This window comes from Cupriavidus sp. YAF13 (genome assembly GCF_052113425.1).
Taxonomy (GTDB): domain Bacteria; phylum Pseudomonadota; class Gammaproteobacteria; order Burkholderiales; family Burkholderiaceae; genus Cupriavidus.
This window is the reverse complement of the sequence record NZ_JBFRDD010000002.1, coordinates 56036-113341: the sequence shown is the minus strand read 5'-3', so window position 1 is coordinate 113341 and position 57306 is coordinate 56036. Positions and strand designations below refer to the sequence as shown.

At 65.1% G+C, this 57306-nt stretch carries 49 protein-coding genes and 5 tRNA genes (2 of these 54 only partly in view); 21 read left to right on the top strand and 33 right to left on the bottom strand.

Annotation, left to right across the window (positions count from 1 at the left end):
* On the bottom strand, positions 1-212 hold the beginning of the coding sequence (locus AB4061_RS02535; protein WP_441630614.1) for a histone deacetylase family protein. 763 nt of this gene lie to the left of the window's left edge; only the first 212 of its 975 coding nucleotides appear in the window; the start codon lies at positions 210-212; its stop codon lies beyond the left edge, outside the window.
* A 469-nt stretch (positions 213-681) separates the two neighbouring features.
* Between AB4061_RS02535 and phaP1 the strand changes: the two genes are divergently transcribed.
* The gene (gene phaP1 / locus AB4061_RS02530; protein ID WP_006155991.1) at positions 682-1260 is read left to right on the top strand and encodes a TIGR01841 family phasin PhaP1; all 579 of its coding nucleotides are present in this window, start codon (positions 682-684) and stop codon (positions 1258-1260) included.
* A gap of 408 nt (positions 1261-1668) precedes the next feature.
* Here the strand turns inward: phaP1 and lpdA are convergent, their stop codons facing one another.
* The 4 genes from lpdA to aceE form a co-directional block, all read right to left on the bottom strand.
* Positions 1669-3462 (bottom strand): dihydrolipoyl dehydrogenase, encoded by a 1794-nt coding sequence (gene lpdA, locus AB4061_RS02525; protein ID WP_441630612.1) that lies wholly within the window; start codon positions 3460-3462, stop codon positions 1669-1671.
* A gap of 14 nt (positions 3463-3476) precedes the next feature.
* The gene (locus AB4061_RS02520) at positions 3477-4094 is read right to left on the bottom strand and encodes an MFS transporter (protein WP_441630610.1); all 618 of its coding nucleotides are present in this window, start codon (positions 4092-4094) and stop codon (positions 3477-3479) included.
* Between the two features lie 81 nt (positions 4095-4175).
* Positions 4176-5498: a dihydrolipoyllysine-residue acetyltransferase gene (aceF, locus tag AB4061_RS02515; protein WP_441630608.1), complete on the bottom strand. Its 1323-nt coding sequence runs from the start codon at positions 5496-5498 to the stop codon at positions 4176-4178.
* Positions 5499-5663: 165 nt separating this feature from the next.
* Complete coding sequence (aceE, locus tag AB4061_RS02510) at positions 5664-8351, bottom strand: pyruvate dehydrogenase (acetyl-transferring), homodimeric type (protein WP_441630606.1); 2688 nt, start codon at positions 8349-8351, stop codon at positions 5664-5666.
* Positions 8352-8781: 430 nt separating this feature from the next.
* Here aceE and AB4061_RS02505 point away from each other — a divergent pair, with 430 nt between their 5' ends.
* Entirely contained in the window at positions 8782-11370 is a 2589-nt protein-coding gene (locus tag AB4061_RS02505) for a PAS domain S-box protein (RefSeq protein ID WP_441630604.1), read from the top strand.
* Between the two features lie 145 nt (positions 11371-11515).
* A complete protein-coding gene (locus AB4061_RS02500; protein WP_150993058.1) occupies positions 11516-12148 on the top strand; it encodes a response regulator transcription factor in 633 nt (210 codons plus the stop codon).
* 68 nt (positions 12149-12216) lie between these two features.
* On the opposite strand, the gene AB4061_RS02495 is transcribed toward AB4061_RS02500, so the two are convergent.
* The gene (locus AB4061_RS02495) at positions 12217-12909 is read right to left on the bottom strand and encodes a hypothetical protein (RefSeq protein WP_441630602.1); all 693 of its coding nucleotides are present in this window, start codon (positions 12907-12909) and stop codon (positions 12217-12219) included.
* Positions 12910-13007: 98 nt separating this feature from the next.
* On the opposite strand from AB4061_RS02495, the gene folD reads away from it, so the two are divergent.
* Together folD and AB4061_RS02485 are read left to right on the top strand one after the other, a co-directional pair.
* On the top strand, positions 13008-13859 hold the full coding sequence (gene folD / locus AB4061_RS02490; RefSeq protein WP_174422725.1) for a bifunctional methylenetetrahydrofolate dehydrogenase/methenyltetrahydrofolate cyclohydrolase FolD: 852 nt from the start codon (positions 13008-13010) through the stop codon (positions 13857-13859).
* 129 nt (positions 13860-13988) lie between these two features.
* Complete coding sequence (locus tag AB4061_RS02485) at positions 13989-16103, top strand: M3 family metallopeptidase (protein WP_441630599.1); 2115 nt, start codon at positions 13989-13991, stop codon at positions 16101-16103.
* 34 nt (positions 16104-16137) lie between these two features.
* Here the strand turns inward: AB4061_RS02485 and AB4061_RS02480 are convergent, their stop codons facing one another.
* A complete protein-coding gene (locus AB4061_RS02480; protein ID WP_441630597.1) occupies positions 16138-17358 on the bottom strand; it encodes an MFS transporter in 1221 nt (406 codons plus the stop codon).
* Between the two features lie 285 nt (positions 17359-17643).
* On the opposite strand from AB4061_RS02480, the gene hutC reads away from it, so the two are divergent.
* Complete coding sequence (gene hutC, locus AB4061_RS02475) at positions 17644-18357, top strand: histidine utilization repressor (RefSeq protein ID WP_441630595.1); 714 nt, start codon at positions 17644-17646, stop codon at positions 18355-18357.
* Here the strand turns inward: hutC and AB4061_RS02470 are convergent.
* Positions 18354-19244, bottom strand: coding sequence for a LysR family transcriptional regulator (locus AB4061_RS02470; RefSeq protein WP_441630593.1), 891 nt, complete (start codon positions 19242-19244; stop codon positions 18354-18356). The two genes, hutC and AB4061_RS02470, sit on opposite strands and share 4 nt — an antisense overlap.
* Before the next feature lie 137 nt (positions 19245-19381).
* On the opposite strand from AB4061_RS02470, the gene AB4061_RS02465 reads away from it, so the two are divergent.
* The 5 genes from AB4061_RS02465 (at position 19382) to AB4061_RS02445 (ending at position 24518) form a co-directional block, all read left to right on the top strand.
* Complete coding sequence (locus AB4061_RS02465; RefSeq protein ID WP_441630591.1) at positions 19382-20794, top strand: MFS transporter; 1413 nt, start codon at positions 19382-19384, stop codon at positions 20792-20794.
* 45 nt (positions 20795-20839) lie between these two features.
* A complete protein-coding gene (locus tag AB4061_RS02460; protein ID WP_441630589.1) occupies positions 20840-21235 on the top strand; it encodes a hypothetical protein in 396 nt (131 codons plus the stop codon).
* 127 nt (positions 21236-21362) lie between these two features.
* Positions 21363-22160 (top strand): exodeoxyribonuclease III, encoded by a 798-nt coding sequence (gene xth, locus AB4061_RS02455; protein ID WP_441630587.1) that lies wholly within the window; start codon positions 21363-21365, stop codon positions 22158-22160.
* A 97-nt stretch (positions 22161-22257) separates the two neighbouring features.
* Positions 22258-22707, top strand: coding sequence for a homoprotocatechuate degradation operon regulator HpaR (gene hpaR, locus AB4061_RS02450; protein WP_150993045.1), 450 nt, complete (start codon positions 22258-22260; stop codon positions 22705-22707).
* Positions 22704-24518 carry a SulP family inorganic anion transporter gene (locus AB4061_RS02445; RefSeq protein ID WP_441630585.1) on the top strand — a complete coding sequence of 605 codons (1815 nt, stop codon included), beginning with the start codon at positions 22704-22706 and terminating at the stop codon, positions 24516-24518. The genes hpaR and AB4061_RS02445 overlap by 4 nt, the downstream gene beginning before the upstream one ends.
* Before the next feature lie 163 nt (positions 24519-24681).
* Here AB4061_RS02445 and AB4061_RS02440 read toward each other — a convergent pair whose 3' ends face one another.
* Positions 24682-24945, bottom strand: coding sequence for a DUF1488 domain-containing protein (locus tag AB4061_RS02440; protein WP_006159541.1), 264 nt, complete (start codon positions 24943-24945; stop codon positions 24682-24684).
* A gap of 287 nt (positions 24946-25232) precedes the next feature.
* Between AB4061_RS02440 and AB4061_RS02435 the strand changes: the two genes are divergently transcribed.
* Positions 25233-25308: transfer RNA gene (locus AB4061_RS02435), tRNA-Lys, on the top strand.
* A gap of 255 nt (positions 25309-25563) precedes the next feature.
* Here the strand turns inward: AB4061_RS02435 and AB4061_RS02430 are convergent.
* Together AB4061_RS02430 and AB4061_RS02425 are read right to left on the bottom strand one after the other, a co-directional pair.
* Positions 25564-26949, bottom strand: a complete 1386-nt coding sequence (locus AB4061_RS02430; RefSeq protein ID WP_441630583.1) for an 8-oxoguanine deaminase — start codon at positions 26947-26949, stop codon at positions 25564-25566.
* Positions 26950-27094: 145 nt separating this feature from the next.
* Complete coding sequence (locus tag AB4061_RS02425) at positions 27095-28003, bottom strand: LysR substrate-binding domain-containing protein (protein WP_441630581.1); 909 nt, start codon at positions 28001-28003, stop codon at positions 27095-27097.
* Between the two features lie 230 nt (positions 28004-28233).
* Here AB4061_RS02425 and AB4061_RS02420 point away from each other — a divergent pair, with 230 nt between their 5' ends.
* The 4 genes from AB4061_RS02420 to AB4061_RS02405 all read left to right on the top strand — a co-directional run bounded on the left by AB4061_RS02420 (position 28234) and on the right by AB4061_RS02405 (position 31625).
* Positions 28234-29508: a DUF2252 family protein gene (locus AB4061_RS02420; RefSeq protein ID WP_441630579.1), complete on the top strand. Its 1275-nt coding sequence runs from the start codon at positions 28234-28236 to the stop codon at positions 29506-29508.
* 63 nt (positions 29509-29571) lie between these two features.
* Positions 29572-29647, top strand: a tRNA-Lys gene (locus AB4061_RS02415).
* 338 nt (positions 29648-29985) lie between these two features.
* Positions 29986-30960, top strand: coding sequence for a Bug family tripartite tricarboxylate transporter substrate binding protein (locus AB4061_RS02410; protein ID WP_441630577.1), 975 nt, complete (start codon positions 29986-29988; stop codon positions 30958-30960).
* A 317-nt stretch (positions 30961-31277) separates the two neighbouring features.
* The gene (locus tag AB4061_RS02405) at positions 31278-31625 is read left to right on the top strand and encodes a hypothetical protein (RefSeq protein ID WP_174422737.1); all 348 of its coding nucleotides are present in this window, start codon (positions 31278-31280) and stop codon (positions 31623-31625) included.
* Between the two features lie 404 nt (positions 31626-32029).
* On the opposite strand, the gene AB4061_RS02400 is transcribed toward AB4061_RS02405, so the two are convergent.
* Complete coding sequence (locus tag AB4061_RS02400) at positions 32030-33544, bottom strand: acetyl-CoA hydrolase/transferase family protein (protein WP_441630575.1); 1515 nt, start codon at positions 33542-33544, stop codon at positions 32030-32032.
* A 374-nt stretch (positions 33545-33918) separates the two neighbouring features.
* On the opposite strand from AB4061_RS02400, the gene AB4061_RS02395 reads away from it, so the two are divergent.
* Both AB4061_RS02395 and AB4061_RS02390 read left to right on the top strand, forming a co-directional pair.
* Positions 33919-38799 carry an NAD-glutamate dehydrogenase gene (locus tag AB4061_RS02395; protein WP_441630573.1) on the top strand — a complete coding sequence of 1627 codons (4881 nt, stop codon included), beginning with the start codon at positions 33919-33921 and terminating at the stop codon, positions 38797-38799.
* Between the two features lie 63 nt (positions 38800-38862).
* Positions 38863-39453 (top strand): DUF2939 domain-containing protein, encoded by a 591-nt coding sequence (locus AB4061_RS02390; protein WP_441630571.1) that lies wholly within the window; start codon positions 38863-38865, stop codon positions 39451-39453.
* A gap of 50 nt (positions 39454-39503) precedes the next feature.
* Here the strand turns inward: AB4061_RS02390 and AB4061_RS02385 are convergent, their stop codons facing one another.
* The 5 genes from AB4061_RS02385 to AB4061_RS02365 all read right to left on the bottom strand — a co-directional run bounded on the left by AB4061_RS02385 (position 39504) and on the right by AB4061_RS02365 (position 41373).
* Entirely contained in the window at positions 39504-39758 is a 255-nt protein-coding gene (locus tag AB4061_RS02385) for a hypothetical protein (protein ID WP_441630569.1), read from the bottom strand.
* A 258-nt stretch (positions 39759-40016) separates the two neighbouring features.
* Complete coding sequence (locus tag AB4061_RS02380; RefSeq protein ID WP_441630567.1) at positions 40017-40385, bottom strand: hypothetical protein; 369 nt, start codon at positions 40383-40385, stop codon at positions 40017-40019.
* A gap of 107 nt (positions 40386-40492) precedes the next feature.
* Positions 40493-40744, bottom strand: coding sequence for a hypothetical protein (locus tag AB4061_RS02375; protein ID WP_441630565.1), 252 nt, complete (start codon positions 40742-40744; stop codon positions 40493-40495).
* Positions 40745-40819: 75 nt separating this feature from the next.
* Positions 40820-41062 carry a hypothetical protein gene (locus AB4061_RS02370; protein ID WP_441630564.1) on the bottom strand — a complete coding sequence of 81 codons (243 nt, stop codon included), beginning with the start codon at positions 41060-41062 and terminating at the stop codon, positions 40820-40822.
* A 20-nt stretch (positions 41063-41082) separates the two neighbouring features.
* Entirely contained in the window at positions 41083-41373 is a 291-nt protein-coding gene (locus AB4061_RS02365; protein ID WP_441630562.1) for a hypothetical protein, read from the bottom strand.
* Between the two features lie 344 nt (positions 41374-41717).
* On the opposite strand from AB4061_RS02365, the gene AB4061_RS02360 reads away from it, so the two are divergent.
* A complete protein-coding gene (locus AB4061_RS02360; RefSeq protein ID WP_441630560.1) occupies positions 41718-42146 on the top strand; it encodes a hypothetical protein in 429 nt (142 codons plus the stop codon).
* 162 nt (positions 42147-42308) lie between these two features.
* Here the strand turns inward: AB4061_RS02360 and AB4061_RS02355 are convergent.
* The 14 genes from AB4061_RS02355 to AB4061_RS02290 all read right to left on the bottom strand — a co-directional run bounded on the left by AB4061_RS02355 (position 42309) and on the right by AB4061_RS02290 (position 54758).
* A tRNA-Pro gene (locus tag AB4061_RS02355) sits at positions 42309-42385 on the bottom strand.
* 56 nt (positions 42386-42441) lie between these two features.
* Positions 42442-42873 (bottom strand): MerR family transcriptional regulator, encoded by a 432-nt coding sequence (locus AB4061_RS02350; protein ID WP_441630558.1) that lies wholly within the window; start codon positions 42871-42873, stop codon positions 42442-42444.
* A 124-nt stretch (positions 42874-42997) separates the two neighbouring features.
* Positions 42998-43414 carry an integration host factor subunit alpha gene (locus AB4061_RS02345; RefSeq protein ID WP_043345037.1) on the bottom strand — a complete coding sequence of 139 codons (417 nt, stop codon included), beginning with the start codon at positions 43412-43414 and terminating at the stop codon, positions 42998-43000.
* A 69-nt stretch (positions 43415-43483) separates the two neighbouring features.
* Positions 43484-45931, bottom strand: a complete 2448-nt coding sequence (gene pheT / locus AB4061_RS02340) for a phenylalanine--tRNA ligase subunit beta (protein WP_441630556.1) — start codon at positions 45929-45931, stop codon at positions 43484-43486.
* A gap of 71 nt (positions 45932-46002) precedes the next feature.
* Positions 46003-47034 (bottom strand): phenylalanine--tRNA ligase subunit alpha, encoded by a 1032-nt coding sequence (gene pheS, locus AB4061_RS02335; RefSeq protein ID WP_043345035.1) that lies wholly within the window; start codon positions 47032-47034, stop codon positions 46003-46005.
* 336 nt (positions 47035-47370) lie between these two features.
* A complete protein-coding gene (rplT, locus tag AB4061_RS02330) occupies positions 47371-47727 on the bottom strand; it encodes a 50S ribosomal protein L20 (protein ID WP_006163216.1) in 357 nt (118 codons plus the stop codon).
* 27 nt (positions 47728-47754) lie between these two features.
* Entirely contained in the window at positions 47755-47952 is a 198-nt protein-coding gene (rpmI, locus tag AB4061_RS02325) for a 50S ribosomal protein L35 (RefSeq protein WP_006163215.1), read from the bottom strand.
* Positions 47953-48122: 170 nt separating this feature from the next.
* A complete protein-coding gene (gene infC / locus AB4061_RS02320; RefSeq protein ID WP_081488948.1) occupies positions 48123-48644 on the bottom strand; it encodes a translation initiation factor IF-3 in 522 nt (173 codons plus the stop codon).
* A 45-nt stretch (positions 48645-48689) separates the two neighbouring features.
* Positions 48690-50597 (bottom strand): threonine--tRNA ligase, encoded by a 1908-nt coding sequence (thrS, locus tag AB4061_RS02315; protein ID WP_441630553.1) that lies wholly within the window; start codon positions 50595-50597, stop codon positions 48690-48692.
* A gap of 367 nt (positions 50598-50964) precedes the next feature.
* Positions 50965-51041, bottom strand: a tRNA-Val gene (locus AB4061_RS02310).
* A 68-nt stretch (positions 51042-51109) separates the two neighbouring features.
* Positions 51110-51186 (bottom strand) — tRNA-Val (locus tag AB4061_RS02305).
* A gap of 21 nt (positions 51187-51207) precedes the next feature.
* Positions 51208-53430 (bottom strand): RelA/SpoT family protein, encoded by a 2223-nt coding sequence (locus AB4061_RS02300; RefSeq protein WP_441630551.1) that lies wholly within the window; start codon positions 53428-53430, stop codon positions 51208-51210.
* Between the two features lie 15 nt (positions 53431-53445).
* Positions 53446-53808 (bottom strand): RidA family protein, encoded by a 363-nt coding sequence (locus tag AB4061_RS02295; RefSeq protein ID WP_253930062.1) that lies wholly within the window; start codon positions 53806-53808, stop codon positions 53446-53448.
* Positions 53809-53870: 62 nt separating this feature from the next.
* On the bottom strand, positions 53871-54758 hold the full coding sequence (locus AB4061_RS02290; protein WP_441630549.1) for an alpha/beta fold hydrolase: 888 nt from the start codon (positions 54756-54758) through the stop codon (positions 53871-53873).
* Positions 54759-54960: 202 nt separating this feature from the next.
* On the opposite strand from AB4061_RS02290, the gene AB4061_RS02285 reads away from it, so the two are divergent.
* Together AB4061_RS02285 and AB4061_RS02280 are read left to right on the top strand one after the other, a co-directional pair.
* The gene (locus tag AB4061_RS02285; RefSeq protein WP_441630547.1) at positions 54961-55737 is read left to right on the top strand and encodes a 3-hydroxybutyrate dehydrogenase; all 777 of its coding nucleotides are present in this window, start codon (positions 54961-54963) and stop codon (positions 55735-55737) included.
* A gap of 26 nt (positions 55738-55763) precedes the next feature.
* The gene (locus AB4061_RS02280; RefSeq protein WP_441630897.1) at positions 55764-56237 is read left to right on the top strand and encodes a DUF411 domain-containing protein; all 474 of its coding nucleotides are present in this window, start codon (positions 55764-55766) and stop codon (positions 56235-56237) included.
* 105 nt (positions 56238-56342) lie between these two features.
* On the opposite strand, the gene AB4061_RS02275 is transcribed toward AB4061_RS02280, so the two are convergent.
* Positions 56343-56981, bottom strand: coding sequence for a CoA transferase subunit B (locus AB4061_RS02275; RefSeq protein ID WP_150983922.1), 639 nt, complete (start codon positions 56979-56981; stop codon positions 56343-56345).
* A gap of 11 nt (positions 56982-56992) precedes the next feature.
* A protein-coding gene (locus AB4061_RS02270; protein ID WP_043345022.1) for a CoA transferase subunit A crosses the window boundary here: on the bottom strand, positions 56993-57306 show its end. 388 nt of this gene lie beyond the right edge of the window; the window shows 314 of its 702 coding nt (coding positions 389-702); its start codon lies off the right edge, out of view — the gene reads right to left on this strand; its stop codon occupies positions 56993-56995.

Sequence of the window (57306 nt, the reverse complement as noted above, 5' to 3'; positions counted from 1 at the left end):
GCGGGGTCCAGTTCGCCCCGGGAGACGCTCGCGACATATTCAGGCGTGTGCGCCAACAGCAAGGCATCGTCCCCGGCCCGCGGCGCCTCGACCAGCACCAGCCCCGGCACGTCGCGCTCGACCGCCTCCCTCAACATGCTGTACTTGCGCATCGGGAAGCGGTGGCCCTCAGGTAGGGGCAGGACAAAATGATCGGCGTAAAAAGCAAGCATGTGGGCAAACATAGGCGGGCGGCCGGTCGCGGCGACTTGGCCGTGGCGCATCGGCCGGCGGGTTGCGCCCTTGGGGGGTTGTGCCCTTGGGAGACGGCGATTCCGGCAGACCGCGATGGTAGCACCGAGCTGGCGCCAGGGTGCGCCACCCCTCCCCTCCCTCCCCCCACAAGGTGCCGGGCGTGGCACGCCTGCCAATGCCACGCCGCCAAAATGTGACATTGCGCCGACTTCAACAAGACTTATTTGTGCAATGCACAAGAAGCCCTTGACACCGTTTTTCTTTTCCCTACAATTGGAATTGTTGCGGCGCACCATCGATTTTGCAGAGCAAGCGGAGCGCGCCGATAACCCCCTTACGCCTGGGGCTGGCTGACGAGAAAGCAGGTCTAACCTTCACTTCGTCATGGCTTTGACATCTGGGCGGCCTAATTTTGCATGACCTTGAACTTCATTATTGGAGACCAGCATGAGCTTCACCCCGGAACAAGTCGCCGCAGCGCAAAAAGCCAACCTCGAAACCCTGTTTGGCCTGACCACCAAAGCTTTCGAAGGCATCGAAAAGCTGGTCGAGCTGAACCTGCAAGTCGTCAAGGCCACGTTCGCTGAAAACGTGGACAACGCCAAGAAGGCCCTCTCGGCCAAGGATGCCCAGGAATTCCTGGCCCTCCAGACCTCGCTGGTCCAGCCGGTTGCCGAAAAGGCCCTGGCCTACAGCCGCCATGTGTACGAAATCGCCTCGGAAACCCAGGCTGAATTCACCAAGGTCGCTGAAGCCCAACTGGCCGAGAACTCGAAGAAGGTGCAAACCCTGGTCGAGAACCTCGCCAAGAACGCCCCGGCCGGCTCCGAGTCGACCGTTGCCATCGTGAAGTCCGCGATCAGCGCCGCCAACAACGCTTACGAGTCGGTCCAGAAGGCCACCAAGCAAGCCGTTGAAATCGCTGAGACCAACTTCCAGGCAGCCGCCAGCGCCGCCACCAAGGCCGCACAGCAAGCCAGCGCCACGGCTCGCACCGCGACCAAGAAGACCACCACCGCCGCCTAATCCGCGATGGCAGGAAACGGACCGGCTTCGGCCGGTTCGTTGGCAAAGCGCGCCTGGCATGGCCAGCGCATTTTGCCAACGAAGGCAGCACGGAAGGCTACCTAAGCCGCCCTGCCCTCCTACGGTGTCTCCTCGGTATCTGGTTTCCATGTATTCCAATATCGATTCATTCCCGGCCATGCGCCGGGATTTTTTTGCCCGCGACACATTGGCAAGCAGACACTCGGACATTCGGACACACGCCCTCCCCTCTGCAAGCAAGCTTTGATCGGCGCAGCCGCAAGCGTATGCGGCAAAAAATCTGGCGGTTAATTGCGAATCAAGGCGTAAAAAGGCCCGCCATGCGGCGGGCCTCTCTAGCGTCGGCTAGCGTCTAGCGTCTAGCGTCTAGCGTCTAGCGTCTAGCGCTTAACGCTTGCGCGGCGGCGGCACATCCGTACAGACGCCTTCGTAGATCTCGGCTGCCATGCCGATGGATTCGCCCAGCGTCGGGTGCGGGTGGATGGTCTTGCCGATATCCACCGCATCGGCACCCATCTCGACTGCCAGGCAGACTTCGCTGATCAGGTCGCCGGCATGCATGCCCACGATGCCGCCGCCGATGATCCGGTGGGTTTCCTCGTCGAAGATCAGCTTGGTAAAGCCTTCGTCGCGGCCATTGGCGATAGCACGGCCGGAAGCCGCCCACGGGAACACGCTCTTGCTGTACTTGATCCCCTGCGCCTTGCACTGGTCTTCGGTCACGCCGGCCCAGGCCACTTCCGGATCGGTGTAGGCCACCGACGGGATCTGCTTGACATCAAAGTAGGCCTTCTCGCCGTGCGCGGCCTCCGCTGCCACGTGCGCTTCGTGCACCGCCTTGTGGGCCAGCATGGGCTGGCCGACGATGTCGCCGATAGCGAAGATGTGCGGCACATTGGTGCGCATCTGCTTGTCGACGTCGATAAAGCCGCGATCCGTGACCGCCACGCCCGCCTTCTCCGCGCCAATGCGCTTGCCGTTGGGCACGCGGCCCACCGACACCAGCACCAGGTCGTAGCGTTGCGGCTCGGCCGGCGCCTGCTCGCCTTCGAACTTGACGTAGATGCCGTCCGGCTTCGCTTCCACGCCGACCGTCTTGGTCTTGAGCATGACCTTGTCGAAGCGCTTCTTGTTCATCTTGTCCCAGACCTTGACCAGGTCGCGGTCGGCGCCTTGCATCAGGCCATCGAGCATTTCCACCACGTCGATGTTGGCGCCCAGCGTGCTGTACACCGTGGCCATTTCCAGCCCGATGATGCCGCCGCCGATGACCAGCATCTTGTTGGGCACTTCCGGCAGTTCCAGCGCGCCGGTGGAATCGACGATGCGCGGGTCCTCGGGGATGAACGGCAGCTTGACCGCCTGGCTGCCGGCGGCGATGACGGCTTTTTCGAAGCGGATCACCGTCTTCTTGCCCGTCGTCGCCTTGGCGCCGCCTTCGGTTTCCTGCACCTCGAGGTGATGCGGGTCGAGGAAGGTGCCAATACCACGCACGACCTGTACCTTGCGGGCCTTGGCCATGCCGGCCAGGCCGCCGGTCAGCTTGCCGACCACGGTTTCCTTGTAGTGGCGCAGCCCGTCGAGGTCGATCTTGGCCTCGCCGAACAGGATGCCGTGGGCCGCCAGGGCCTTGGCTTCGTCGATCACAGCGGCGTTGTGCAGCAGCGCCTTGGAGGGGATGCAGCCCACGTTCAGGCAGACGCCGCCGAGCGTGCTGTAGCGTTCGACCAGCACGGTGTTCATGCCGAGATCGGCGCTGCGGAAGGCGGCCGAGTAGCCACCAGGGCCAGCGCCGAGCACCAGCATGTCGCAGGTAATGTCCGCGCTGCCCGCATGCGTGGCGGCCGCGGGAGCCGCAGCCGGAGCCGGCGCGGATACCTGCGCAGGTGCGGGCGCAGGGACCGGCGCGGCCGCCGGCTTGGCCGCGGCTTCGCTCTCCAGCGTGCAGATGACGGCGCCCTTGGCGACCTTGTCACCCACCTTGACACGCACCTCCACCACCTTGCCGGCGGCGGACGACGGCACATCCATGCTGGCCTTGTCGGACTCGAGCACGATCAGCGACTGCTCCTGCTCGACCGTATCGCCGGCCTTGACCAGTACCTCGATGACTTCCACCGCGTCGAAATCGCCGATATCCGGCACCTGGACTTCGATCACACTCATGTTTTTGCTCCTCAAGAACGCACTCCGCTTCAGTTGCGGGGCGCGCCATCGTTATTGGTTGCTCCGTCGCCGGCCATGTCAGCCAGTTGCACCACCTGCACCTCGACCGGGCCTGCCGAACTCTTGTCGAACTCCACCCCTGCATCCACCCCGATCCGCGCAATCTCGCGGGCGGTCAGGCCCGGCTGGTCGTAGACCGCATGCATGGCGCCCAACGCGTAGTTGCGCCCCGAGCCAATGCCCCAGAAGCGATCGAACGAGAAGACTTCGCGGTACGAATACACGCCGAAGATCCCGGCCGGATTGGCAATCAGGCAGACGATCTGCGAGGACTCGTAAGGATCGTCCTCGTCCTCCTTGGTGTTGATGAAATACTCGTTCTTGAGTTTTTCATGCACCTTGAGGAAGGTCCGGAAGACGTCATCGCGCGAACCCAGCCGGCATTCCTCTCCCAGCCCGGCCAACAGGCTGCGCATGACCGGGAAATGCGCGGTGGTACCGGCGAGCGCCACGAAGCTGTCACCCACCGGGAACACCTTCTGGTTGCGCTCGTAGGCACGCGTGAGCCGGGTGTCGCCAAACGTCACCAGCGCGTCGGCGGCAATCGCCACTTCGCCGGCCTTCTTGACGACAACGCAGGTAGTCATGGGCTCGCTTCCTGTTTGCAGGTTGCAGACGTTGCAGGCAAAGGCGCGCATGGCCGCGAGGCCGGGCGCGCCCTACCCGTCTTACAGCAGGATGCGGCGGAAATCGGCCAGCAACTGGCCGAAATAGGTGTTGAAGCGAGCCGCTTCCGCACCGTCGATGACGCGGTGATCCCACGACAGCGACAGCGGCAGCGTCAGGCGTGGCACGAACTGCTTACCATCCCACACCGGCTTCTGGTACGACTTGCACACGCCCATGATGGCCACTTCCGGCGCGTTGATGATCGGCGTGAAATACGTGCCACCGATGCCGCCCAGCGAGGAGATCGAGAAGCAGCCACCTTGCATCTGGTCCGGCTTGAGCTTGCCGTCGCGCGCCAGCTTGGCCAGTTCGTTCATTTCCTGGCCGATCTCGATCACGCCCTTCTTGTCGGCGTTCTTGATCACCGGCACAACCAGCCCGTTCGGCGTGTCAGCGGCGAAACCGATGTTGAAATACTGCTTCAGCACCAGGTTCTCGCCATCGAGCGAAGCGTTGAAATTCGGGAACTTCTTCAGCGCGGCGACGGCGGCCTTGATCATGAAGGCCAGCATGGTGACCTTGACGCCTTGCTTCTCGTATTCCTTGTTGAGCTGCACGCGGAAGGCTTCCAGCTCGGTGATGTCGGCCTCGTCGTGATTGGTGACGTGGGGAATCATCACCCAGTTGCGATGCAGGTTCGCGCCCGAGAGCTTCTTGATGCGCGACAGCGGCTTGCTTTCGACCTCGCCGAAACGGGTGAAATCCACCTTCGGCCACGGCAGCAGGTTCAGCTCGCCGCCACCAGCGGGGGCAGCGGCCGCCTTTGCCGGGGCTGCGGCATGACCGCTCATCACGCCCTTGACGTAGGCCTGCACGTCGTCCTGGGTGATCCGTCCCTTGGGGCCGGTGCCCGGCACGCGCGACACATCCACGCCCAGCTCGCGCGCGAACTTGCGCACGGAGGGGCTGGCATGGGCTGCGGTGCCGGTCACGCCGGCTACCGGAGCAGCCGCGGCAGGCGCGGCAGGCGCGGCAGAGGGGACCGGGACCGGGGCCGGTGCGCTGGCTGCGGGAGCGGGAGCCGCAGCAGCAGCAACAGCAGCCGGGGCAGCAGCGGCAGGCGCGCTGGCCGGAGCACCGGCGGCGCCTTCGAGAATCAGGATCAGCGTGCCTTCGGCGACGTTGTCACCGACCTTGATCCGGACTTCCTTGACCACGCCGGCGGCCGGCGACGGCACGTCCATGGTGGCCTTGTCCGATTCCAGCGTCACCAGCGCGTCTTCGGCGTTGATGGTGTCGCCCGGTTTCACGTGCACTTCGATGACGGGAACGGCGTCGTAATCGCCGATATCCGGCACCTTGATTTCAATCGCTTGACTCATTCAGTGTCTCCTGGGCAGGCCGGCGCGCACGACAAACACGAGCGTGTGAGGTTACCCTCACCGCCGTGATCTGTCACGCCGCCGCGCCGCAAGGCGCCGGGCATCAGCCCGGCGCCCGCGCACGCGGCATTGCCGCTCCTGCGGGGGTTCGTGCAGCCGGCCTGCTTAGACCGACATCGGGTTCGGCTTGTTGGGGTCGAGGTTGTACTTCTTGATGGCTTCGGCCACCTTGTCGCGACCGATGGCACCTTCGTCAGCCAGCGCCTTCAGTGCAGCCAGCGTCACCCAGTGACGGTCCACCTCGAAGAAATGACGCAGCTTCTCGCGGGTGTCCGAGCGGCCGAAACCGTCGGTGCCCAGCACCACGAAACGGCGCGGCACGAAGGGACGGATCTGGTCGGCGAAGGCGCGCACGTAGTCGGTCGAGGCGATCACCGGGCCGCGCACCGACTTGAGGCTCTTGGTCACGTGCGACTCGCGTTGCGGCTCGCTCGGGTGCAGCAGGTTCCAGCGCTCCACGTCGTGGCCTTCGCGGGCCAGCTCGGTAAAGCTCGGGCAGCCCCACAGGTCGGATTCGACGCCCCAGTCCTTCTTGAGCAGGTCGGCGGCGGCGATCACTTCGCGGAAGATCGTGCCCGAACCCAGCAGCTGCACGCGCGGCGCGTTGCTGTTTTCCACGCCCTTCTTGAACTGGTACATGCCCTTGACGATGTCGCCCTCCACGCCAGCCGGCATTTCCGGATGTTCGTAGTTCTCGTTCATCACCGTCAGGTAGTAGTACACGTCTTCCTGCTCGGCGTACATGCGGCGCAGGCCGTCCTGCATGACCACCGCCAGCTCGTACTGGAAGGTCGGGTCATACGAGATGCAGTTCGGGATCGCGGCGTGGAACACGTGCGAGTGGCCGTCTTCGTGCTGCAGGCCTTCGCCGTTGAGCGTGGTGCGGCCCGAGGTACCGCCCAGCAGGAAGCCGCGCGAGCGCATGTCGGCGGCCGCCCAGCACAGGTCGCCGATACGCTGGATGCCAAACATCGAGTAGTAGATGTAGAACGGGATCATCTGGATGCCGTGCGTCGAGTACGACGTGGCGGCAGCGATCCAGTCGCACATGGCGCCGGCTTCGTTAATGCCTTCCTGCAGCACCTGGCCAGTCTGCGATTCCTTGTAGAACATCAGCTGGTCGTGGTCTTCCGGCACGTACTTCTGGCCTTGCTGGTTCCAGATGCCGATCTGGCGGAACAAGCCTTCCATGCCGAAGGTGCGCGACTCGTCAGGCACGATGGGCACCACGTGCTTGCCGATCTGCTTGTCCTTGAGCAGCGTGTTCAGGATCCGTACGAAGGCCATGGTGGTGGACACTTCACGGCCTTCGCTGGTGGCCTTGAGCAGCGCGTCGAAGGCGGACAGCTCAGGCACCTTCAGGGCTTCTGCCTTCTGGCGGCGGGCAGGCAGGTAGCCGCCCAGGTCCATGCGGCGGGCGCGCATGTATTCCAGTTCCTTCGAGCCTTCCTCGAAGGTGATGTACGGCACTTCCTCGATCTTGTCATCGGCGACCGGGATGTTGAACTGGTCGCGGAAGCGGCGGATCGCGTCCACCGGCATCTTCTTTTGCTGGTGGCTGATGTTCATGGCCTGGCCGGCATCGCCCATGCCATAGCCCTTGATGGTCTTGGCCAGGATCAGCGTGGGCTGGCCCTTGTGTTCGTTGGCGGCGCTGTAGGCGGCGTAGATCTTGTGCGGGTCGTGGCCGCCACGGTTCAGGCGCCAGATGTCCTCGTCGGACCAGTCGGCCACCATCGCCTTGAGCTCAGGGGTATTGAAGAAGAACTCGCGCACGTAGGCGCCGTCCTTGGCCTTGAAGGTCTGGTACTCGCCGTCCACGCAATCCATCATGCGCTTCATCAGCAGGCCCTTGTGGTCGCGTGCCAGCAGCTGGTCCCAGCGGCTGCCCCACACCACCTTGATCACGTTCCAGCCGGCGCCGCGGAACTCGGATTCGAGTTCCTGGATGATCTTGCCATTGCCGCGCACCGGACCATCCAGGCGCTGCAGGTTGCAGTTGATCACGAACACCAGGTTGTCCAGCTTCTCGCGCCCGGCCATGCCGATCGCGCCCAGCGATTCCGGCTCGTCGGTCTCGCCGTCGCCCAGGAACGCCCAGACCTTGCGGCCTTCGGTCTGCACCAGGCCGCGGCTGTGCAGGTACTTCATGAAGCGGGCCTGGTAGATGGCCATGATCGGGCCCAGGCCCATCGACACCGTCGGGAATTGCCAGAAGTCCGGCATCAGCCACGGGTGCGGGTAGGACGAGATGCCCTTGCCGTCGACTTCCTGGCGGAAGCTGTCGAGCTGTTCCGTGCTCAGGCGGCCGAGCAGGAAGGCGCGCGAATACACGCCCGGTGCCGAGTGGCCCTGCACGAACACCAGGTCGCCGCCGTGTTTTTCGGACGGGGCGTGCCAGAAGTGGTTGTAGCCGACGTCATACAGCGTGGCCGCCGAGGCAAACGAGGAAATATGGCCGCCAACGTTGGTGTGCTTGTTGGCGCGCAGCACCATCGCCATGGCGTTCCAGCGGGTGTACGAGCGGATGCGGTGCTCGATGTCCTGGTCGCCGGGAATGCGGGCCTGCTGCTCCACCGGGATGGTGTTGATGTACTGCGTTTCAGCGTGGAACGGCTGGGTGACGCCGTTCACGCGTGCGTATTCGATCTGCTTTTCGATCAGGAAGGCGGCCCTGTCGGTGCCTTCGGCGGCGATCACGCCCTGCAGGGCATCAAGCCACTCGTGGGTTTCCTGGGGATCGGCGTCGTTGGCGCTGCTTGCGCCGAGGATCTGCTCTGGTACAGCTGACATGACTGTCTCCTGGTGAATTCCTGCCTCGGTGCCCCCTGATTCTTGTGGTGGGAGCCCCGGCCTGACGGTGTGACTACGGTACGGCGCGCGGGCCGCGAGTGTCTTCGCGCGGTCCTTCGCTAGTGCTTCGCCCGGGCTTGCCAGCGAGGCTGGCAGGACCGGACGCAGCACCGCCGTCCGCACTTTTCGGTCGGACCGATTCTATGGAAGCACATTGGGCAAGACAAGCCCAATTTTCAAATTGCGATATGGTTTCTTACAATATGAAATATTGCGGCAGCGCACCACAAAACTGCGCCAGCCCTTGCCACCAAACGCCGCCGACCCGCCGCGCCTTCGGCAGGAATGCCGCAGTGCCGCATTGGCGCTTACCCCAAGCGACGGGACGCCGCAATCCCGCTACACTGGTCGGTCAGTCGTCAATCCCACCATGCCGTCCCTCAAAGATTTCTTTTCCCACCTCCGCGCCGCAGTCGTCCCTCCCTCCGCTTCCGGCTCCGCCAAGGCGAGCGGCAGCGACCCTACGCTGGTCGCCCCGCCCAACCCGCTGACGCCCCTCGATACGCTTGGCCACGTGGACGAGCCCGCCGCCGTCAACGGGCCGCCGCGCGGATTGTGGTGGCTGCGCTGGCGCAACCTGGTGGCGACCAGCTGGTTCATGTTCATCCCGCTGATAGCGATCGTGCTGTTCACGGTGGCGATGGGCGTGATCCTGTGGTCGCTCCATGAAACCGAGCGCCAGCAGCAACGCGACGCGCTTTATCGCGACGCGGCCTGGGCCCAGCAGCGCGTGCGCCTGTCCCTGCTGAGCAACCAGGACCAGCTAGCCTCGCTGGCGCGCGACATCGCCGCCGCCCAGCTGGACCAGGGCGCCTACCGCACCGCCGCGCAGGAAATCCTGCGCGAGAACCCGGAAATCGTCTTCGTCAACTGGCTGGACGCGACCCGGCGCGGGCGCTGGTCGCTGCCGTCCACCTCCGAATTCGCCAGCCGGCTGCGCGAAACCCAGGACCAGCCGCTGGAGCCCGAGGTGCTCGATACCTTCGACGCCGCACGCGAAACCCAGCGCGTGGTGTACTCGCGCCCGCTGGTCAACGACCGCGGCGACAGCTTCATGCTGATGGAAGTGCCGATCGTGCGGGACAACGAGTTCCTCGGCACCCTCGGCGCGCTTTACTCCGTCAACGGCATCCTGACCCACCTGCTGCCGCCGGAGCTGACCGAGCGCTACCGCTTCTCGCTGATCGACAAGAACAACCAGATCCGCGCCAGCACTTCGCTGCGGCCGGTGCCGGGCAACGCGCTGTCCTACGAGGTGCTGCTGGACCCGCCGGGGCACTCGCTGTCGCTGCGCGCCGACGCCTACCCGCCCGCTTCCAACCTGCCCAACAACATGTTGCTGTGGCTGGTGGTGGGGCTGTCGTGCTTCCTGTTGTGGAGCCTGTGGAGCATGTGGCGCCACACCAGCCGGCGCTCCGAGGCGCAGCGCGCCCTGCTGGCCGAGACGTCGTTTCGGCGCGCGATGGAAAACTCGATGCTGATCGGGTTGCGCGCACTCGACCTGAACGGCCGCATCACCTACGTCAACCCCGCCTTCTGCCGCATGACCGGCTGGCAGGACAGCGACCTGGTCGGCCGCGTGCCGCCCTTCCCCTATTGGCCGCCCAACGACCATCAGGAGATGCAAAAGCAGATCGACCTGACGCTGCAGGGCAAGTCCCCGGCCAGCGGCTATGAGATGCGCGCCATGCGGCGCGACGGCAGCAGCTTCTACGCCCGCATGTATGTCTCGCCGCTGGTGGACAGCCGCGGCAGGCACACCGGCTGGATGGCCTCGATGACCGATATCACCGAGCCCAAGCGCGCCCGCGAGGAGCTCGCCGCCGCCCACGACCGCTTCACCACGGTGCTGGAAAGCCTGGACGCCGCGGTGTCCGTGCTGGCCACCGACAAGCCCGAGCTGCTGTTCGCCAACCGCTATTACCGTCAGCTGTTCGGCTGGGAAGCCGAGGGCCACCTGAAGCTGGCCGGCGGCGAGGTCGACAAGGAGCAGGTCTCCAGCGACGCCACCGACTTCGTCGACGCCTACGCCGGCCTGCCGGCTTCGGAGCTGATGCCCTACTCTTCGGACGCGCGGGAGGTCTTCGTGCCCGACATGCAGAAATGGTTCGAAGTGCGCCGCCGCTACATTCAGTGGGTCGACGGCCATCTGGCGCAGATGCAGATCGCCACCGATATCACGGTGCGCAAGGCTGCCGAGGAAATGGCGCGCCAGCATGAGGAACGGCTGCAGTTCACCAGCCGCCTGACCACCATGGGCGAGATGGCATCGTCGCTCGCCCACGAGCTGAACCAGCCGCTGGCGGCGATCAACAACTACTGCATGGGCGCGGTGGCCCGGCTGCGCTCCGGGCGCAGCACCGCCGAGGACCTGATCCCGATCCTGGAAAAGACCTCGGCGCAGGCCGTGCGCGCCGGCACCATCATCAGCCGCATCCGGGGCTTCGTGAAGCGCAGCCAGCCCCAGCGCCGCGAAGCCGCCCTACACGACATCGTGGCCGACGCGGTCGGGCTGGCCGACCTGGAGGCCACCCGCCGCCGCGTCACCATCCTGACCCGGCTGCCGGCGCCGCCGGTGGTGCTGTTCGTCGATCCGGTGCTGATCGAGCAAGTGCTGGTCAACCTGCTCAAGAACGCCGTCGAGGCCATGGCCGGGCTGCCTGCGCTGCGCGCCACCGGCGTGGTGCGCCTGCACGCGCGCATCGAGCCGGGCGAGATCGGCCCGAACATGCGCATCGACGTGATCGACCAGGGCCCTGGCGTCGACGAGGCCACGAAGGAACGCCTGTTCGAGCCGTTCTTCAGCACCAAGTCCGACGGCATGGGCATGGGCCTGAATATCTGCCGCTCCATCATCGAGTCCCACCAGGGGCGGCTGTGGGTGGAGAACAACGCCGACGGCATCGGCTGCACGTTCAAGATCATGCTGCCGCTGCAGCCGGCGCTGATCGACCAATAAGCCGCCAATAATCCGCCAATAAGGCGCCGGGCGGGCCGCCCGGCATTGCCAAGACAGGATCAGGCGCGCCAGGGCCGCCCCTGTTGCTTGCCGCCCGGCCCGGTTACACTTGGCGGCAAATGACTTTGATGTCCCAGGAGACTTCATGACCGTAACGCCAAACCCCACCTCCCACCGCGGCGAGACTGTCTTCATCGTCGACGACGATGAAGCCATGCGCGACTCGCTGACCTGGCTGCTGGAGGGCAATGGCTACCAGGTTCGCAGCTTTACCAGCGCCGAACAGTTCCTTTCCGCCTACGACTCGGGCCAGGTCTCCTGCCTGATCCTGGATGTGCGGATGCCGGGCATGAGCGGGCCCGAGCTGCAGGAACGCATGATCGCGGAAAACATCAATATCCCGATCGTCTTCATCACCGGCCACGGCGACGTGCCGATGGCAGTCTCCACCATGAAGAAGGGCGCAATCGACTTTATCGAGAAGCCGTTCGATGAGTCCGAGCTGCGATCGCTGGTGGAGCGCATGCTGCAAAAGGCCCGCACCGACCATTCCGCCGCCCGCGAGCAGCGCGCCGCCAAGGACCTGCTGGGCAAGCTCACCACGCGCGAGCAGCAGGTGCTCGAGCGCATCGTGGCCGGCCGGCTGAACAAGCAGATTGCCGACGACCTGGGCATTTCCATCAAGACCGTGGAGGCGCACCGCGCCAACATCATGGAAAAGCTCAACGTCAATACCGTGGCCGACCTGCTTCGCCTGGCCCTGTCCAAAAGCAGCTGAAACAACAGCTGAAACAGCGGAGCCAGCGCCTGAGCCCCGCCCCCGCCGAACTCGCGGGGGCTGCCACTTCAACGCCCGAGGTACTCCTCGTCGCGAAAGGTCACGACCCATTGCGGCTTGTAGACCACGAACACTGCCACCAGCATGCCCGTGAGAAAGGCCTCGCCAAACGCCAGGATCAGCACGGCGGTCAGCGTATCGGGCAGCGACAACACGCCGTCGCCCACGCTGTAGCTACGCCAGACCGCGCGCACCGCCCCCGCGCCCAGGGCGGCCAGTCCGGCGGTAAAGTAGCCATGGCCGAGGATGAACACAAAGGGATGGCGCGGCAGCAGCCGGCGCATGCCCCCCTGCAGCGCGGCCGACAACAAGGCCGGCAACAACCCCATCCAGACATAGCGCGGCCACAGCGCCGCCCAGTCCAGCCGGGCCCAGGTGTCACCAGCCAGGTAGCCCAGCCCCAGGAACGACACCAGATCCGCCACGAACAGCGACAGCAGGGCCAGCGGCAGCCCGAACAGGGTCACCATCAGGGTGGCGCCGAACAGCTGGATCGCCAGCCCGCCCGGCAGCGTCGCGCGAGCCGTCCATAGCAGCGCCAGCAGCATCAGCGCGCCCAGCCAGCCGTGCTGCAAATCGTCGCGCCGCAGCAGCTGCCAAGGCCGGCGGCTCAGCGCCCAGCCCATGGCGGCCAGGCTGAGCACGACGAGGACGGCTGGTTCGGCCGCGGCGGCCATGGCGAAAGGGTTAAGGGCATCCATGCAGCCATGCTACCAGCGCCCTACTCTCCTGCGCCCCGGGTTGCGTCAACCTTTATAATTCCGCTTTGACCACCTCCAGCTCTCCAGCGCCCATCCCCATGCCAGCCCAACTCATCGACGGCAACGCCCTTGCCAAGCAACTCCGCACCGAAGCCGCCCAGCGCGCCGCCCGCCTGACCGAACGCGGCCACCGGCCCGGCCTGGCCGTGGTCCTGGTGGGCGAAGACCCGGCTAGCCAGGTCTATGTGCGCAACAAGGTCAAGGCCTGCGACGACAATGGCTTTCATTCCTCGCTCGACCGCTACCCCGCCGACCTGTCCGAGGCCGACCTGCTGGCCCGCATCGACGCCCTGAACCGCGACCCGCATATCCACGGCATCCTGGTACAGTTGCCGCTGCCCAAGCATATCGACAGCCACAAAGTGCTCGAAGCGATCGCCCCGGAAAAAGACGTGGACGGCTTCCACGTGGCCAATGCCGGTGCCCTGATGACTGGCGCCCCGCTGTTCCGCCCGTGCACGCCTTATGGCTGCATGAAGATGCTGGAATCGGTCGATTTCCCGCTGCGCGGCGCGCGCGCGGTGGTGGTCGGCGCCTCCAATATCGTCGGCAAGCCGATGGCGATGCTGCTGTTGCAGGCCGGCGCCACCGTCACCATCTGCAACAGCAAGACGCGTGACCTGGGCGCCCATACGCGCGACGCGGACGTGATCGTGGCCGCCGTGGGCCGGCGCAACATCATCACCGCTGACATGGTCAAGCCCGGCGCGGCCGTGATCGACGTGGGCATGAACCGCGACGACAATGGCAAGCTGTGCGGCGATGTCGACTTCAACGGCGTCAAGGAAGTGGCCGGCTACATCACCCCTGTGCCGGGCGGCGTTGGCCCGATGACCATTACGATGCTGCTGATCAATACGCTGGAAGCCGCCGAGCGCGCAGCCGGCTAAACGTCGTATCGGCCTGCCGCGGACGGCGCCGGCGCCTTGCGCGCCGGGTGCTGCCTGGCACTGGAAATCCCGCTGCCCCGCCCCAATGTGCGGGGCATTGCCCTTACAGGCCCTGCCAAGAGAGACGTCATGGACCAAGCCGCCAACCAAGCCAACGCTGCAAATCACGCAAACGGCGACAATCCGCTGCTGGATTTCACCGACCTGCCGCGTTTCTCCGAGATCCGCCCCGAGCACATCGGCCCGGCGCTGGACGTGCTGCTGGCGACCGCGCAAGCCGCCGTCGACCGTGCCGAAGACCCGGCCACCGAAGCCACCTGGGCCAATGCCGTGGAAGCGCTGGAAGCCGCAACCGAGCCGCTGGGACGCGCCTGGGGCGTGGTGGGTCACCTGAGCGCGGTGGCGGATACGCCGCCCTTGCGCCAGGCGCATAGCGACAACCTGCCGCGCATGACCGAGTTCTGGTCGTCGCTGGGCCAGAGCCTGGCGCTCTATGACAAGTACAAGGCAATCGCCGCGAGCCCCGAATTCGCCACCATGAGCACGGCTCGCCGCCAACTGATGGAAAACGAGTTGCGCGGTTTCCGCCTGGGCGGCGCTGAACTGCCCGAAGACAAGAAGCCCCGCTTTGCCGCGATCCAGGAGCAGCAGGCCCAGTTGTCCAAGGCCTTCTCCGACCACGTGCTCGATGCCACCAATGCCTACGCGCTGCTGATCGAGGACGAAAGCCGCCTGAGCGGCATCCCGGAAGATGCGCTGGAAGCCGCGCGCCATGCCGCTGAAAAGGACGGCAAGCCGGGCTGGAAATTCACGCTGCACTTCCCCTCCTACTTCCCGGTGCTGCAATACGCGGACGACCGCGCGCTGCGCCAGACCATGTACGAGGCCAGCGTCACCCGCGCCTCGGAACTGGCCGAACAGTACGGCCAGGGCAAGGCCGAGTGGGACAACACGGCCAATATGCGCGAGCAGCTCGCGCTGCGCCGCGAAGAAGCGCAACTGCTCGGCTACGCCTCCTTCGGCGAGGTCTCGCTGGTGCCCAAGATGGCGGAATCCCCGGCCGAAGTGCTGCGCTTCCTGGACGAACTGGCCACCAAGGCGCGTCCGTACGCCGAGAAGGACTGGGCCGAGCTTAAGGCATTCGCCGCAAGCGAGCTGGGCCTGAGCGACCTCTCGCCCTGGGACGTCGCCTACGCCTCGGAAAAGCTGCGCGAGCAGCGCTACGCCTTCTCCGAGCAGGAGGTAAAGCAATACTTCCCGGAGCCGCAGGTGCTCAAGGGCTTGTTCAGCGTGGTGGAGAAGCTGTTCTCGGTGCGCATCGAAGCCGACCAGGCCCAGACGTGGCACGAAGACGCGCGCTTCTTCCGCGTGGTATCGCCCGAGGGCGAGTTGCTGGCGCAGTTCTACATCGACCTTTACGCGCGCGAAGGCAAGCGCGGCGGCGCGTGGATGGATGACGCCCGCGGCCGCAAGCTGCTGGACAGCGGCCGCGTGCAAACCCCGGTGGCCTACCTGACCTGCAACTTCACCGCGCCGGTGGGCGGCAAGCCCGCGGTCTTCACCCACGACGAAGTGATCACGCTGTTCCACGAGTTCGGCCACGGCCTGCACCATATGCTCACCCAGGTGGGCGAGCTGGGCGTGTCCGGCATCAATGGCGTGGAATGGGATGCCGTTGAGCTGCCTTCGCAATTCATGGAGAACTTCTGCTGGGAGTACGAGGTGCTGGCCGACATGACCGCGCACGTCGACACCGGCGAGCCGCTGCCGCGCGAGCTGTTCGAACGCATGCTGGCCGCGAAGAACTTCCAGAACGGCATGATGACGCTGCGCCAGATCGTGTTCTCGTCGTTCGACATGCACCTGCACACCAGCTTCGACCCCGCTGGCGAGAAGTCCGTGCTGGCGCTGTCCAGGGAGATCAACGATCGCGCCCATGTGGTGCCGCAGCACCCGCTGTCGCGCTGGCCGAACACCTTCAGCCATATCTTTGCCGGCGGCTATGCGGCGGGCTACTACAGCTACAAGTGGGCCGAAGTGCTGTCCGCCGACGTCTACGCGGCCTTCGAGGAAGCCGCGAAGCTCTCCGGCACCGTGCTCGACGCCGAGACCGGCGCGCGCTACCGCAGGGAAATCCTGTCGGTGGGCGGCAGCCGCCCGGCCATGGAATCGTTCACCGCTTTCCGCGGCCGCGCGCCGCAGATCGACGCACTGCTGCGGCACGGCGGCATGGCGGTGGCGTAAGGCAGCACACCGTCAATAGACCAGGTAAAGCGGCTCAGTCTGAGCCGCTTTTTTCATGGCGGCTCGCAAGTGCAATGCAGGCGGTCGACAGCAACGCGCAGCCGCTGCTCACCGCAATCGCCACCGAGTAGCTGCCGTAGGCATCGAAGAGCCAGCCGGCGAGGCTGCCGCCCGCCATCGCGGCAATGCCCACCGCGATATACAGCCCCCCAAGGATCGCCCCGAGGTTTGCTGTGCCGAACCAGGTCGCAGCGAGCGCCGGGTACAGGGAAATGCAACCGCCGTTGGCCGCGCCGAACAGGACAGCAAACAGCGCCAGCGCCGGAAAGCTCGTGGCCCCAAGCCACACGCCGTTGAGCAGCGCGAGCATCAGCGTCAGGCACATGAGCAGCCGCCCCGGCCCCAGCCTGTCACCTAGCCCGCCCAGCAGCAGGCGGCCCAGGATATTGCCGGCACCCACCAGCCCGATCAGCAGATTCCCAGCCGTAGGAGACAAGCCATGCTGCCGCGCGTACGGATGGATATGGACCAGCGCGGCGAACAGGCCGACCGAGCCCAGCAGGATGGCGCCGAAGTACCACCAGAATCGCCCGCCGCGCACGGCCTGCGCCAGGCTGAGCCCGGATGGCGGGGGCGAATGGGCTGCGCCAGGCGCCGCAGGCGCGCCATCGGGATACAGGCCGGCCTCTTCCGGGCGCCCCTTTAGCAGCATTGCCATTGCCAGCCCGACCACGGCGATGGCCAGCGCGAAGCAACGCATTGTCGCCTGCCAGCTCATATGCTCCATCAGCTGGCCCGCCACCACCGGTCCGATGAACGTGCCAAGCCCGGTGCCCGCCAGCGCAAGGCCCGACGCCCGGCTGCGATGCCTGACGAACCAGCGCTGCACCGCCGTCACCGCCGGCACGTAGACCAGGCCCACACCCAGGCCCACCAGCGAACAGAAGGCAACCAGGAACCCCGCCAGCGAATCCGTGACGACGCTGGCGATGGCAAATCCCAGCGCCAGCGAGACAATGCCCATCGCAATGACCCGGCGGGTGGAAATACGGTCAGCCAGGGAACCGGAGAATACGCCCACCACGTAGTAAATCAGCGCGGTGAACGAGAACACGGAAGCCGCCGACGAACTCCCCACCCCGAAGCCTTCCTGGATACTCGCGAAAAATGCGCCAAACGAGTACGCGGCGCCAAATATCAGCGCCAGCAGCACGTGCGTCGCGCCAACCACATACCAGCCCGGGAATAGTGTCATCCCCGCATTCCCCCTTGCACTCACCTTTGCCATGTTGTCTCCGATCACCCTCTCGCCTGCGCGCCCGCGCTTCCAGCATCCTGGAATCATCGATTGCGACACATATCCTTGTATATACAAGATAAGACAACAAATCAACGAGCCGGGATTACCCTGAGCGGAGCCAAGCCCAAAGCCAAAACCCGCCCCCCCCTCCCTTTCGTCCTGGTGGATACCAACCTTGAAGCGGAAAATCGCTGCCAATGGAAATTGGCTAGACAAGCGCGGTCAAGTAAACTGCGTGCCATGACCTACCTGCCACCCGCCGCCGCCTACGCGCACATCAAGAATTACCTGAAGGACGGACTCAGCGCCGGACGCTGGCCGCCCGGCACGCTGATGCCGTCGGAATCCGAGCTGGTCACCCAGTTCCGCGTCAGCCGCATGACCGCCAACCGGGCGGTGCGGGAACTGCAGGCCGAAGGCCTGGTGGAGCGTGTGCAGGGCGTCGGCACGTTCGCCACCCAGCCCTATCGCGCATCGTCCACGCTGACCATCCGCGACCTGCACGACGAGATCACGGAGCGGGGCCACCGCCACCGCTCCGACGTGCACATGGCGCGCGCCGAAGTCGTCACCGAGGCATTGGCGCCGCGCATCGGGCTGCCCGTCGGCAGCGAGGTCTTCCACACCTTGATCGTGCATAGCGAGAACGGCGTGCCGCTGCTGTGCGAGGACCGCTACGTCAACCCCGCCCGCGCGCCTGACTATCTCGAGGTGGACTTCACCAAGACCACGCCCACCAATTACCTGCTGACCGTGGCACCGCTATGGGAAGCGCAATACTCCATCGAGGCGCAGTTGCCCACCGAGCAGGAGGCCGAGCTGCTGGGCGTCAAGCCAAGCGAGCCCTGCCTGATCGTGATCCGCCGCACCGAAAGCCAGGGCTCGCCGATCACGCTGGCAAGGCTGGTGCATCCGGGATCGCGCTATACCATCGAGGGCTCGTTCAAGCCCTAGGCACGCCCGGGCCGGAATCCGCGCAGATGGTCGATGAAGCCGCGCACCTTGGCGCTGACGTGGCGTGTATCCGGATAGACCGCGAAGACTTCGGCCCTTGGCAAGACATGGTCCGGCATCAGGATCTGAAGCCGTCCGCCCGTGAGATGGTCGTCAAGCAGCCACTCGGGCAACGCTGCAACGCCACAGCCGGCCAGCACAAACGCTAGCAGGGCCGAGGCCGTATCCGCGTGGGCCACGTTGCGGACCCGGATCGTGTGCGGCTTGCCGTGCGGGTCAGCCAGGGTCCATTGCCCGCCCTGCCCCGCACGATTGGCAAGCCATGGCAGCGCCGCCATCGCCTGCAGCGAATCGGGCGCGCCGGTTGCACTCAGCAGCGCCGGGCTTGCCACGATCACCAGGTTGAAATGCCCGATCGGCTTAGCGCGGTGCCGCGAGTCCTCCAGCGGCCCCACCCGGATGGCTACGTCCAGCCGCTCTGCGATCAGGTCGGCATGGGTCGAGCTGGCCTGGTAGCTCACCCGCAGATCGGGATGCAGGTGGGCAAACCCGGCCAGCGCGGGAGCCACGACGAGGTTGCCATAATCCACCGATGCCGTGACGCGCAAGCTGCCCGAGAAGGACGCATGACCGGACCGGACCTGCTCCACGGCCGATTCAGCTTGCCGCAGCAAGACCGAGCAGTCGCGATAGAACCGCTCGCCCGCCTCGGTCAGTGCCAGGCGCCGCGTGCTGCGCGTCAGCAATGCCACCGACAGATCTTGCTCCAGCTGCTTCACGTTGAAGCTGACCACGGCCTTGGTGGTGCCCAGCGTGCCGGCTGCCGCAGTGAACGAACCACACTCCACCACGGCCACGAACATGGCCAGACGGTTCAGATTGATCACGTTCTCGGTGCTCCATTGTCAAAAATCAGAGAACAGTATATCGGCCACTGGACTGTTTTCTTATTCCTCCATGGTTTCTAGAATGCCGTCTTCCAGACCGCACCTGCATGGCGCTTGCCGCCATCGCTCGACTTTCCATGCCCTACAAATCACGCGTTGCGTCGGTCTACCTGCTCGGCTTCTTTATCGATCTGGTCAATATGTTCATGGCATCGGTCGCGTTCCCCGATATCGGCCATTCACTGCAGGCGTCCGTGGGGGCCGTTGCATGGGTGGCCAATGCCTACACGCTGGGGCTGACGCTGGTGATTCCGGCAAGCACCTGGCTGGCCGGCCGCTACGGCGATAAAGCGATCTTCGTGGCGTCGCTGGGGATCTTTTCCGCCGCAGCGGCCGGCGCCGGATTCGCCGGCAGCATTGAGGCGCTGATCGCCTGGCGCCTGCTGCAAGGCCTGGGGGGTGGGCTGTTGATTCCCGTCGGGCAAGCCATGACCTATCGTCTCTACTCGCAGGCCGAGCGCGCGCAACTGTCAGTGATCGTGATGGCCTGCGCGCTGCTCGCGCCGGCGCTGTCGCCGCTGATGGGCGGCTACGTCGTGGACAGCCTGGGATGGCGCTGGGTCTTCTGGCTCAATATCCCGCTGGCCTTGGTTGCGCTCGTGCTTGCCGTACTTTGGCTGCGCCCCGGCGAAGCCACCCAGGGACACAGGCCGGACGTTGCCGGCATCGGGCTGTCCAGCCTGGCGCTTGCGCTGCTGCTGATCGGCTTGTCCCGATTCGAGCACACCGGGCAGACTCGCGTTGGCACCGCCCTTGTCACGGGCGGCATCGCCGCAGGCTTGCTGCTGTTGCGGCATGTACGCCGGCGGGAACATCCGGTCCTGGATTTCCGCGTTCTGCGGGATCCGATGCTACGGGCAGCCATGGTCGTCTACCTGTTTGTACCCGGCGTGTTTACCGGCGTCAGCCTGCTCAATATGTTCTTCCTGCGCAGCGTGCTGGGCCTGAAGGCCGTGAGTGCGGGCGCGCTGATGATTCCGTACGCCCTGGCCGCCGCCGCGGGCATGACGCTGGCCGGGCGCCTCTTCAACCGGCTGGGGCCCCGCGCCCTGCTGCTGCCGGCCATCACGGTGCACGCGACCGGCATCGCCATGCTGGCGACCGTGAGCGAACCTGGCGCATGGCCGGGCATGGTGGCCGCCTTCTTGCTGATGGGAGCCGGCGGCGGCATCGGCTCGAGCGTTGCGCAAACCCTGGCGCTGCTGAACGTGTCCCCGGCGGGAATGGGCCCGGTCAGCGCAATATGGAATCTGAACCGTCAATTGTCGTTTTGCGCCGGCGTCGCCATGGCCAGTCTTTTACTGGGCCAGTGGCTGGCCCGGCAAGGTTTGGCCGAGCTTGCCTTCGCGGGCGACGCCACGATCGTGACGCAGGTGTTCCATGGGTGTTTTCTCGTCGCCAGCTTATGCACCCTTGTGCCGCTGCTTGTCGTCTGGCGTCTGGACGATCGGCATCATCGCCAGCCGGCAGCATCGACAACGCTTCCCTAACCCCGGGGCAACCCGCCCTGCCTACTCCTGAAGGAAACCCCATCCATGCCTGACATCGCCGCGCTTTGCCTGCGTGAAATCGCCGACACCCATGTGCTGATCGAGCAATGGCTATCGAACCCCGCGTGCCCCGAAACCGTACTGGAAACGCTGCTGCAACGGTTTGGTCCGGACTTCAGCATGATCTCGCCAGCCGGTGCGCGCATGGAGGCAGGCGGCTTTCCCGCGCTGTTCGCACGACTGCGCGGCGCCCGGCCCGGACTGCAAATCAGGATCGACGCGTTGACGCTCGTGCATGAGGACGCGCGCTCGGCCACGGTCAGCTACCGGGAAACGCAGGCCTGGAACGCGGGCGCTTCCGAGCGGCGTGCCACGGCGCTGTTCGTGGCGGGCAACGATGCGCGCGTCACGTGGCGACACTTGCATGAGACCTGGGCCTGAGGGCGCCTGCCTCTGAACGTGCCTGTGGCCGCGGAGGTCGTTCATAATGTGCAGGCAAACTAGGGGCGGCTCCGGGCCGAATACCCGTGGCGCCCCTGGCAACCGTCAATCCATAAGCCATTTGAACATGAGAATCGCAACCTGGAACGTCAACTCGCTCAAGGTCCGGCTACCGCAGGTGCTGGACTGGCTGATCGAGCAGGAAAAGGCCGATACGCCGATCGATGCCCTGTGCCTGCAGGAACTGAAGATGCCGGACGACAAGTACCCGCTGGCCGAACTGGAGAGCGCCGGCTTCCACAGCGTGTTCACCGGCCAGAAGACATACAACGGCGTGGCGATCCTGGCGCGCAATGCCACCATGGCGACGCCCGCCGACGTGGTGCGCAATATCCCTGGCTTCGACGACCCCCAGCAGCGCGTGGTGGCGGCGACCTATGGCGACGTGCGCCTGGTGTGCGCGTACTTCCCCAACGGGCAGGCGCCGGACTCCGACAAGTTCACCTACAAGCTGGGCTGGCTGCAAGCGATCACCGCGTGGCTGCAGGAGGAAATGGTGAAGTACCCGAAGCTCGCGCTGCTGGGCGACTTCAATATCGCGCCCGAAGACCGAGATGTGCACGATCCCAAGAAGTGGGAGGGGCAGAACCTGGTGTCGCCGCCGGAGCGCGATGCGTTCCGGGCGCTGGAGGCACTTGGGCTGACCGACGCATTCCGCATGTTCGAGCAGCCGGAGAAGAGCTTCTCCTGGTGGGACTACCGCATGTTTGCGTTCCGCCGTAACGCCGGCCTGCGCATCGACCACATCCTGCTGTCGCCGGCTCTGCGCGAGGCATGCAGCGCCTGCGTGATCGATCGCGTGCCGCGCACCTGGGAGCAGCCCTCGGACCACACGCCGGTGGTAGCCACGCTCGACCTCGGCTGAGGCATTGCGTCAAGGCGCCGGCCACCAAGCCGGCGCTCGGCATATCCGGGTAGCCACCGGCTCGCGTCCGGGCGTCTGCACGGCTACACTTGCGGGCATGAAACCGGCTACCTTCCGCCACCGCAACCTCCCCCACCTGCTGCTGCAAGCCCGCGAAACGCTGATGGCGGGCTTCCGGCCCATCCTGCGCCAGCACGGCATGACCGAGCAGCAATGGCGCGTGGTGCGCACCCTCAACGAGCAAGGCGAGATGGAGCCCAACCAGCTCGCCGATGCCTGCCTGATCCTGAGCCCGAGCCTTACCCGCATGCTGTCGAGCATGGAGGAAGCGGGCCTGATCCTGCGCTCGCGCTCCACCACGGACCAGCGCCGCCAGTTGATCTCGCTGACCGACAAATGCCGCGCCCTGATCGCCGAGATGGAGCCGCTGATCGACCGCCGCTATGAGCAGCTCGAGCAGATGATCGGCGCCGAGCGGCTGGGCAAGGTCTATGGCGCGATCGACGAATTGCTGGTGAGCCTTAGCGAACGAGACCCGCAAGCATGACCGCTCCGGCTGCGCAGGGCACAACAGGCCGGTTGCTCGGGCGCCTGTTGCCGGCATGGCGTCACCGCGTGAGCCGCGCCTCCTTGCGTGCGGACCTGGTTGCGGGCCTGCTTGGCGCGGTGCTGGTGCTGCCGCAGGGCGTGGCCTTTGCCACGCTTGCCGGCCTGCCGCCGCAATACGGCATCTACGCGGCCGCGATTCCCTGCATCGTGGCGGCCTTGTTCGGCTCCAGCTGGCATGTGATGTCCGGCCCGACCAACGCCAACTCGCTGGCGCTGTTCGCCATGCTGAGCCCGGTGGCATTTGCCGGCAGTCCCGAATACATCAATCTGGCGCTCGCGGTCACCATCATGGTTGGCTTGCTGCAGCTTGCCGTGGGCACCTTGCGCCTTGGCACGCTGGCCAACTTCATCTCGCCCTCGGTCCTGCTTGGCTTCACCTGCGGCGCGGCAACGCTGATCGGCCTCTATGCGCTCAAGGACCTGTTCGGGCTGGCCGTGCCGACGGGCACGAGCGCCTTTGGCGTGGTGCGCTTCCTGCTGGACAATGCCGGCGCCATCAACTGGAGCGCGTTCACGGTAGCGGCGATCACGCTGGCGGTGACCATCGCGGTGAAGCGCGTCTCGCGCCGCCTGCCCTTCATGCTGATCGGCCTGCTGGCGGGCTACGGCGTCGCCCTGCTGCTCAACGCGCCGGGCTGGAGCGCGGGCGCGCATCACGTCAATGTGGTCGGGCCGATCCCGTCGGCCATCCCGCCCTTCCACCTGCCGAGTATTTCCTGGCAGGCGATCCCCGACCTGCTTGGCATCGCCGCCGCGCTGACCATCGTGGCGCTCGGCCAGTCGATCTCGATCGCCAAGGCGGTGGCGCTGCGCTCGGGCCAGCACATCGATGCCAACCGCGAGTTCATCGGGCAGGGCCTGTCGAACATCGCAGGTGGCTTGTTCTCCGCCTATATTTCCTGTGGCTCGCTGAACCGCTCCATGCCTAACTACGAGGCCGGCGCGCAGACGCCGCTGGCCAGCATTTTCTCGGCCTTGCTGCTGGTGGTGCTGGTCACGGCCAGCGCCTCGCTGCTGGCGCAGATCCCGCTGGCCTCCATCGCCGCGATGTTGCTGCTGGTGGCCTGGGGTTTGTTCGATTTCGGCCGGCTGCGCCGCATCGCCAGCCTGAGCCGCACGGAATTCGCCATCGCCATCAGCACCTTTGTCGCCACGCTGGCCATCCGCCTGGAGATGGCCGTCTTGCTCGGCACCATCCTGTCACTAGTGGCCTATCTCTATCGCACCTCGCGGCCGGCGGTGCGCAGCCTGGTGCCAGACGCCGACGACCCCGACCGGCGCTTTACGCCGCTCGACGAGCTGCATCGCCCGCAAGCGGAATGCCCCCAGCTCAAGCTGCTGCGCATGGAAGGCGCGATCTACTTCGGCGCGGTCCAGTACGTGACGGACCGCTTGCACGAGGCACGCAACGCCCATCCCGGCCAGATCCATCTGCTGGCCATGACCAAGAGCATGAACTTCATCGACCTGGCCGGCGCCGAGATGTGGGAAAGCGAGCTGAGCGAGCGGCGCGCCACCGGCGGCGACCTGTATTTCCATCGTCCGCGCACGCAGGTGCTGCAGACGTGGGACCAGACCGGCTTCGCGCTGAAGCTGGGCGAGGGGCACATCTTCTCCACCAAGCGGCAGGCGCTGCACACCATCATTGCGCGCCTCGATCCCGCAGGCTGTGCGCAATGCCAGGCTCGCATCTTCGAAGAATGCGCTAGCCGCCCTGGCGGGCCGGGCTACCCGGCAAAACCGGCTTGAGCGCGATCGACGTGATCGGCGCAATCAGGAAGATCAGTGATGAGCAAGGGGAATGAAAAAGAGAAACGCCGGCGGGAAACCGGCGTCAGGCGGCGAGAAGCCGCAATGACTTGAAGCGGTAGCCCGGGATCGGACCGATGACCGGCCCGGACTGGGATCCGCTTCAGAGCGGCGCCACATGGGCGCGCTTGACTACCACTGGCTGGGCAGCGCCCTGCTCGATCAGCACCACCGCAGCACGCTCGATGGTTTCACGTCCGGCGCGGAATGCCTCTTCCAGCGACAACACCTGGTCGGCACTGAAGCCTTCCCACAGCGCTTCACGGGTCACCACGCAAGTGACTGGTTGGCCGTCGACAACGGCGTGAAATAGCAAGCCTTCATTATTGATATCGTAACGCTCTTGCTCTTGGAACTTGATATCCATCGGTACAGCCCTCCATTGCAAGTGAAGAATCATCCTAACATGGGTCGGCCCGACTCGTCCGCAAAGGCCTACGCCCCGCTCCCCCCAAGCAAGACTGCCGAAACCCCGGGCGAGTTCCCGCGGCGTGAATGCCTGAGTTCGGTGCAAGGCGAAGGGACAAGGCTGCCCGGGCATTGCACGTACGACGGCGGAATCGCACGCGGCATTTCCAGAGCACCCTCGCGCAGGAAAAATTACGCAGGGGGTTTGACAAACTCAAAAACGGTGATACAATCTTTTTCTTCGTTGGGGCGTTAGCTCAGTTGGTAGAGCAGCGGACTCTTAATCCGTAGGTCGAGTGTTCGAGTCACTCACGCCCCACCAGCGAATTCTAAAAGCCGGAAGCAGCAATGCTTCCGGCTTTTTCCATTGGTGCTCCACGTCTGTCGCCGCCCTCCCGACGCCTGCGGCGATTCATCCCTCGAAAAACACGCACAAAAAAAAGCCCGCGATCGATGGCGGGCTGGGGAAGGGTCAGGGGCGTTCAGGGAACGACCCGAGGCCTAGTGTGAATACATTACAGACATGCCGCGACCCCTCTCCGGAGGGGTCGCACGCGCGGCACATTCCATTGTTGCCTCACCCTTGCCTGGCACGCTCGAACAATTCACGCGCGAGCCCGCGATGCTGCGCAAGGACGCGCGGCAACTCCACCGTCTGCAACTCGCCATCGCGCACCACCACCTTGCCGTTGATCACGCTGGTGGCGACATTGCCCGGCGTACAGAACACCAGCGCCGCCACCGGATCGTGACCTGCACCGGCGTAGCCCACCTGCGCCATGTCGAACGACACGAAATCGGCCGACATGCCAGGCGCAAGCGCGCCGATATCATCGCGGCCCAGCACGCGCGCGCCGCCCAGCGTGGCGATCTCCAGCGCCTCGCGCGCGCTCATGGCGGCGGGCCCGTAGCCCACGCGCTGCAGCAGCATGGCCTGGCGCACCTCTCCCAGCATGTGCGCGCCATCGTTCGACGCGCTGCCATCCACGCCCAGGCCGACCGGCACGCCGGCCTCGCGCATTGCGCGCACCGGCGCAATGCCTGACGCCAGGCGCATGTTCGAGCAAGGGCAATGGGCAACGCCCGTGCCGGTGCGGGCAAACAGCGCAATGCCTTCATCATCGAGCTTGACGCAGTGGGCATGCCATACGTCGGGGCCGACCCAGCCGAGCTCTTCCGCGTACTGGGCCGGCGTGAGGCCGAACTTCTCGCGCGAGTAGGCGATGTCGTTATCGTTCTCGGCCAGGTGGGTGTGCATCGACACGCCATAGTTGCGTGCCAGCAGCGCCGACTCGCGCATCAGGTCGCGCGAGACGGAGAACGGCGAACACGGCGCCACCACCACGCGTAGCATCGCGTGGCGCGAAGCGTCGTGGTACCGCTCGATCAGCCGCTGGCTGTCCTTCAGGATGGCGTGCTCCTCCTCCACCACCGAATCGGGCGGCAGGCCGCCCTTGCTGCGGCCCACGCTCATGGATCCGCGCGCGGCATGGAAGCGCATGCCCATTGCCGCCGCGGCTTCAATGGAATCGTCCAGGCGCGAGCCATTGGGATACAGGTACAGGTGATCGCTGGTGGTGGTGCAGCCGGACAACATCAACTCGGCCATCGCGGTGCGGGTCGACACGTCGATCATTTCCGGCGTCAGGTGCGACCACAACATATAGAGGTTGGTGAGCCAGGTGAACAGCTCGGCGTCCTGCGCCGCCGGCACGGCGCGGGTCAGGCTCTGGTACACGTGGTGGTGCGTGTTGACCAGCCCGGGGATCACCACCTTGCCACGCATATCGATCACCTCGGCGCCGCCCTCGTCGATCAGCCGGCGGTATTGCGGCGGCAGCTCGGCGGTGGCGCCCACCCATTCGATCGTCGGGCCTTGCGCCACCAGCGCGCCATCCGGGATCTCGCGGCGTTGCGCATCCATGGTCACCAGGATGTCGGCATTGATAAGGATGAGGGGCATGGCAGGATCTTCAGGTTGGTGGCGAAAATACCCGGCGCGTCATGCGGCCAGGCCCACACAGTCTAAGACGCCGGCGGGCCTTGGCAAAGCATCGATTTCCACCGACGGTGTGCGCAAAAACAGCACAACCAGGCACGCTGCACCGCTAACGCACGCCGGCAAACAACGCCACCAGGCCCTCGCCAATCCGCTCGGCCATCAGTTCCGCGGCGGCGCTCAGCGGATTGCGCGCGCGCGCGACCAGCCGCAGCGTCTGGCACGGCAACTGGCCGTCGCGCAGCGGCACCCAGGCCAGCGCCCCGCGCTCCCGCTCCTCCAGCACGTCGAGCGGATTCAGGAAGGCGATGCCGGCCCCAAGCATGACCAGGCGGCGCATCAGCGCGGTCGAAGTGGTCTCGGTGACCGGCGACACCGCGACCGCGGCTCGCGCGAACGCCTCATCGAGGATGGCGCGGATCGACATCGACGGCGCCGGCAGGATCACCGGGCAGGCCAGGCACTCGCTGAGCAGGGTCGACGGCTGCGCGGCCAGCGCATGCCCGGGCGCCACCACCGCGCCGATGTGCCAGTCATTGCTGGCCAGGATGCGGAAGGCGGCGATATCGGGCAGGTCGTAGGCAAGGCCGAGATCGACGTCGCCGCGCTCGACAGCGCTGACAATGTCGGCCACGGGCAGATCCAGCAGGCGCACCAGGATGCCCGGGTACTGCTGGCGAAAGGCATGCACCAGCGACGGCATCAGCGAGCCGGCGAGGCCGGCCGTGGTCGCCACGGTGACTTCACCCTGGCGCACGCCCTTCACGGCTTCGATACGGCTGCGCAGCAGTTCGTGCTCGCGCAGCGTCTGGCGCACGTGCGCCAGCACCATTTCGCCCAGCGGGGTCAGGCGCAGGCGTTTGTTGATGCGCTCGAACAGGGGCGCGCCCAGTTCCGTCTCCAGGTCCAGGATCTGCCGGTTGATCGCGCTCGGCGCCACGTGCAGATGCAGCGCGGCCTGGCGGATCGAACCACGGCTCACCACCTCGTCGAGGTAGCACAGGACTCTGGCGTGCATGACGGGCTCCGGATTCGGGCGTATTCGGGTGTATTCGGGCGTTGGATTCAGCGCGGCAGCGACATGCCGCGCCTGGGAAGACGAGCGCATTGTAGCCGCTGGCAAGGCGTACGAAATCCGTATTGCGCTGACAGTCTTTTCGGGCGGCATGGAGTACGCTGGCATCGGTTGCCGGCCGATGGCGACCTGCCCACCTCGATACCCTGCCAGCGCTCGGCGCTCCGACTTCCATGGCCACGAAGACAAGCAGCAAGAAGCCCGTCGCGAAGCGCGGTGCAAAGCATAGGGGCGCCCCCCGCCCGCCCGGCCCGGCAAAACGCCAGGAAGCACTGATGCAGTGCCGGAACCTGAAGATGGCGCGCTCCGCCCACGCATACGTGCGCGGTAACACGCGCAAGTTCTACGAATGGCTGGAGGCCAAGCAACCGCACGCCCTGCCCGAGGGCCCGGCGATCTGGATCTGCGGCGACTGTCATGTGGGCAACCTTGGCCCGGTCGCCGATATCCAGGGCCGCGTCGACATCCAGATCCGCGACCTTGACCAGACCGTGATCGGCAACCCGGCGCACGACCTGATCCGCCTGGCGCTGTCGCTGGCCACCGCAGCGCGCGGCTCGGACCTGCCCGGCGTGATTACCACACGCATGCTGGAAAGCCTGATGGTGGGCTATGAAAGCGCTTTCGATAATCCCGATGCCGCGGCCGGCCTGACTTCGCGCCGGCCTGCCGCGGTGCGTACCGTGATGCGCCAGGCCCTGGGGCGCAAATGGAAGCATCTCGCCCACGAACGCCTGCGGGACACCACCCCCTCCATTCCACTCGGCAAACGGTTCTGGCGGCTCGCCGCGGACGAGCGGCGCGCAATCGGCGCCCTCTTCGAGCGGCGCGAGATCGCCCACCTTGCCACGCTGCTGACCTCCCGCGACGAAGGCGCGCGCGTGGAGGTGATGGACGCCGCCTACTGGGTCAAGGGCTGCAGCTCGCTGGGACGATTGCGTTTCGCCGTATTGCTGTCCGTTGGCAGCAATGACAGCCCCAATCCCGAAATCTGCCTGATCGATATCAAAGAAGCGGTGAACGCTGCGGCGCCGGGCTACCCCAAGGTGAACATGCCACGCGGCAATGGCGAGCGGGTCGTGGAAGGCGCCCGCCATCTCTCGCCGGCACTGGGCGATCGCATTCTTTCTGCGCAGTTGCTCGACAAGGCGGTATTCATCCGCGAGTTGCTGCCGCAGGACCTGAAGCTGGAGATCGAAACGCTGCCACAGGAAGAAGCCAGCCGCGTCGCGAGGTACCTGGGTGAGGTGGTCGGCAACGCCCACGCGCGCCAGATGGACCTGGCCACCCAGCGCAGCTGGCTGGGCGAGCTGGCGCGCAATCGCTCCAGGCTGCTGGATGCGCCGTCCTGGCTATGGACCAGCGTGCTGGACCTGATCGCCAGCCATGAGGTGGGCTACCTCGAACACTGCCGAAAATTCGCGCTCGGGCCGCAGGCACATATTTAAAATCTAAAAGCAAAGCAGCTATTGCAAAGTCAAAAATCGTCCTCTATAATCTTGGACTTCGTTGGGGCGTTAGCTCAGTTGGTAGAGCAGCGGACTCTTAATCCGTAGGTCGAGTGTTCGAGTCACTCACGCCCCACCAGCGAATTCTAAAAGCCGGAAGCAGCAATGCTTCCGGCTTTTTCCATTGGCGCGCCAATCCTGCTGGATCTCTCCTCCGTGGGCGTGGCAACCACGGGCCGATCCCCTCCCACGCAGGGATGCATACGCGGGTTGATACCAATTCCGCCGGCTACGCTTTCACGGTTGAATTGCGCCTGGAGCACAATGCGGAACATGGTTCCGCATCACGGAACCCATCCGACATCTCCAGCGTCCCGCGGCAAGCAGGAACAAGGGCAGCAGCGCGACGCAGATCGCCGTGCCCCAACCCGCGCCCGCCCGGGCCGTCATTAGACCTAGAACCCTCGGGAGCCTCTCTTGAAAGCAGTATTGAATGTCGGCAGCGCAGCCTGCCTGGCCCTTCTTGGCCTGTGCCACAGCGCCTTTGCACAAACCTACCCGACCAAGCCGATCCGCCTGATCGTGCCATTCGCCGCGGGCGGCACCACGGACATCGTGGGCCGCGCGGTGGCCGACGGCATCGGCCGTGAGCTTGGCCAGGTCGTGGTGGTGGAGAACCGCGGCGGCGGCGGTGGCGTGATCGGCGCCGATGCGCTGGCCAAATCCGCGCCCGATGGCTACACGCTCGGCATTGCAACGGTCAGCACCATGGCGACCAACCCCGCCACCAACGCCCGCAACCCCTACGATCCGATCAAGGACTTCACGCCCATTACCAACCTGGTCAATGTGCCGAACGTGATGACGATCAACCCCAAGGTGCCGGCCAAGAACCTGCAGGAGTTCATCGCGCTGGTCAAGGCCAATCCCGGCAAGTACAGCTATGCGTCGGCAGGCAAAGGCAGCATCTCCCACCTCGACGGCGAACTGTTCAAGTTCCTGACCAAGACCGACATGGTCCACATCCCCTACCGTGGATCGGGCCCCGCCCTGAACGACACGCTGGCGGGCCAGGTCAGCGGCCAGTTCGACAACCTGCCCTCGTCCATGCCGCACATCCAGGCCGGCAAGCTGCGCGCCCTCGCGGTGGCGGCGCCCAAGCGCGTGGATGGCTTGCCCGATGTGCCGACCTTTGCCGAAGCCGGCATGAAGGACATGAACAACATGGCCTGGTACGGCCTGGTGGCACCCGCCGGCACGCCTGCCGCGATCATCGCCAAGGTGCATGACGCTGCCGTGAAGACCTTGCAGGACCCGAACGTGAAACGCCGCCTGGCGGAAAGCGGCGCCTACCCTGACGGCAACACGCCGCAGCAATACGCCGCGCAGATCAAGCGCGAGCTGGAAATGCGCAAGAAGATCGCGCGCGACCAGAACATTACGCTCGAGTAACCGGTAACCGGTAACCAGTAATGCCGCAACGGCCCGGCTGCCTGCAGCCGGGCTTTGCCAGGGCTCGCGCCTTCGGCAAACCCGCCCCGCCCCTTCCCATTCCGTAAGCCCCCCTCCCCGAAAACAACGCTTGCCTTGATCTGGCGCATAGCCGGCCAGGCCAATAAGCGGTTCAATACAGTGGGAAGAAAGATTAACTTCGCAGGGTCATCCCAAGTCGGTAGAGTCACCCTGGTCTGACGACCATTTTTGCGGCCATGCCCCCTGCCCGTGGCCATTGCTCTCGAACTACCCACGCTTTACTCACGAGGATGAAAATGCGCAACAAGACCGTACCCGCCCTGATCATCGCCGCCCTCACCGCCTTTGGCGGCGTGCAACTGGCGCACGCCCAGAAGAACTACACCGATGGCGGCGACCTTTACGGTGGCGCCCATACCAACAAGACGGACCCGAACAAGAGCGCCGCCAAGTCCGGCAAGTTCGATCCGTACACGGACGGCGCGAAGAAATCGACCAAGTCGAACCTGAACGCTTCCGGCACCAAGAAGAAGGCCGATCCCTATACGGACGGGGCCAAGGCTGGCAAGCCCGATCCGTACACGGACGGCGCCAAGGCCGGCAAGTTCGATCCCTATACCGACGGCGCCAAGGCCAAGCAGTAAGCCGCGACGGAAGCGGCAGGCAGCAAGCAGCCCGTCCCGCCGGATGGTGCGCCAGCGCACCATCCGGGCCGCAGGGAACAGGCAAGATCAGGCAGCGGGATCGCCACGGCAATGCCCAACGCCCGCTTGAAACGCCATCTGAGCCAGATGGCGCCGCATGTGGAAATGTGAGAATTGTCCGAGAATGGATTCGGAAGGCCGCCTACGGCATGAACCGTAGCGCAGGCTTACCCATTCGCTATCCCGGACCTCTCCCTTTCGGAGACCATCATGCTAGACCTGCTGATCCTAATGGCTTCCTCCCTGGTGCTGGCCGTGCTCATCTTCAAGGGATAAGAGATAAGGGATACCGACAAAGGAATGAAGGCGGGAAAACAACAAGGAAGGTCCATGCGCAAGCCGCTTCAGGCTGCGGCCAGGGCCGCCTTCGTGCCGCCCATCGTGCCTTCCTCGCGCAAGCGCACGTGCCAGGCCAGCGCCTCCTCGATGAGGTGCGGCGTATGCCCGCCGCGGCGCGTGGCGCGCGTCACGTAATCACGCAGCAACTCCCGATACAACGGATCCGCGCAGTTGGCGATGATCTGCTGCGCGCGCTCGCGCGGCGCCAGGCCGCGCAGATCGGCCAGGCCATGCTCGGTCACGATGATGTCGACATCATGCTCGGTGTGATCCACGTGGGACACCATCGGCACGATGCTGGAGATGGCGCCGGCCTTTGCCATCGACTTGGTGACGAACACCGACAAATGCGCATTGCGCGCGAAGTCTCCCGACCCGCCGATGCCGTTCATCATGTGCGTGCCGCCCACATGCGTGGAGTTCACGTTGCCGTAGATATCGCACTCCAGCGCCGTGTTGATGGTGATCAGGCCGAGCCTGCGCAGCAGCTCCGGATGGTTGCTGATCTCCTGCGGGCGCAGGATCACGCGCGCCTTGTATCGCTCCAGGTCTGCCAGGAAGCGCGCGTAGACGGCGCTGGTCAACGTCACTGATGACGCAGAGGCAAAGCGCAGCCGCCCGGCGTCCAGCAACTCGATCGTGCTGTCCTGCAGCACCTCCGAATACATCGTGAGATCGCGGAACGGGGAATCGATCAGGCCATGCAGCACGGCGTTGGCGATCGTGCCGATGCCGGCCTGCAGCGGCTGCAGCGAAGGCGCCAGCCGGCCTGAGCGTACTTCATGCAACAGGAAATCGTTCAGGTGCCCGGCGATCTGGCGCGTTTCCTGGTCGGGCGGCAGCGCATTGGACGGGCTATCGTCCTTTTGCGTGATCACGATGGCGGCGATCTTCGCGGGGTCCACCGGAATGAAGGGCAAGCCGATGCGCTGGTCCACCGAGACCAGCGGAATGGGCTGGCGATGTGGCCGCGCCGTTGGCAGGTAGATGTCGTGCAGGCCTTCCAGGCCGGCCGGCATACCGAGGTTGATTTCGACGATCACCTTCTGCGCCAGCATCGCGAAGCTCGCGGAGTTGCCGACCGAAGTCGACGGCACGATGCCGCCGGATTCGGTGATCGCAACCGCTTCCACCACCGCCACGTCTACCGGCGCGATCTGGCGCCCGCGCAGCTGCTCCACGGTTTCGGACAGGTGCTGGTCGATGAACATCACCTCGCCCGCGTTGATCTTGCGCCGCAAGGTGGCATCCACCTGGAACGGCAGGCGCCGCGCCAGCACGTTGGCCTCGGCCAGCATCTTGTCGGTATCGTTGCCCAGCGAGGCGCCGGTCATCAGCGTGATGCGCAGCGGCTCGTGCGACGCGCGCTTGGCCAGCGCTTGCGGCACCGCCTTGCAGTCGCCGGCGCGGGTGAAACCGCTCATGCCCACGGTCATGCTGTCCTGGATCATCGCCGCCGCGGCCTCGGCCGGCATGACCTTGTCGAGCAGGCTGGCCAGCCGGATACGTTCCTTGTACATCTTATGTCTCCATGATGCCCGTCCCGGCCAGTGAGGCCGCGCCGCGCGCCGCGGCAAGGCCAGACGCCCAGTTCGGCTCGCGCTTCCTACCGGCGGGTAAGGCGCAGACAGGCAGTGTAGCCACCGCAAGCACATTCCTGCGACGATATAAAATCATGAAAACCAGTCGTAAATCTCATACATCCCAATGCCCGCGCCAGCCCGGAGCGGACAAGACCAGCCCGCGCAGATTGTGCGCGGTGCCGCCCTTTATGCTCTACAGTAGTTAGCACGGTCATGCTGGAAGGACGCAGGCAACGCACGACGCGCGTCACGCAGTGCCTGTGCCTGTGCCGGCAACGGACTGCCAAAAACAGCCGTCTGGGGGAGACACCATGCTGGCGGAAAGCGAAGCGCGACAGGCCCAGTTGCTGGCCGACCTGATGCAGTTCGCCCAGGGCCGCCTGCCCGGCGACATGTTCGTCCAGGCCGAGCCATTCCTGCGGCACTACTACGACCTGGCCGACGCCGAAGACCTGCTCAAGCGGAACGTGGCCGATCTCTATGGCGCGGTCATGGCGCACTGGCAGACCGCCCAGCGCTTTGTCCCGGGCAATGCGCGGCTGCGCGTCTACAACCCCAACCTCGAGCAGCATGGCTGGCACTCCGACCACTCGGTGGTGGAGATCGTCAACGACGACATGCCGTTCCTGGTCGACTCCGTTACCATGGAGATCAACCGGCTGGGGCTGGCCCTGCATTCCGCGATCCACCCGGTCTTCCGGGTCTGGCGCAACACGGACGGCACCATCGCCAAGGTGGGCCTGGGTGGCGAGGGCGACACCACCACGAGCGAGCCCGCCGGCGGTCCCCGGCTCGAATCCTTCATCCATTTCGAAGTGGACCGCTGCGGCGACACCGCCACGCAGGAGGCCTTGCGCAACGGCATTGCCCGCGTGCTGGGCGACGTGCGCGCCGCGGTGCAAGACTGGCCGGCGATGACCGCCATCACCCGCGCCACCATCGACACGCTGGCGCAGCGCCCGGATGGCAACCAGCCGGATACACAGGAAGCCTGCGCCTTCCTGCAGTGGATGCTGGACGAGCATTTCACCTTCCTCGGCCAACGCGACTATGAACTGGTCACCCAGAACGACCGCTTCTACCTGCGCGGCGTGCCCGGCTCCGGCGCCGGCATCCTGAGCGAAAGCCTGCGCCCGCCCGAGGAGGACACACTGACCGAGCTGCCCGCGGCGGCCACCTCGGTCATCGAAGACAAGTCACCGATCTTCGTGACCAAAGCCAATTCGCGCTCCACCGTGCACCGGCCCGGCTACCTGGACTACATCGGTATCAAGCTGACGGACGCCAACGGCAAGCTCTTTGGCGAGCGGCGCTTCGTAGGCCTGTACACCTCCACGACCTACATGATGTCGTGCGAGGACATCCCGCTTTTGCGGCGCAAGTTCGCCAACATCCTGGCGCGCGCGGGCTTCCTGACCAAGGGTCATCTCTACAAATCGCTGGTGACCATCATCGAGCAATACCCGCGCGACGAACTGTTCCAGGCCGAGGAAGACGAACTGTTCCACATCACGCTGGGCATCTTGCGCCTGCAGGAGCATCAGCGCATCCGCCTGTTCGTGCGGCGCGACCGCTTCGACCGCTTCGTCTCCTGCCTGGTGTTCGTGCCGCGCGACAAGTACAACACGGATCTGCGCCAGCGCATCCAGAAGCTGCTGATGACCGCCTTTTGCGGCAACAGCTGCGAGTTCACGCCGCAACTCTCCGAGTCGCCGCTCGCGCGCATCCAGCTGATCGTGCGCGGCGAGCCTGGCACCATGCCCGAGATCAACCCGGACGAGCTGGAAGAGCGCATCGTACAAGCCGCCCGCCGCTGGCAGGACGACCTTGCCGCCGCCCTGCTCGACAGCACCGGCGAGGAGCAAGGCAACCGCCTGCTGCGCCGCTACGGCGACTCCTTCCCGGCAGGCTACCGCGAGGACTACCCGGCCCGCATCGCCGTGCGGGACATCGAGCTGATGGAGGCGGCACAGGCCACCGGCGGCATCGCCATGAACCTGTACCGGCCCATCGAAGCCGCGCCCGGCGCATTCCGCTTCAAGGTCTACCGCGCGCGCGCGCCGATCGCGCTGTCGCTCAGCCTGCCGATGCTGGAGCACCTTGGCGTGCGCGTGGACGAAGAGCGTCCCTACCTGATCGAGCCCAATGGCGCGGCGCCGGTGTGGGTCCATGATTTCGGACTGGAAATGGCCGATGGGGTCGCGGCCGGCATCGACCTTGGCGCCGATATCGCGCGCATCAAGGCGCTGTTCGAGGACGCCTTCGCGCGCGCCTGGAACGGCGAGATCGAGAACGACGACTTCAACCGCCTGGTGCTGCGTGCCGAGCTCGCCGCGCGCGACGTGACCATCCTGCGCGCCTATGCCCGCTACCTCCGCCAGGTCGGGTCGACCTTCAGCGATGCGTATATCGAGCGTGCGCTGACCGGCAACCCGGCTATCGCCTCGCGCTTCGTGGAACTGTTCGTCGCACGCTTCGACCCCGCCACGCAAGCCGCCCGCGCCGCGCGCTGCGAGCGCCTGCAGCAAGCCATCGGCACAGAACTGGACCAGGTGCCCAACCTCGACGAAGACCGCATCCTGCGCCTGTTCCTGGGCGTGATCAACGCCACGGTGCGCACCAACTATTTCCGCCACGACCCCGACGGCGGGCCGCGCCCTTACCTGTCGTTCAAGTTCAACCCCGCGCTGGTGCCCGGCCTGCCCGAGCCGCGCCCGATGTTCGAGATCTGGGTCTACTCCCCGCGCGTCGAAGGCGTGCACCTGCGCGGCGGCCCGGTGGCGCGCGGCGGCCTGCGCTGGTCCGACCGGCGCGAGGATTTCCGCACCGAGGTGCTGGGGCTGATGAAGGCCCAGATGGTGAAGAACACGGTGATCGTGCCGGTGGGCAGCAAGGGCGGGTTCGTGGTCAAGCGCCCGCCGCCAGCGAACGACCGCGACGCCTTCCTGCAAGAAGGCATTGCCTGCTACCAGACCTTCCTGCGCGGCCTGCTCGACGTTACCGACAACCGCGTCGCCGGCACCTTGGTGCCGCCGCCGGAAGTGGTGCGTGAAGATGGCGATGACCCCTATCTGGTGGTCGCCGCCGACAAGGGCACGGCCAGCTTCTCCGACTACGCCAACGCAATCTCCGCGGAGTACGGCTTCTGGCTCAGCGACGCGTTTGCCTCGGGCGGCTCGGTCGGCTATGACCACAAGAAGATGGCCATCACGGCGCGCGGCGCCTGGGAATCGGTCAAGCGCCATTTCCGCGAGATGGGCGTCGACATCCAGTCCACGGACTTCACCGTCGCCGGCATCGGCGACATGTCGGGCGACGTGTTCGGCAACGGCATGCTGCTGTCGCCCCATATCAAGCTGGTGGCCGCGTTCGACCATCGCCATATCTTCCTCGACCCCAACCCTGACCCCGCCGCCAGCTTGCGCGAGCGCCAGCGCATGTTCGAGTTGCCGCGCTCGAGCTGGGCGGACTACGACATGAGCCTGGTCTCCGCCGGCGGCGGGCTGTTTCCGCGCACCGCCAAGACCATCGCGATCACGCCGGAGGTGCAGGCGAGGCTTGGCATCAGCGCAACCGTGCTCTCGCCCGCCGAACTGGTCCACGCGATCCTGTTGGCGCAGGTCGACCTGCTCTATAACGGCGGCATCGGCACCTATGTCAAATCCAGCCGCGAGAGCCATCTGCAAGTGGGCGATCGCGCCAACGACGCGGTGCGCGTCAACGGCGCCGAGCTGCGCTGCAAGGTGGTGGGCGAAGGCGGCAACCTTGGCTTCACGCAGCTTGGCCGCATCGAGTTCGCGCTCAATGGCGGGCGCATCAACACCGATGCGATCGACAACTCTGCCGGCGTCGATTGCTCCGACCATGAGGTCAATATCAAGATCCTCCTGGGGCTGGTGGTGGCGGACGGCGAGATGACCGAGAAGCAACGCAACAAGCTGCTCGCGGAAATGACTGAGGAAGTCGGCTTGCTGGTGCTCGAGGACAACTACTACCAAAGCCAGGCACTGTCGGTTGCCGGGCGCACCGCTGCGGCGCTGCTCGACGCGGAGGGCCGGCTGATCCGGTGGCTGGAGCGCGCAGGCCGCCTCAAGCGCGCGCTGGAATTCCTCCCGACCGAGGACGAACTGGGTGAGCGCAAGGCCGCCGGACTGGGCCTCACCTCGCCCGAGCGCGCGGTGCTGCTGGCCTACAGCAAGATGTGGCTGTACGACGAGCTGCTCACGTCCGCGCTGCCAGAGGACCCGCTGGTGGCCGGCCTCCTGCCCGCCTATTTCCCGCAGCCGCTGCGCGAGCGGCACGCCGACACCATGCTGCGCCATCCCTTGCGCCGGGAGATCCTGGCCACGCACCTCACCAACACGCTGGTCAACCGCATCGGCGCGACCTTTGTCCACCGCATGCAGGAAGAAACCGACGCGCGGCCCGCGGACATCGTACGCGCCTGCCTGATTGCGCGCGACGTGTTCGGCCTGGACCCGCTCTGGCTGCGCATCGACGCGCTGGACAACCAGGTCGGCGATGACGTGCAGGCGCGCATGTTCGCCGCCGTGGGACGGCTGCTGGAACACGCCAGCCTGTGGTTCCTGCGGCATCCGCACGCGGGCGGCCCCGCCGATGGCGACAGCGCGCGCTACGCCGAAGCCGCGGCCTGGCTCACACCCCAGCTACCCGCACTGCTGGCCGGGCCGGAGGCCGCCGCGCTGGCGCAATGGCGGCAGGACCTGAGCCAGTCCGGCGTGGATGATGAACTGGCCCTGCGCGTAGCCGCGGGAGAGATCTCCGCGGCGGCACTGGATATCGCCGAGGTGGCGGCGGCCACGCAGCGCAGCCTGGCGCTGGTAGCGGGCGTCTATTTCGCGCTCGATACGGAGTTCAGTTTTGGCTGGCTGCGCGAACGCGCCCTGGCTTTGCCAGCCGACAGCCATTGGGACCTGCTGGCACGCACCACGACGCTCGAAGACCTCGGCCGCCTCAAGCGCGCGCTCACGGTCAGCGTGCTGGCGCAGCCACAGGCACTGGATACGCCAGCACAGCTGATCGAGGCATGGCGCGGCGGGCGCCAGGCGCAGATCGAGCGTTTCTCGCGCATGCTGGCGGATCAGCGCGCATCGGGCGCGGCCGGCTTGTCGATGCTGTCGGTGGCGGTACGGGAAATCGGCTTGCTGGAACGCAGCCAGCAAGCCGGGTAGACGCGGGCGCGACCGATTGGCGACAATGGGGGCCTTAGCCAGCGCGCTTGCACCGGATCTCCGATGAACAAACCCGTCAAAGCCGCGATTGCCGCGGCGATCGTCGTCGCTGCCACCAGCTACGCCAGCCCCTACTGGGCGCTCTACCAGATGCGCTCTGCCATCGAAACGCGCGATGCCGACAAGTTCTCCCGCTATGTCGACTATCCGGCCCTGCGCGAGAGCCTGAAGGCGCAGCTGACGTTGTCCCTGCAGCAAAAGCTCGGCACGTCCGCCTTGCAGAACATGCCCTTTGCCGGCATCGGGCAGGCCATCGGCCAGGCGGTCATCAACACCATGATCGACGCCATGGTGTCGCCCGCCGGCGTCATGGCGCTCATGGCCGGCGAGAAGCCCGCCACGGCGCCGCAGCCAGCCCCCCCCGCGCGCCCTGCCCCCGCACCTGCGGAAAACAAGGGCGAACCAGCGGGGTCCGCCAAGGAGGAAGCCGCCAAGGACGCGCTCAAGTACAGTTTGTCCTATCGGGCGCTGAACACCGTGGAAGCCTCGGCCACCAAGGACAATGGCGACCGCATTCTCATTGGCCTGACGCGCCAAGGCATATGGACGTGGAAATGGAGCAGCGTCGTGCTGCCGGAGCTTTCCAAGCCATAGGCCATATTTGGCCTAAGGCCCCTTTTGGACCTTAGGCTTTGAGCCGGGACTCACCGGCCCCATTTCGCCTCGAGCAGCACCGCCGCCTTGATGGCGTCGATGGTCTCCTCTTCGGTCTTGAAATCGCCCAGCAGCCGCTTGGACTTGCCGCTGAGCACTGCCGCCTGGAGCGCCTTGCCGGATGCCTCCGACGTACCCGGACTCCAGCAATAGCGCGCCGTCCATGAGCCATCCTGCAAACGCTCGGCCACCCAGATGACGCGGAAATCCTCGAACACTACCCCGAAAGGCTCGTCTTCGTTCATTGCAACCTCCACAACACGCGATCGCTCCCCTCGAACACCACGGCCGTGCGCGCGTGCCGTGTCAGCATCATCGCCCGGCCGGGATCGGCATCTGGCCGGGTGATACGTCGCCGTCGGGGCGGCGATCTGGTTGATCAGGGCTAGCGGCCATGCTCTGCCATCACCCTGTTTTCGCGAGATGCTAGCACGCGGCCTCGCCGCTGTGTCCTCCATGGCGCACGCAGCGCGCCAGGCGCACGGCCACTCAGATCGTGGCCTCTAGTCGGTGGGGATCTCGTGGCTGCCGTGTGCCAGAAGACTCCCAGGGCTGCCGCCGAGCATGCGTGGCCTGCGCGGCTGCAACTCCAGGCCCAGGCGGATGAGCAGCTCGAACGCATCCGCCAGCAGATGCTGCTGGCGCGGCAACAAGCTGGCATAGGGCATGTCGTAGATGGACTGGTGCGAGCCACGCGCGCCTTTGAGGCCACGATCGCGGGCCATGTCGGACAATAGCGCGGCAAAGCCGTTCAGGTCCTCGGCGGCCAGAGCGGTGTTGAGCACCGCGGCCAGCACATGGGGCGGTGACGAACCCCACCCCATGGCATCGGCATTTGCGGCGGATTCTTCGGAAGCATCGAATGAGTTCATACCCGGATTAACGACAGCGATCCCGCGCCATGTAGGCTGGCCGACGAAACTTCTGCCCGAGCCAATGCATGGCCAGGAAGGCCAGGCAGGCCACCAGGATCAATCAGTCAGCTTGCGGCATAGGCAACATGGTCCACCGTCGCATCGATCAGCCGGCAAGCGCGTGCCTGCGCCCGGTCAGCGACTTCCATGAGTTCGCCCTGCTCATGCCCCACCCACGACTGCAGCGGTGACGGATTGCGCACCGCGCCTTTGGCCTCCTGGACGATCGAAGCACTCACCAGGCATCCGCGCTCATGTTGCTGTACCGAGATCAATATCACGTAGCCCCGGTAATGCTGTGTTCTGGATTCATTCATTGCGTCTCCCTTTGCCGGCCATCGTAGCATGCCGCAGCGCAACGTCCGGCCAGCCGGGGCCAGGGGCTGCCGGGCCTAGGTCCGGTCCTGCGGGCGATCCTGTGGGCGGCGCCCCATGCGCCAGACATTGGGCGGCTCGCCGTGGGCGGCATTCTGGAACATCCAGGCGCCGCAGGCCGTGCAGCGCCAAGGCCGGTCCACCCAGCGCGAGTTGATGTCCATGCCGAGTGCGCCCGCACCCGATGCGGCCAGGTTCTCATGCGGCTCCACCGTGGTCGGCGCACCAACGAGAAGATGGCAGAGATCGCAAGCGTGCATGCCTTACTCCAACGAAACGCTCACTCCAGCGAGGGCGGAGTGGCAAAGGGATCGGCGCTCTGCTGGCCCGGCACCTCGGCCAGGTCGAACTCGTCACGCGCCTTGTCCACCACGGCCCGGATACTCCTCTCATAACCCGCGGCATTGCCGAAGGCCTTCATATCCCAGTTGCGCCCGCGCGCATCGCGCGCATGCGCTTGCGGTGCCGGCACCCGGATCTTCGCGCCGTCCTCCACAATGTCATCAATGCGCTGGATGCGCCGGCTCACCTCGTCCTGCAAGGCCCTGGCAGCACGTTCGCGTTTAGCCATCCCCTACTCCTATCCTATGCGTTGCACGCGGTAAACGGCATCCGGCCAAACCAGTGCCCCGGAACCCTGCGCACAGCAAACGTCTGCCTGAAAGGACATGCACACCGCACGGTCGATGGCTTGATTGTAGAGTCCGCCGCCCCTTCGCGACAAACCTGATTGACCTGATTGATCGGCAAAGGGCTTCGCTAGCCCACCACGTCATTGGTCACCGCGACCGCAACGGGCGGGTATGGCTTGGACGCCGCTAACACCGCTACGCTAGCACAGGCCATGGATGGCCTAGCCGGACGCCGATAGCACCGCTATACTGTATATCCATACAGTATTTTCTGAGTGAAGCTATGTTCACCTGCGATCCTGGCGTCATCTATCTCTACACCCACAACACCGGCTGCACCCACGACCCCCACGGCACGGCCATCGCGTGCCAGACCCTGACCGTGGACGACCCGCTGCTCACGGCGGATACCTGGAATCCGGAAGCCGAGGCCGCCGCGCAGGCCGCCGGTGCAACGCTCTATCTGATGGGCATCGACACCGCCGCACTCAAGGCCCTGCCTCGTCCTATCGACAGCCTGGTGATCGAGCACGATGGGGCGCGGCTGCGCTTCGCGCTCGCGGAAGGCATCGACCTTCTCGATGCGAGATCGCTACGCGTGCGCACACGGGGCGAGCGCCACTATGCCACTCGCGAAGAGCCGGCCGATCCGTATTGGGCCACATGGGGCAAGGCGACTTCATCGGCCTGGCATGACTCGCCGGCGAGCTAATACAGGGAGACTGCGTGGCAGCGATGACAGCGTCGATCCGAAGAGATTCAGGCGAATTCGACGATGCTTGTTGTCACGTGATTTTGCCGGGCTAAATGCTGGCGTTTTGAACAGACAACAAAAAACCCGCACAACAAATGCTGTGCGGGTTTTTCTTAATACTGGTCGGGGCGAGAGGATTTGAACCTCCGACCACCTGCACCCCATGCAGGTACGCTACCAGGCTGCGCTACGCCCCGAAAGAAAAAGATTATATCAGAAGCTTTTTAAAAATGGCTAGTCGTTAGTGCACTTTTTATTCGTGCTTCGCGATCTGTTGAAGCTGCGCGAGCAGGTGCTGCACTTCCACCAGTTCGTTGCGCAGGCTGTTGAGGTCGAGCGAAAAAACCGGCGCTTCACCGGCGGCTTGCGCCGCCAGCGCTTGTTCGTCCTCGGTGGCGGCATGGCTGTGCTGCCGCCCTTCGTCGAGGCGATTGCGGGCACCGTTGATCGTGAAGCCCTGCTCGTACAGCAGGTCGCGGATGCGCCGGATCAGCAGGACTTCATGATGCTGGTAGTAGCGCCGGTTGCCGCGTCGCTTGACGGGCTTGAGCTGCGTGAACTCCTGCTCCCAGTAGCGCAGCACATGCGGCTTGACGGCGCAAAGCTCGCTGACTTCCCCAATGGTGAAGTAGCGTTTGGCGGGAATCGGCGGCAACAAGATGCGTTCGCTGGATCTTTCCGACATACGGTGAATAGGCGGGCTTCAGGCCGTGCCGGGAGAAGTTGTGGTGTTCGCGCGGGCTAGCGCGCGAACAAGGGTGATAGACGGATTCAGCAGGATAACGAGTCGTCGCGCTGCTGGCAAACGATCAGCCGGGCACCGCTACCAGGCCGGCACGCTCTTCCACCAGGCCCTTGAGCTTCTGGCTGGCATGGAAAGTCACCACACGTCGTGCCGTGATAGGAATGATCTCGCCCGTCTTGGGATTGCGGCCGGGACGTTGCGGCTTGTCGCGCAGCTGGAAATTGCCGAAGCCGGAGAGCTTGACGCTGTCGCCTTGTTCCAGCGCTTCGCGAATCACGTCGAAGAAAGCTTCGACCATGTCCTTGGACTCGCGCTTGTTGAGACCGACCTGGTCGAACAGCATTTCAGCAAGCTCGGCCTTCGTGAGGGTCGGCACTTCAGCGACGCGAGCGTCGGACGTATCGTCGTCGAGCGAGGCTGCCTGGCGGTCGCCTGCTTCACCCATTGCAGAGGCCATGAGATACGCGTGTCGATCGTTCATTGTCATTCAGTGTGGCGATCCGCCCGGATGCGGAAGTCCGGGCGCTCCATTGTCATGTCAGCTGGTGGATCAGCCGCGCATCCGCGCCTGGAATGCAGCGCTGGCGGCTTCGACCATGCAACGCACCGCGCTGTCGACGGTTTCGTCCTGGAGGGTCGCCCCAGTATCTTGCAAGGTCAAGCGGAACGCAAGGCTTTTCTCGTCCGCGCCAATGGCCGCCGAAGCTGCCTTCGGGCGGAACTCGTCGAACAGCACCAGGCTCTGGCAATAGCGTGCGGAGCCCTGTTTTTCCAGGGCTTCGCGCATGGCGTCGAGCAGGTCCTGCACGCGCACCGACTGCTTTACCACCAGTGCCAGGTCACGTACGGCGGCCGGGAACTTGGAGATTTCGGTGTAGCCCGGCAGGCCCGCTTCACGCAGTGCCAGCAGGTCCAGTTCGAACACGACCGGCGCTTGCGTCAGTTCGTACTCCTGCAGCCAGCGCGGATGCAGTTCGCCGATCACGCCAGCCACCTTGCCGTCGATCACCACTTGCGCGGCGCGGCCCGGATGCAGCGCGGGATGCGATACCGGCTCGAAGCGCGCGACGCGCGGGAACAGCAAGGCCTCGACATCGCCCTTGACGTCGAAGAAGTCCACCGGGCGGGTGGCGATGCCCCACTGCTCCTCGAAGGCCGGGCCGTAGGCAATGCCGCCTGCAACCATCGGCTGGCGATAGCCGGCCACGGTCAGGCCGCCATCGGCGACCGTTTCATCGCGATGGAACACGCGGCCCACTTCGAACATCCGCACGCGCGATGCCTTGCGGTTGAGGTTGTAGCGCACCTTGTCGAGCAGGCCACCGATCAGCGTGGAACGCATCACCGCCAGCTGGCTGGCGATCGGGTTCAGCAGGCGGATCGGGTTGTCGTTGCCGGCGAAATCGCGCTCCCACTTTTCTTCGACGAAGGCGAAGTTGATCACCTCCTGGTAGTCGCGCGCGGCAATCGCGTGGCGCACAGCGTGAGTGGAGCGGCGCGCTTCGTCGGTCGGGCGCATCTCGCTTTCGGCGATCGGCGGACGTGCCGGGATGCGCTCGAAGCCATAGATGCGGGCCACTTCCTCGATCAGGTCTTCCTCGATCTCGATATCGAAGCGATAGCTCGGCGGAGTAACCACGAACACTTCGCCGTCCGCGCCTTGCTCGCGGGTAAACGGCAGCTGCAGGCGCTGGAAGACGTCGGCGATGACCGCAGGCGACAGCTCGATGCCAAGCACGCGCTCGGCGCGCGCCACGCGCAGGCACACCGGCTTGCGCTGCGGCAGGTTGACGATGAGGTCGTCGACCGGGCCTGCCTGGCCACCGCAGATCTCGAGGATCAGCGCGCTGATGCGCTCGATATGCTCAACCGTGGTGGCGTAGTCCACGCCACGCTCGAAGCGATGCCCGGCATCGGTCGAGAAGTTGAAGCGGCGCGAGCGGCCCTGGATGGCTTGCGGCCACCAGAAGGCGGCTTCGAGGTAGATGTTGGTGGTGTCGAGCGTCACGGCGGTGCTGTCGCCGCCCATGATGCCGGCCAGGCTCTCGATCTCCTTGTCGTCGGCGATCACGCCGACCTGCTCGTCGAGCTCCACGGTATTGCCGTTGAGCAGCTTGAGCTGTTCGCCCTTGCGGCCCCAGCGCACATCCAGCCCGCCGTGGATCTTGTCCAGGTCGAAGACGTGCGAGGGACGGCCGAGCTCGAGCATCACGTAGTTGGAGATGTCGACCAGTGCGGAGATGCTGCGCTGCCCTGCCCGCTCCAGGCGCTGCACCATCCATGCCGGCGTGGCCGCGCGCGCGTTCACGCCGCGGATCACACGGCCCGAGAAGCGGCCGCACAGGTCGGGGGCCGAAATCTTCACTGGCAGCTTGTCGGCCAGCGTCACGGCAACCGGCTTCATCTCCGGCAGATGCAGCGCGGCACCGGTCAGCGCGGCGACTTCGCGCGCCACGCCGTGGATCGACAGGCAGTCGGCCTTGTTGGGGGTGAGCTTGATGACGAAGACCTGGTCATCCAGGTCCAGGTACTCGCGAATGTCCATGCCGATCCTGGCATCTTCGGGCAGGAGCATCAGGCCGCCGTGGTCCTCCGACAGCTTGAGCTCGCGCGCCGAGCAGAGCATGCCGAAGCTGTCCACACCGCGCAGCTTGCCCACCTTGATCTCGAACGGCTTGCCGCCCGCCTCGGACGGCGGCAGCACCGCGCCGACCAGCGCGCAAGGCACCAGCACGCCGGGCGCCACATTGGGCGCGCCGCAAACGATCTGCAGGGTCTCGCCGGTGCCGGCATCGACCTGGCAAACGTTGAGACGGTCGGCGTTGGGATGGCGCTCGGTGGAAAGCACGCGCGCCACCACCACCTTGTTGAAAGGCGGCGCGACCGGGCCGACCTCTTCCACTTCCAGCCCGGCCATGGTCAGGCTGTGCGAGAGCGCATCGGTGGAAATCTTGTCGGGATTGACGAAACTGCGAAGCCAGGATTCCGAGAATTGCATGGCGCTTCTGATCCGGTAAGTATTCTGTTCTGTGGTGTCGGTGACGATATGCTCTGGCGCGGATACGCGCCTCAGGCGAACTGGCGCAGGAAACGCGCGTCGCCTTCGAAGAACAGGCGCAGATCGTTGATGCCGTAGCGGAGCATGGTCAGGCGTTCAAGGCCGGAACCGAAGGCAAAGCCGATATAGCGCTCGGGGTCCAGGCCCATATTGCGCAGCACATTGGGGTGCACCTGGCCCGAGCCGGAAATCTCCAGCCACTTGCCGTTGCCGAAGGCCATGTCGATTTCCGCCGACGGTTCGGTGAACGGGAAGTACGAGGGGCGGAAACGCACCTGGATGTCATCGCGCTCGAAGAACTTGCGCAGGAAGTCCGTGTACACGCCCTTGAGGTCTGCAAAGCTCACGTCATCGCCGATCCACAGGCCTTCGACCTGGTTGAACATCGGCGAATGCGTGGCGTCGCTGTCGACGCGGTAAGTACGGCCGGGGCAGATCACCTTGATCGGCGGCATCTCGCGGCCCTTGTACTTCTCCACGTGCATGCGCGCGTAGCGCACCTGCATCGGGCTGGTGTGGGTACGCAGCAGCAGCAACTTGCCGTCGCTGTCGCGGCCGTCCACATAGAAGGTGTCCTGCATCGAACGGGCCGGATGGTTGTCCGGGTTGTTCAACGCGGTGAAGTTCATCCAGTCCGTTTCGATTTCGGGGCCATCGGCCACATCGAAGCCCACCGAGCCGAAGATCTGCTCGACGCGCTCCCAGGTGCGCATCACCGGGTGCAGGCTGCCCCGGGCAACCGCGCGGCCCGGCAGCGTGACGTCGATGGCTTCGGCGGCCAGCCGCGCGTTCATCAGCGCATCGGCCAGCGCCTGGCGGCGTGCCTGCAGCGCGGCCTCGACCTGCTGCTTGGCCTGGTTGATGCGCGCGCCTTCGCTCTTGCGCGTTTCCGGGTCGAGCTTGCCGAGGCTCTTGAGCAGCTCGGTGAGCGCACCGGTCTTGCCGAGAAAGCGGGCTTTCTCGTTTTCCAGCGTGGCGTTGTCGTTGGCTGCAGCGAAGGCGGCCTGGGCGTCGGCGACGATTTGATCCGGATCCAGAGACATGGCGGCGGTCGGCGATAAATTTGGCGTCCGGGTCACGCTGGGCCCGGGCGTGGGTTGGCACTAAGTGCGATGTAGGTGCAGAGCCCGCGCGGCACCGGGGGCGGCGCGGGCTTCGTTTCGGATGTCGTCTTGCATCGAACCGGGAACGGCACGCGAAACGGTATCCGAAATGAAAACGGGGCTCGGTGAGGAGCCCCGTTTCTGCAGGTCCGGCCGAACCGCCATCGCGGCGACAGGCGCTGCTCAGGCAAATTTGGCGGAAATGCTGTCGACCTTGCGGTCGGTGCTTGCCCGGGAAACCACGCTAGACATTAGCATGGCACCCCGAAGCCGGCATCAGGCAACGGTGGCTTTCACCTGGTTGACGATGGCGGCAAAGGCAGGCTTGTCATGAATAGCCATGTCCGACAGCACCTTGCGGTCCAGCTCAATCGAAGCCCGCTTCAGGCCGTTCATGAACACGCTGTAGGTCATGCCATGCTCACGCGAAGCAGCATTGATACGCGCAATCCAGAGAGCGCGGAACACGCGCTTCTTGTTGCGGCGATCGCGGTATGCGTACTGGCCAGCACGCATGACCGCCTGCTTGGCGATACGGTAGACGTTATTACGACGGCCGCGGAAACCCTTGGCGGCGACGATGACTTTCTTATGGCGGGCCCGTGCAGTGACCCCACGTTTTACTCGAGGCATGTAATGCTCCTTTCGTTTTCGTTAGGGTTATGCGTAAGGCATCATTGCGCGAACGGCCTTCAGGTTCGTCTCATGGACGTCCTGGGTGCCGCGCAACTGGCGCTTATTCTTGGTGGTCTTCTTGGTCAAGATGTGACGCTTGAAGGCCTGGCCACGCTTGAACGAACCATTCGGACGCGCAGTAAAGCGCTTGGAGGCGCTTTTCTTGGTCTTCATCTTCGGCATGAAATACTCCAGCTTCTATGACATGCATGCAGGTGGCCAGCTAGCGCCGACACTTGCAAAACCCGCATCCACTTATTGTTGCGCTAAAGCCGCGTGCGGCCTCTGCGCTGCTTTCGCACGACGCCGCGCCCGGAGGGATTCCCCTCCGGGCCGCAGCGACGCGCAAAATCTTACTTCTTCTTCTTGGGAGACAGCACCATCACCATCTGGCGGCCTTCCATCTTCGGCATCTGCTCGACCTGGCCAACTTCTTCCAGATCCGCCTTCAGGCGTTCGAGCACACGCGCGCCGATTTCCTGGTGCGCCATCTCACGGCCGCGGAAACGCAGCGTGATCTTGGTCTTGTCGCCGTCTTCGAGGAAGCGCTTCAGGTTGCGCAGCTTGACGTTGTAGTCGCCATCATCCGTACCCGGCCGGAACTTGACTTCCTTGACCTGGATGATCTTCTGCTTCAGCTTGGCGTCGTGCGCGCGCTTGGCTTCCTCGTACTTGAACTTGCCGTAATCCATGATACGGGCAACCGGCGGCACCGCTGTAGGAGCGATTTCCACCAAGTCCAAGTCCTTATCCTCAGCCAGGCGGAGCGCGTCCATGAACTTGACGATGCCGAGCTGCTCGTTATCAACCCCGACCAAGCGCAATTCGGGTGCGCTGATTTCGCGATTGATGCGATGACCTTTGTCTGTAGCGATGTTGCGTTACCTCAAGAAGACAAAAAACAAGCCGTGCTCATCCCATCAGGCTTTGCTGGCTACGTCCTGTTGCAGACGCTCCACAAACGCGGAGACGGACATCACGCCCAGATCCACGTTGCCACGGGCACGCACGGCCACTTGACTGGCATCCCGTTCTTTGTCGCCCACTACCAGGAGGTAGGGGATCTTCTGAAGGGAATGCTCGCGGATTTTATACGTAATTTTCTCGTTACGCAAATCCGCCTTAGCCCTAAATCCTTGTTTTTGCAGCAGTTGCACGACGTTTTCGGCATATTCCGCCTGCGAGTCGGCAATATTCAGCACCAGGACCTGCTCTGGCGCCAGCCAGGCGGGCAGTGCGCCGGCGTGGTTTTCCAGCAAGATGCCCAGGAAGCGCTCGAAAGAGCCCAGGATGGCCCGGTGCAGCATGACCGGGCGCTTGCGCGAGTTGTCTTCGGAGACGTATTCGGCATCCAGGCGCTCCGGCAGCACCAGGTCCAGCTGCAGCGTGCCGCATTGCCAAGACCGGCCGATGGCGTCCTTGATATGGTATTCGACCTTGGGACCATAGAAGGCGCCCTCGCCCGGCAGTTCCTCCCACTCCACGCCGCAGGCGCGCAGCGCCAGGCGCAGGCCTTCCTCGGCGTGATCCCAGACTTCGTCCGAACCGGCGCGCTGATCCGGGCGCAGCGACAACTTGACCGCGATATCCTTGAAGCCGAAATCGTCGTACACGGAGAACGCCAGCTCGTTGAAAGCCTTGGCCTCCGCGACGATCTGCTCTTCCGTGCAGAAAATGTGCGCGTCATCCTGCACAAAACCACGCACGCGCATCAGCCCGTGCAGCGCGCCGGAGGGCTCGTTGCGATGGCAGGCGCCGAACTCGGCTAGGCGCAGCGGCAGGTCGCGGTAGGAGCGCAGGCCGTGATTGAAAATCTGCACATGGCCAGGGCAGTTCATCGGCTTGATCGCGTAGTCGCGCTTCTCCGACTCCGTGACGAACATGTTCTCCTTGTAGTTCTGCCAGTGGCCTGACTTCTCCCACAGCGAACGATCCATCACTTGCGGCGTGCGCACTTCTTCATAGCCGGCCTGCGTCAGGCGGCCACGCATGTACTGCTCCACCGCCTGCCACACCTGCCAGCCCTTCGGGTGCCAGAACACCATGCCCGGCGCCTCTTCCTGCAGGTGGAACAGGTCGAGCAGCTTGCCCAGCTTGCGGTGGTCGCGCTTCTCGGCCTCTTCCAGCATGTGCAGGTAGGCTTCCTGGTCTTCCTTCTTGGCCCAGGCCGTGCCATAGATGCGCTGAAGCATCTCGTTCTTGGCGTCGCCGCGCCAGTAGGCACCCGCCACCTTCATCAGCTTGAAGACCTTGAGCTTGCCCGTGGACGGCACGTGCGGGCCACGGCAAAGGTCGACGAACTCGCCTTCGCGATACAGGCCGATCTCCTGGTCCTGCGGGATCGAGGCGATGATCTCGGCCTTGTACTTCTCGCCCATCGACTCGAACAGCTTCACGGCTTCGTCGCGGCTCCAGACTTCGCGCGTTACCTTCTCGTCCTTCTTGGCGAGCTCGGCCATCTTCTTCTCGATGGCGACCAGGTCCTCGGGCGTGAAGGGGCGCTTGTAGGCGAAGTCGTAGTAGAAGCCGTTCTCGATCACCGGGCCGATCGTCACCTGCGCCTCGGGATACAGCACCTTGACAGCGTAGGCCAGCAAGTGCGCCGTCGAGTGACGGATCACATCAACGCCATCGGCATCCTTGTCCGTGACGATGGCGAGAGCAGCATCGCGCTCGATGAGGAAGCTGGTGTCGACCATCAGCCCATCCACCTTGCCCGCCAGGGCAGCCTTGGCCAGGCCCGAGCCAATGCTCTGCGCCACTTCGGCCACCGTTACCGGGCCGGGGAATTCGCGTCGGGAACCATCCGGCAGCGTGATTGCGATCATCTTGCACCTCATCAGAAATCCACCCGCCGGCACCGTACGGCCGGCAAGCGAATAAAAAGCATCTTGTAGCGCCGGGCTCATGCCACTTCATGCAACCAGCCTGAGCCAGGCAGCGGGGACTTCGCTCGGATCCACCCACGGGCGACCGAGCAGGATAGCAGGGAGCCAATAAGCGACAGACGAAAAAAAACGCAGCCAAGGCTGCGTTGTTTTTCGATTTAACCCCAATCTACCGGGTCCGAAGGCGCACCTCGACTACTGTCGCTAATTAGCGGTAGTAGTTCGCTGTGTCTTGAACATGGCGCCTTTTCCGTTCCAGGTTATCGGGATCAACCGGACTGCTTCGGTACTGCTTACTGCTATGCGTTGGTAGGCTCGATTGGACTCGAACCAACGACCCCCACCATGTCAAGGTGGTGCTCTAACCAGCTGAGCTACGAGCCTATGTACTGCTTGAAACTAACCGCTGTATGCGCCTGCTGCACTGCGCCTACGTCTTACTGCTTGTTCGTTGGTAGGCTCGATTGGACTCGAACCAACGACCCCCACCATGTCAAGGTGGTGCTCTAACCAGCTGAGCTACGAGCCTACGGAGAACGAAAGTATAGCATCACTTTCTTTTCGCTTGCAAGACCCCCACCACATCTTCGATCAAACCGAGTGCGCGCTGCAACTGCGTGGCCTCGGAAACCTCGGCGGTAAACTGCATCCGCGCGACGCCTTTGCTCGACAGCGTCTTCACGCCGGTGACGTTGATCTTCTCGCGCGACAGCACTTCGGAGATGTCACGCAGCAGCCCTTGCCGGTCGATCGCCTCCACGTGGATGTCCACCGGATAGACGGCATCACTGCGCTTGCCCCACTCGGTATGGATCACGCGCTCCGGCGCGCGCGCCGAGAGCTGCCCGAAGGTGTGGCAGGTGCGGCGGTGGATCGAGACGCCGCGCCCGCGCGTGACGAAGCCCACGATCTCGTCCGGCGGCGCCGGCTTGCAGCATTTGGACATCTGCGTGAGCAGCGAATCCACGCCCACCACCAGCACACCGCTCTTGGCGCCACGCGCCACGCTGGTGGCGCGGCTCTTCTTGGTGACGGCCTCTTCCTCGCTCTGCACCACCGCGGCTTCGCCCTCGGGGTGCCGCAGCGCCTGCTCCACATGGCGCAGGCTGAACTCATCCTTGGCGACCGCGGCGAACAGGTCGTCCGGCATCTTGAAACCCAGCCGCGCGGCAAGGTCATCCAGGTTGACAGCGGTCTTGCCCTCGCGCTGCAAGGTCTTGTCGATCAGCGCGCGGCCTTGCGACATGGTCTCTTGCGAATCCAGCGCATTGAACCAGGCGCGCACCTTGGCACGCGCCCGCGGGCTGGCCAGGTAGCCTAGTTCCGCGTTGAGCCAGTCGCGTGACGGGCCGCCCTGCTTGACGGCAATGATGTCCACCGTCTGCCCGTTCTTCAGCGGCGTGTTCAGCGGCACCATGGTGCCGTCCACGCGCGCGCCGCGACAGCGATGGCCCAGGTCCGTATGCAGGTAGTACGCGAAATCCACCGGCGTAGCGCCCTGCGGTAACGCCACCACGCGCGCCTGCGGCGTCAGCACGTAGAGGTGGTCGTCGATGGCCGCGTGCTTGAGCTGCTCCCACGGCGACTCGTCGTGCGCAACCGAATGATCGGCGTCGTCCTTCCACGCCAGCAGCTGGCGCAGCCACGCGATCTTCTCGTCGTAGCGTTCGCTGGCGGAGAACTGGCCGCTATAACCCTTGCTGCCCGCCTCCTTGTAGCGCCAGTGCGCGGCCACGCCGTACTCGGCGAAGTGATGCATCTCCTGGGTGCGGATCTGCACCTCGAAGGCGCGCCCGTCGTCGCCGATCACGACCGTGTGCAGCGACTTGTAGCCGTTCGATTTGGGCCGGGAAATATAGTCGTCGAACTCGCGCGGGATCGGCTGCCAGATATGGTGCACGATGCCCAGCACGGTGTAGCAATCCTTGATGTCGTCGACGATCACGCGGAAGGCTCGCACATCGTAGAGATCGGCGAAGTCGAGCTCCTTGCCGCGCATCTTCTTCCAGATGCTGTAGATATGCTTGGGCCGCCCGCTCACCTCGGCGCGGATCTCGGCCGATGCCAGCTCGGACTGTAGCCGCGCGATGGCGCTGGCGATATAGCCTTCGCGCTCGATGCGTTTTTCGTCGAGCAGCCGCGCGATGCGCTTGTAGGTGTCGGGCTGCTCGAAGCGGAATGCCAGGTCCTCCAGCTCCCACTTCATCTGCCAGATCCCGAGCCGGTTGGCCAGCGGCGCGTAGATGTCCAGCGTTTCACGCGCGACGCCCGGCAGCGGCTGCGCCTTGACCTGCGCCAGCCAGCGCAGCGTCTGCAGCCGCGAGGCGAGGCGCACCAGCACCACGCGGATGTCCTGCGCGAAGGCCAGCAGCATCTTGCGCAGCGCCTCCACCTGCTCCTGGCGCGCGGCGATTTCGTCCTTGGTGGTTTCAGGCGCGCCGCTGTGGCCCACCGCGATCGCGCCGATGCGCAACAACTGCCGCACACCCTTGACCAGCCCCGCCACCTCTTCGCCGAAGAGCGGCTCGATTTCCTCCTCGCTGCCAGGCACGAACGCGGCCAGCGCAAACAGGCAGGCCGCCGCGCGCGCGGCATCGTCGACGCGCAGGCCGTCGAGAATGCGCAGCATGCCCTCGGCATGCGAGAGCACGGTTTCGCCGGTGGGCAGCAACGCCGCGCTGCCGCGCTCGCGCACGAACGCCAGGGCGCGCTCCACCAGCCCGGCATCGGGCGTGCCGGCAATCTGCCCGGTCAGGTCAGTCGACGTCACCATCTCGCTGCCCCAGCCTTACTTGAGCGCGGCGGTGACCACCACTTCGATCAGGTACTGCGGATTGGCCAGGCGAGCCTCCACGGTGGCGCGCGGGGGCGTATGGCCCTGCACCACCCACGCGTCCCAGACTTCGTTCATGATGCCGATCTGGTCGACGTCGGTGAGGAAGATCTGGCACGAGAGAATCCGGCTCTTGTCGCTGCCCGCTTCGTTCAAGAGGCGCTCGATATGCCCCAGCACCTCGGCGGTCTGGCCACGCAGGTCCGCGCCGGGATCGACTTCCGGCACCTGGCCGGCGAGGTAGACCACGCCGTTGTAGATCGCGTATTCGGACAGGCGCTTGCCCACGTGGGCGCGCTTCAGTTCATTGGTACTCATGGCAATACTTTAGTCGTCGGGTAAAACATCAAGATCATCGGGCCCAGGCAGCGCGTCTCGCTTCAGCCCGCGCCCAGGAAAAACTGCTTGGCGATGGCCACTTGCGCGGGATCGATGAACGTCGGGGCATGCCCCACATCCGGCACTTCCACGGAGGTCACGTTGCGCCCGCGCGCCACCATTTCCGCCACCGTCTCGCGCGTGAGCAGGTCGGACTGCGCGCCGCGCACCAACAGCGTGGGCGCCTGGATGGCCTCGAACATCTGCCACAGCGCTGCCTCGCCCGCGCTCACCTGCTCGGGCGTGGTCTCGCGGAACGGCACCGCCATCGCCGGATCGTAATGCAAGCCCCATTCCAGGCCTTCCGCGCCCTGCACGGGCTTGAGGATGGCGCCGTTGAGCTCGCGCCATTGCTCGGGCGTGTGCCGGCCAAAAGACGCGCTGATGGTCTGCAGGTAAGCCAGGCCTTCCTCGAAGGTCTTGAAGCGCACCGGCAGGCCCAGGTAGGCACCGATCCGCTCCACCGCCGAGGCGGCGATGCGCGGGCCCACGTCGTTGAGCAGCAGCTTGCGCACCGGCGACTTGGGCAGGCCCGCCAGTCCCATGCCGATCAGGCCGCCCATCGAGGTGCCGAACCAGTCGACCTGCTCGACATTGAGCCGGGCGATCAGGGTGACCATATCGGACACGTACTGCGGCGCCACGTAGCGGCGCGGGTCCGCGAGCCAGTCCGAGCGGCCGCGCCCGACCACGTCGGGGCACACCACACGGTACTCGCCGCACAAGGCGGCCGCAACGGTGTCGAAGTCGCGGCCGGTGCGCGTCAGGCCATGCACGCACATCAGCACCCGGGGATTGGTGGGATCGCCCCACTCGTGATAGGCCATGCGGTGAAGACCCGCCGGGCTGATGCACTGGACGAAGCCGAGGCGCGGACTGACTGACGACATCTGAACTCCCTGGCAAGACGGTAGCAAGAATGGCGCCGCCGGCATGGTGGCGCCCGGGTTGGGCAAAGGTGGATTGTACGCTGCAGCAGTTACAATGCCACAGCATCGGGGTTCTCGCCGCCATGCCTTTGCCGCTGGCGCGCGACGGGTCCCTCGCGCAGTCCAATTCCAACGTGCAAAGCACTCCGACGAAAGGGCAAACATGCTTAAAGGCAAGACGGCACTGGTCACAGGTTCCACCAGCGGTATCGGGCTCGGCATCGCACAGGCGCTGGCCGCCCAGGGCGCCAACATTATCGTCAACGGCTTCGGCGATGCAGAAGCCGCCAAGCGCGAGATCGCGCAGGCCGGCACGGACATCCGCGTGGGCTACCACGGCGCGGACATGAGCAAGTCCGCCGAGATCGAGGACATGATGCGCTACGCCGACGCGGAATTCGGCGGCGCCGATATCCTCGTCAACAATGCCGGCATCCAGCACGTGGCCAATATCGAGGACTTCCCGCCCGAGCGCTGGGACGCGATCATCGCCATCAACCTGACCTCCGCCTTCCACACCACCCGCCTCGCCCTGCCCGGCATGAAGCGCAAGGACTGGGGCCGCATCATCAATATCGCCTCCGCCCACGGGCTGGTGGCCTCCGCGCAAAAATCCGCCTACGTAGCCGCCAAGCACGGCATCGCCGGCCTGACCAAGGTCACCGCGCTGGAAACCGCCCAGACCGGCGTGACGGCCAATGCGATCTGCCCGGGCTGGGTGCTGACGCCGCTGGTGCAAAAGCAGGTCGAAGCGCGCGCGCAGAAGGACGGCATTCCAGTGGAGCAGGCCAAGCACGAACTGGTGATCGAGAAGCAGCCTTCGGGCCAGTTCGTCACGCCCGACGAGCTTGGCGCGCTGGCCGTGTTCCTGGCCAGCGACGCGGCCCGCCAGGTGCGCGGTGTGGCCTGGAACATGGATGGCGGCTGGGTGGCGCAATGAGCGCAATGAAAACAAAGGCACAGAGCATGCAACGGCGCCACGTTCTGCGCGCCCTGACCCTGGGCGCCGCCGCCTCGCTGGGGCTGCGCGCCGGCGCCAGCGCCGCTGCCGCCCCGCTCGCCATCGAGGTGTACAAGAGCCCGCAATGCGGCTGTTGCGAGGGCTGGGTCGAGCACCTGCGCGCGAACGGCGTTGCCGTGACCGTGCGCGACGTGGAAGACACCGGCGTCTATCGCGCCCGCTTCGGCATTCCAGAACGCTTCGGCTCCTGCCATACCGGCCGCATCGCCGGCTATGCGATCGAGGGCCATGTGCCGGCCGCCGACATCAAGCGGCTGGTGGCCAGCAAACCCAAGGCCGTGGGCCTGGCCGTGCCCGCCATGCCGGTCGGCTCGCCAGGCATGGAACAGGGCACGCGCAAGGACCCGTTCGATGTCCTGCTGGTCCGCGCCGATGGCGGCGCATCGGTCTTCGCCAGCTACAACAAGCGCAGCACCTGAAGCACCGGAAGCACCCTCAGCAGCTGACAAAGGCGCCCCGGCGCTGAGAACAAAAAACCCCGCGAACGCAAGCTCGCGGGGTTTTTCTCATTGCGGCAGCGCGTATCAGAGCAGCGGAGCGCCCGTCTTGCTCTGGATCTCTTCGCGGCTCACGCCCGGCGCGGTTTCCACCAGCTTCAGGCCCGCTTCGGTCACGTCGATCACGCCGAGGTCCGTGATGATGCGATTGACCACACCCACGCCGGTCAGCGGCAGTGCGCACGAAGCCAGGATCTTGATGTCCTCGCTGCCGTCCTTCTTCTTGGCGGTGTGTTCCATCAGCACCACCACGCGGCCAACACCAGCCACCAGGTCCATCGCGCCGCCCATGCCCTTGACCATCTTGCCCGGGATCATCCAATTGGCCAGGTCGCCCTTCTCGCTGACCTGCATGGCGCCGAGGATAGCCAGGTTGATATGGCCGCCGCGAATCATCGCGAAGGAATCCGCCGAGGAGAAGATCGACGAGCCCGGCAGCGTCGTCACGGTCTGCTTGCCGGCGTTGATCATGTCAGCGTCGACCTCGGCCTCGGTCGGGAACGGGCCGATGCCCAGCAGGCCATTCTCGGATTGCAGCCAGACTTCCATGCCTTGCGGCACGTGGTTGGCCACCAGCGTCGGCAGGCCGATGCCCAGGTTCACATAGAAACCGTCCTGCAGTTCGCTCGCGGCGCGCGCCGCCATTTCGTCACGTGTCCATGCCATGATGATTCTCCTTAGCCCGCGGCACGCACGGTGCGCTGCTCGATGCGTTTCTCGGGGTTGGCGTTCAGCACGATGCGCTGCACGAAGATGCCCGGGGTGTGGACCTCATCCGGATCCAGCGTGCCGGTATCGACCAGGTGCTCGACCTCGACGATGGTGACCTTGCCGGCCATCGCGCACATCGGGTTGAAGTTGCGCGCGGTGCGGCGGAACACCAGGTTGCCGGCGCGGTCCGCCTTGTATGCCTTGACCAGGGCCACGTCAGCGGTCAGCGCACGTTCCATCACGTACTGCTGGCCATCGAACTCGCGGATTTCCTTGCCGT

Coding starts and splice junctions, on each gene's coding strand:
- phaP1 (WP_006155991.1), top strand. CDS start 682: ATGAGCTTCACCCCGGAACAAGTCGCCGCAGCGCAAAAAGCCAACCTC.
- AB4061_RS02520 (WP_441630610.1), bottom strand. CDS start 4,094: ATGACTACCTGCGTTGTCGTCAAGAAGGCCGGCGAAGTGGCGATTGCC.
- aceF (WP_441630608.1), bottom strand. CDS start 5,498: ATGAGTCAAGCGATTGAAATCAAGGTGCCGGATATCGGCGATTACGAC.
- aceE (WP_441630606.1), bottom strand. CDS start 8,351: ATGTCAGCTGTACCAGAGCAGATCCTCGGCGCAAGCAGCGCCAACGAC.
- AB4061_RS02505 (WP_441630604.1), top strand. CDS start 8,782: ATGCCGTCCCTCAAAGATTTCTTTTCCCACCTCCGCGCCGCAGTCGTC.
- AB4061_RS02500 (WP_150993058.1), top strand. CDS start 11,516: ATGACCGTAACGCCAAACCCCACCTCCCACCGCGGCGAGACTGTCTTC.
- AB4061_RS02495 (WP_441630602.1), bottom strand. CDS start 12,909: ATGGATGCCCTTAACCCTTTCGCCATGGCCGCCGCGGCCGAACCAGCC.
- folD (WP_174422725.1), top strand. CDS start 13,008: ATGCCAGCCCAACTCATCGACGGCAACGCCCTTGCCAAGCAACTCCGC.
- AB4061_RS02485 (WP_441630599.1), top strand. CDS start 13,989: ATGGACCAAGCCGCCAACCAAGCCAACGCTGCAAATCACGCAAACGGC.
- AB4061_RS02480 (WP_441630597.1), bottom strand. CDS start 17,358: ATGACACTATTCCCGGGCTGGTATGTGGTTGGCGCGACGCACGTGCTG.
- hutC (WP_441630595.1), top strand. CDS start 17,644: ATGACCTACCTGCCACCCGCCGCCGCCTACGCGCACATCAAGAATTAC.
- AB4061_RS02465 (WP_441630591.1), top strand. CDS start 19,382: ATGCCCTACAAATCACGCGTTGCGTCGGTCTACCTGCTCGGCTTCTTT.
- AB4061_RS02460 (WP_441630589.1), top strand. CDS start 20,840: ATGCCTGACATCGCCGCGCTTTGCCTGCGTGAAATCGCCGACACCCAT.
- xth (WP_441630587.1), top strand. CDS start 21,363: ATGAGAATCGCAACCTGGAACGTCAACTCGCTCAAGGTCCGGCTACCG.
- hpaR (WP_150993045.1), top strand. CDS start 22,258: ATGAAACCGGCTACCTTCCGCCACCGCAACCTCCCCCACCTGCTGCTG.
- AB4061_RS02445 (WP_441630585.1), top strand. CDS start 22,704: ATGACCGCTCCGGCTGCGCAGGGCACAACAGGCCGGTTGCTCGGGCGC.
- AB4061_RS02440 (WP_006159541.1), bottom strand. CDS start 24,945: ATGGATATCAAGTTCCAAGAGCAAGAGCGTTACGATATCAATAATGAA.
- AB4061_RS02430 (WP_441630583.1), bottom strand. CDS start 26,949: ATGCCCCTCATCCTTATCAATGCCGACATCCTGGTGACCATGGATGCG.
- AB4061_RS02425 (WP_441630581.1), bottom strand. CDS start 28,003: ATGCACGCCAGAGTCCTGTGCTACCTCGACGAGGTGGTGAGCCGTGGT.
- AB4061_RS02420 (WP_441630579.1), top strand. CDS start 28,234: ATGGCCACGAAGACAAGCAGCAAGAAGCCCGTCGCGAAGCGCGGTGCA.
- AB4061_RS02405 (WP_174422737.1), top strand. CDS start 31,278: ATGCGCAACAAGACCGTACCCGCCCTGATCATCGCCGCCCTCACCGCC.
- AB4061_RS02400 (WP_441630575.1), bottom strand. CDS start 33,544: ATGTACAAGGAACGTATCCGGCTGGCCAGCCTGCTCGACAAGGTCATG.
- AB4061_RS02395 (WP_441630573.1), top strand. CDS start 33,919: ATGCTGGCGGAAAGCGAAGCGCGACAGGCCCAGTTGCTGGCCGACCTG.
- AB4061_RS02390 (WP_441630571.1), top strand. CDS start 38,863: ATGAACAAACCCGTCAAAGCCGCGATTGCCGCGGCGATCGTCGTCGCT.
- AB4061_RS02385 (WP_441630569.1), bottom strand. CDS start 39,758: ATGAACGAAGACGAGCCTTTCGGGGTAGTGTTCGAGGATTTCCGCGTC.
- AB4061_RS02380 (WP_441630567.1), bottom strand. CDS start 40,385: ATGAACTCATTCGATGCTTCCGAAGAATCCGCCGCAAATGCCGATGCC.
- AB4061_RS02375 (WP_441630565.1), bottom strand. CDS start 40,744: ATGAATGAATCCAGAACACAGCATTACCGGGGCTACGTGATATTGATC.
- AB4061_RS02370 (WP_441630564.1), bottom strand. CDS start 41,062: ATGCACGCTTGCGATCTCTGCCATCTTCTCGTTGGTGCGCCGACCACG.
- AB4061_RS02365 (WP_441630562.1), bottom strand. CDS start 41,373: ATGGCTAAACGCGAACGTGCTGCCAGGGCCTTGCAGGACGAGGTGAGC.
- AB4061_RS02360 (WP_441630560.1), top strand. CDS start 41,718: ATGTTCACCTGCGATCCTGGCGTCATCTATCTCTACACCCACAACACC.
- AB4061_RS02350 (WP_441630558.1), bottom strand. CDS start 42,873: ATGTCGGAAAGATCCAGCGAACGCATCTTGTTGCCGCCGATTCCCGCC.
- AB4061_RS02345 (WP_043345037.1), bottom strand. CDS start 43,414: ATGAACGATCGACACGCGTATCTCATGGCCTCTGCAATGGGTGAAGCA.
- pheT (WP_441630556.1), bottom strand. CDS start 45,931: ATGCAATTCTCGGAATCCTGGCTTCGCAGTTTCGTCAATCCCGACAAG.
- pheS (WP_043345035.1), bottom strand. CDS start 47,034: ATGTCTCTGGATCCGGATCAAATCGTCGCCGACGCCCAGGCCGCCTTC.
- rplT (WP_006163216.1), bottom strand. CDS start 47,727: ATGCCTCGAGTAAAACGTGGGGTCACTGCACGGGCCCGCCATAAGAAA.
- rpmI (WP_006163215.1), bottom strand. CDS start 47,952: ATGCCGAAGATGAAGACCAAGAAAAGCGCCTCCAAGCGCTTTACTGCG.
- thrS (WP_441630553.1), bottom strand. CDS start 50,597: ATGATCGCAATCACGCTGCCGGATGGTTCCCGACGCGAATTCCCCGGC.
- AB4061_RS02300 (WP_441630551.1), bottom strand. CDS start 53,430: ATGGTGACGTCGACTGACCTGACCGGGCAGATTGCCGGCACGCCCGAT.
- AB4061_RS02295 (WP_253930062.1), bottom strand. CDS start 53,808: ATGAGTACCAATGAACTGAAGCGCGCCCACGTGGGCAAGCGCCTGTCC.
- AB4061_RS02290 (WP_441630549.1), bottom strand. CDS start 54,758: ATGTCGTCAGTCAGTCCGCGCCTCGGCTTCGTCCAGTGCATCAGCCCG.
- AB4061_RS02285 (WP_441630547.1), top strand. CDS start 54,961: ATGCTTAAAGGCAAGACGGCACTGGTCACAGGTTCCACCAGCGGTATC.
- AB4061_RS02280 (WP_441630897.1), top strand. CDS start 55,764: ATGCAACGGCGCCACGTTCTGCGCGCCCTGACCCTGGGCGCCGCCGCC.
- AB4061_RS02275 (WP_150983922.1), bottom strand. CDS start 56,981: ATGGCATGGACACGTGACGAAATGGCGGCGCGCGCCGCGAGCGAACTG.